Origin of the sequence: Xanthomonas bromi (genome assembly GCF_900092025.1) — a bacterium.
GTDB lineage: Bacteria > Pseudomonadota > Gammaproteobacteria > Xanthomonadales > Xanthomonadaceae > Xanthomonas > Xanthomonas bromi.
This window is the reverse complement of the sequence record NZ_FLTX01000005.1, coordinates 110,874-168,544: the sequence shown is the minus strand read 5'-3', so window position 1 is coordinate 168,544 and position 57,671 is coordinate 110,874. Positions and strand designations below refer to the sequence as shown.

General features: G+C 63.8%; 42 protein-coding genes, 2 tRNA genes, 1 other RNA gene and 2 pseudogenes (2 of these 47 cut by a window edge). 13 read left to right on the top strand and 34 right to left on the bottom strand.

Annotation, left to right across the window (positions count from 1 at the left end; all coding sequences use genetic code 11):
• Positions 1-285, top strand: partial view of a ferritin-like domain-containing protein gene (locus XBLMG947_RS02250; protein ID WP_065466179.1) — the 3' portion only. Its footprint begins 276 nt before the window's first position; the window shows 285 of its 561 coding nt (coding positions 277-561); the start codon falls outside the window, past its left edge; it ends in the stop codon at positions 283-285.
• 213 nt (positions 286-498) lie between these two features.
• Here the strand turns inward: XBLMG947_RS02250 and pbpC are convergent, their stop codons facing one another.
• The 11 genes and pseudogenes from pbpC to prpB form a co-directional block, all read right to left on the bottom strand.
• Positions 499-2,889 (bottom strand): penicillin-binding protein 1C, encoded by a 2,391-nt coding sequence (gene pbpC, locus XBLMG947_RS02245; RefSeq protein ID WP_425479219.1) that lies wholly within the window; start codon positions 2,887-2,889, stop codon positions 499-501.
• A 530-nt stretch (positions 2,890-3,419) separates the two neighbouring features.
• Positions 3,420-4,367 carry a glycerophosphodiester phosphodiesterase family protein gene (locus tag XBLMG947_RS02240; RefSeq protein WP_065466177.1) on the bottom strand — a complete coding sequence of 316 codons (948 nt, stop codon included), beginning with the start codon at positions 4,365-4,367 and terminating at the stop codon, positions 3,420-3,422.
• A 148-nt stretch (positions 4,368-4,515) separates the two neighbouring features.
• Positions 4,516-7,482 carry a TonB-dependent receptor gene (locus tag XBLMG947_RS02235; RefSeq protein WP_065466176.1) on the bottom strand — a complete coding sequence of 989 codons (2,967 nt, stop codon included), beginning with the start codon at positions 7,480-7,482 and terminating at the stop codon, positions 4,516-4,518.
• A 354-nt stretch (positions 7,483-7,836) separates the two neighbouring features.
• Positions 7,837-12,724, bottom strand: a pseudogene (locus XBLMG947_RS02230) (alpha-2-macroglobulin family protein).
• A gap of 723 nt (positions 12,725-13,447) precedes the next feature.
• Positions 13,448-13,524: non-coding RNA, sX9 sRNA (locus XBLMG947_RS02225), on the bottom strand.
• Between the two features lie 61 nt (positions 13,525-13,585).
• The gene (locus XBLMG947_RS02220) at positions 13,586-14,584 is read right to left on the bottom strand and encodes a nucleoside hydrolase (protein WP_065466175.1); all 999 of its coding nucleotides are present in this window, start codon (positions 14,582-14,584) and stop codon (positions 13,586-13,588) included.
• 76 nt (positions 14,585-14,660) lie between these two features.
• Entirely contained in the window at positions 14,661-16,877 is a 2,217-nt protein-coding gene (locus XBLMG947_RS02215) for a TonB-dependent receptor (RefSeq protein WP_065466174.1), read from the bottom strand.
• A 518-nt stretch (positions 16,878-17,395) separates the two neighbouring features.
• A complete protein-coding gene (gene prpF, locus XBLMG947_RS02210; RefSeq protein WP_065466173.1) occupies positions 17,396-18,583 on the bottom strand; it encodes a 2-methylaconitate cis-trans isomerase PrpF in 1,188 nt (395 codons plus the stop codon).
• Between the two features lie 65 nt (positions 18,584-18,648).
• Positions 18,649-21,291 carry a Fe/S-dependent 2-methylisocitrate dehydratase AcnD gene (gene acnD / locus XBLMG947_RS02205; protein WP_065466172.1) on the bottom strand — a complete coding sequence of 881 codons (2,643 nt, stop codon included), beginning with the start codon at positions 21,289-21,291 and terminating at the stop codon, positions 18,649-18,651.
• Positions 21,292-21,435: 144 nt separating this feature from the next.
• Positions 21,436-22,590 (bottom strand): bifunctional 2-methylcitrate synthase/citrate synthase, encoded by a 1,155-nt coding sequence (prpC, locus tag XBLMG947_RS02200; RefSeq protein WP_065466171.1) that lies wholly within the window; start codon positions 22,588-22,590, stop codon positions 21,436-21,438.
• A gap of 75 nt (positions 22,591-22,665) precedes the next feature.
• Positions 22,666-23,562 carry a methylisocitrate lyase gene (gene prpB, locus XBLMG947_RS02195; protein WP_065466170.1) on the bottom strand — a complete coding sequence of 299 codons (897 nt, stop codon included), beginning with the start codon at positions 23,560-23,562 and terminating at the stop codon, positions 22,666-22,668.
• Between the two features lie 145 nt (positions 23,563-23,707).
• On the opposite strand from prpB, the gene prpR reads away from it, so the two are divergent.
• Positions 23,708-25,309, top strand: a complete 1,602-nt coding sequence (prpR, locus tag XBLMG947_RS02190) for a propionate catabolism operon regulatory protein PrpR (protein WP_065466169.1) — start codon at positions 23,708-23,710, stop codon at positions 25,307-25,309.
• Between the two features lie 235 nt (positions 25,310-25,544).
• On the opposite strand, the gene XBLMG947_RS02185 is transcribed toward prpR, so the two are convergent.
• From XBLMG947_RS02185 to XBLMG947_RS02115, 15 genes are all read right to left on the bottom strand, one after another.
• A complete protein-coding gene (locus tag XBLMG947_RS02185; RefSeq protein WP_065466168.1) occupies positions 25,545-25,871 on the bottom strand; it encodes a hypothetical protein in 327 nt (108 codons plus the stop codon).
• A 205-nt stretch (positions 25,872-26,076) separates the two neighbouring features.
• Positions 26,077-26,511 carry a hypothetical protein gene (locus tag XBLMG947_RS02180; protein WP_139074344.1) on the bottom strand — a complete coding sequence of 145 codons (435 nt, stop codon included), beginning with the start codon at positions 26,509-26,511 and terminating at the stop codon, positions 26,077-26,079.
• Positions 26,512-26,723: 212 nt separating this feature from the next.
• Positions 26,724-26,798: transfer RNA gene (locus XBLMG947_RS02175), tRNA-Val, on the bottom strand.
• Between the two features lie 163 nt (positions 26,799-26,961).
• The gene (locus XBLMG947_RS02170) at positions 26,962-27,315 is read right to left on the bottom strand and encodes a PilZ domain-containing protein (RefSeq protein WP_003483889.1); all 354 of its coding nucleotides are present in this window, start codon (positions 27,313-27,315) and stop codon (positions 26,962-26,964) included.
• Positions 27,312-28,271 (bottom strand): DNA polymerase III subunit delta', encoded by a 960-nt coding sequence (locus XBLMG947_RS02165; protein WP_065466167.1) that lies wholly within the window; start codon positions 28,269-28,271, stop codon positions 27,312-27,314. The genes XBLMG947_RS02170 and XBLMG947_RS02165 overlap by 4 nt, the downstream gene beginning before the upstream one ends.
• Entirely contained in the window at positions 28,268-29,341 is a 1,074-nt protein-coding gene (gene mltG / locus XBLMG947_RS02160) for an endolytic transglycosylase MltG (protein ID WP_065466166.1), read from the bottom strand. Before mltG ends, XBLMG947_RS02165 begins: the two co-directional genes overlap by 4 nt.
• Positions 29,342-29,401: 60 nt before the next feature.
• Positions 29,402-30,757: an aminodeoxychorismate synthase component I gene (locus XBLMG947_RS02155; RefSeq protein ID WP_065466165.1), complete on the bottom strand. Its 1,356-nt coding sequence runs from the start codon at positions 30,755-30,757 to the stop codon at positions 29,402-29,404.
• 174 nt (positions 30,758-30,931) lie between these two features.
• Entirely contained in the window at positions 30,932-32,167 is a 1,236-nt protein-coding gene (gene fabF / locus XBLMG947_RS02150) for a beta-ketoacyl-ACP synthase II (protein ID WP_065466164.1), read from the bottom strand.
• Positions 32,168-32,308: 141 nt separating this feature from the next.
• Positions 32,309-32,548: an acyl carrier protein gene (gene acpP / locus XBLMG947_RS02145; RefSeq protein ID WP_010368407.1), complete on the bottom strand. Its 240-nt coding sequence runs from the start codon at positions 32,546-32,548 to the stop codon at positions 32,309-32,311.
• A 156-nt stretch (positions 32,549-32,704) separates the two neighbouring features.
• Entirely contained in the window at positions 32,705-33,448 is a 744-nt protein-coding gene (gene fabG / locus XBLMG947_RS02140; RefSeq protein WP_065466163.1) for a 3-oxoacyl-ACP reductase FabG, read from the bottom strand.
• A 72-nt stretch (positions 33,449-33,520) separates the two neighbouring features.
• Positions 33,521-34,465 (bottom strand): ACP S-malonyltransferase, encoded by a 945-nt coding sequence (gene fabD, locus XBLMG947_RS02135; protein WP_065466162.1) that lies wholly within the window; start codon positions 34,463-34,465, stop codon positions 33,521-33,523.
• Between the two features lie 282 nt (positions 34,466-34,747).
• Positions 34,748-35,188, bottom strand: coding sequence for an MEKHLA domain-containing protein (locus XBLMG947_RS02130; RefSeq protein WP_065466161.1), 441 nt, complete (start codon positions 35,186-35,188; stop codon positions 34,748-34,750).
• A gap of 242 nt (positions 35,189-35,430) precedes the next feature.
• Positions 35,431-36,408: a beta-ketoacyl-ACP synthase III gene (locus XBLMG947_RS02125; protein ID WP_065466160.1), complete on the bottom strand. Its 978-nt coding sequence runs from the start codon at positions 36,406-36,408 to the stop codon at positions 35,431-35,433.
• A 90-nt stretch (positions 36,409-36,498) separates the two neighbouring features.
• Positions 36,499-36,693 (bottom strand): 50S ribosomal protein L32, encoded by a 195-nt coding sequence (gene rpmF, locus XBLMG947_RS02120; protein ID WP_010368401.1) that lies wholly within the window; start codon positions 36,691-36,693, stop codon positions 36,499-36,501.
• Between the two features lie 98 nt (positions 36,694-36,791).
• Positions 36,792-37,301 carry a YceD family protein gene (locus tag XBLMG947_RS02115; protein WP_065466159.1) on the bottom strand — a complete coding sequence of 170 codons (510 nt, stop codon included), beginning with the start codon at positions 37,299-37,301 and terminating at the stop codon, positions 36,792-36,794.
• 111 nt (positions 37,302-37,412) lie between these two features.
• Here XBLMG947_RS02115 and XBLMG947_RS02110 point away from each other — a divergent pair, with 111 nt between their 5' ends.
• Positions 37,413-37,988, top strand: a complete 576-nt coding sequence (locus tag XBLMG947_RS02110) for a Maf family protein (RefSeq protein WP_065466158.1) — start codon at positions 37,413-37,415, stop codon at positions 37,986-37,988.
• Between the two features lie 108 nt (positions 37,989-38,096).
• On the opposite strand, the pseudogene XBLMG947_RS02105 reads toward XBLMG947_RS02110, so the two are convergent.
• Positions 38,097-38,724: pseudogene (locus tag XBLMG947_RS02105) on the bottom strand (hypothetical protein); the annotation flags it as partial.
• Between the two features lie 96 nt (positions 38,725-38,820).
• Between XBLMG947_RS02105 and XBLMG947_RS22385 the strand changes: the two are divergent.
• Positions 38,821-39,030 carry a hypothetical protein gene (locus XBLMG947_RS22385; RefSeq protein ID WP_139074343.1) on the top strand — a complete coding sequence of 70 codons (210 nt, stop codon included), beginning with the start codon at positions 38,821-38,823 and terminating at the stop codon, positions 39,028-39,030.
• A 138-nt stretch (positions 39,031-39,168) separates the two neighbouring features.
• Here the strand turns inward: XBLMG947_RS22385 and XBLMG947_RS02100 are convergent, their stop codons facing one another.
• Positions 39,169-41,019, bottom strand: a complete 1,851-nt coding sequence (locus XBLMG947_RS02100) for a glycosyltransferase family 39 protein (protein WP_065466157.1) — start codon at positions 41,017-41,019, stop codon at positions 39,169-39,171.
• A gap of 37 nt (positions 41,020-41,056) precedes the next feature.
• Between XBLMG947_RS02100 and XBLMG947_RS02095 the strand changes: the two genes are divergently transcribed.
• From XBLMG947_RS02095 to XBLMG947_RS02080, 4 genes are read left to right on the top strand one after another with little or no spacing between them, the layout of a single operon-like run.
• Positions 41,057-42,010: an AAA family ATPase gene (locus XBLMG947_RS02095; RefSeq protein ID WP_064631617.1), complete on the top strand. Its 954-nt coding sequence runs from the start codon at positions 41,057-41,059 to the stop codon at positions 42,008-42,010.
• A gap of 5 nt (positions 42,011-42,015) precedes the next feature.
• Complete coding sequence (locus tag XBLMG947_RS02090) at positions 42,016-42,972, top strand: DUF58 domain-containing protein (RefSeq protein WP_065466156.1); 957 nt, start codon at positions 42,016-42,018, stop codon at positions 42,970-42,972.
• Positions 42,965-44,917, top strand: a complete 1,953-nt coding sequence (locus XBLMG947_RS02085; protein WP_065466155.1) for a transglutaminase TgpA family protein — start codon at positions 42,965-42,967, stop codon at positions 44,915-44,917. The genes XBLMG947_RS02090 and XBLMG947_RS02085 overlap by 8 nt, the downstream gene beginning before the upstream one ends.
• A complete protein-coding gene (locus tag XBLMG947_RS02080) occupies positions 44,914-45,447 on the top strand; it encodes a Slp family lipoprotein (RefSeq protein ID WP_054320576.1) in 534 nt (177 codons plus the stop codon). The genes XBLMG947_RS02085 and XBLMG947_RS02080 overlap by 4 nt, the downstream gene beginning before the upstream one ends.
• 116 nt (positions 45,448-45,563) lie before the next feature.
• Here XBLMG947_RS02080 and XBLMG947_RS02075 read toward each other — a convergent pair whose 3' ends face one another.
• From XBLMG947_RS02075 to dnaX, 4 genes are all read right to left on the bottom strand, one after another.
• Positions 45,564-45,914, bottom strand: coding sequence for a histidine triad nucleotide-binding protein (locus XBLMG947_RS02075; RefSeq protein ID WP_065466154.1), 351 nt, complete (start codon positions 45,912-45,914; stop codon positions 45,564-45,566).
• Positions 45,915-46,010: 96 nt separating this feature from the next.
• The gene (recR, locus tag XBLMG947_RS02070; protein ID WP_065466153.1) at positions 46,011-46,604 is read right to left on the bottom strand and encodes a recombination mediator RecR; all 594 of its coding nucleotides are present in this window, start codon (positions 46,602-46,604) and stop codon (positions 46,011-46,013) included.
• Between the two features lie 98 nt (positions 46,605-46,702).
• Complete coding sequence (locus XBLMG947_RS02065) at positions 46,703-47,023, bottom strand: YbaB/EbfC family nucleoid-associated protein (protein ID WP_065466152.1); 321 nt, start codon at positions 47,021-47,023, stop codon at positions 46,703-46,705.
• A 6-nt stretch (positions 47,024-47,029) separates the two neighbouring features.
• A complete protein-coding gene (gene dnaX, locus XBLMG947_RS02060; protein WP_065466151.1) occupies positions 47,030-49,120 on the bottom strand; it encodes a DNA polymerase III subunit gamma/tau in 2,091 nt (696 codons plus the stop codon).
• Positions 49,121-49,255: 135 nt separating this feature from the next.
• Here dnaX and XBLMG947_RS02055 point away from each other — a divergent pair.
• The 4 genes from XBLMG947_RS02055 to XBLMG947_RS02040 all read left to right on the top strand — a co-directional run bounded on the left by XBLMG947_RS02055 (position 49,256) and on the right by XBLMG947_RS02040 (position 52,795).
• Positions 49,256-49,348: transfer RNA gene (locus XBLMG947_RS02055), tRNA-Ser, on the top strand.
• Positions 49,349-49,433: 85 nt separating this feature from the next.
• Positions 49,434-50,942 (top strand): DUF6538 domain-containing protein, encoded by a 1,509-nt coding sequence (locus tag XBLMG947_RS22380; protein ID WP_065466150.1) that lies wholly within the window; start codon positions 49,434-49,436, stop codon positions 50,940-50,942.
• Between the two features lie 181 nt (positions 50,943-51,123).
• On the top strand, positions 51,124-51,864 hold the full coding sequence (locus XBLMG947_RS02045; protein WP_065466149.1) for a hypothetical protein: 741 nt from the start codon (positions 51,124-51,126) through the stop codon (positions 51,862-51,864).
• Between the two features lie 589 nt (positions 51,865-52,453).
• Positions 52,454-52,795 (top strand): hypothetical protein, encoded by a 342-nt coding sequence (locus XBLMG947_RS02040; RefSeq protein WP_065466148.1) that lies wholly within the window; start codon positions 52,454-52,456, stop codon positions 52,793-52,795.
• 52 nt (positions 52,796-52,847) lie between these two features.
• Here the strand turns inward: XBLMG947_RS02040 and XBLMG947_RS24000 are convergent, their stop codons facing one another.
• Positions 52,848-54,449 carry a MobA/MobL family protein gene (locus tag XBLMG947_RS24000; RefSeq protein WP_065466147.1) on the bottom strand — a complete coding sequence of 534 codons (1,602 nt, stop codon included), beginning with the start codon at positions 54,447-54,449 and terminating at the stop codon, positions 52,848-52,850.
• 758 nt (positions 54,450-55,207) lie between these two features.
• Between XBLMG947_RS24000 and XBLMG947_RS20990 the strand changes: the two genes are divergently transcribed.
• Entirely contained in the window at positions 55,208-56,263 is a 1,056-nt protein-coding gene (locus tag XBLMG947_RS20990) for a hypothetical protein (protein WP_104536839.1), read from the top strand.
• A gap of 149 nt (positions 56,264-56,412) precedes the next feature.
• Here XBLMG947_RS20990 and XBLMG947_RS02020 read toward each other — a convergent pair whose 3' ends face one another.
• Positions 56,413-57,671 carry the 3' portion of an AAA family ATPase gene (locus XBLMG947_RS02020; RefSeq protein WP_065466145.1) on the bottom strand. Its footprint extends 976 nt past the window's final position, so the window shows 1,259 of its 2,235 coding nt (coding positions 977-2,235); the start codon falls outside the window, past its right edge; its stop codon occupies positions 56,413-56,415.

Genomic DNA, 57,671 nt, shown 5'->3' with positions numbered 1-57,671 from the left:
AAGCTGGCCGAGCGCATTGTGCAGCTGGGCGGCGAACCGGACCTCAATCCGGACACGCTGACCAAGCGCTCGCACGCCGAATACAAGGAAGGCACCGATCTGCGCGACATGGTCAAGGAAAACCTGATCGCAGAGCGCATCGCCATCGACAGCTACCGCGAGATGATCGACTTCATCGGCGACAAGGACACCACCACCAAGCGCATTCTCGAAAGCATCCTGGCGCAGGAAGAAGAGCATGCCGACGAGTTCGCCGACATGCTGGAAGGCTGGATCGGCGAGTGAGTGGGGTGCGTCGGTGCAGCGTGCACTGATGTATGTGGCTGCATTGTCGAAGATGCAATAAGAACAGGGCGCCGTTTGGCGCCCTGCTCTTATTTGCAGGCGTGGACGGCCGCACTCATGTTCGGTGTAGGAGCACACCAGGGCGCGACGAAGCGCTATTGGTAAAGCCCCATCGCGCCCAGATGCGCTCCGACACGTGCGGCTATCCCCCACTCAACGCAAGACGCGAAACCGCACCTGGGTCCAGGCGCCATCGCTGGCCATGGCGGTGAGCGTGTGCGCTCCCACGTCGGCAAAATCGCGCTGAAATCCCTGGCGTCCGTCGGTCTGTGCAATCCAGCGACCGTCCAGCAACCAATCGATACGCGCCTCGCTGCCCAGCGCGCGCAACTGCAAACGCACCGGGCGTGCGGTGTCGTCTGCGCGCGCCAAGGTGGCGCGGTCGCTCAGCCCATCGATGCGTAGCACGCCGCCGCCGGTCATGCGCTCGTCCGTCAGGCAGTCCGGTGCCAGTAGCGGCAACTGCGCGGCCGTGCGTTCTGCCGCACTCAGCCAGGGCGACACCAGTGCCGGCCAACGCGCCAACGCACGTGACGTGCGCACGTGCGGCTGCGTGCATTCCTGCGACAGGCGCTGGCCGCTGCGTGCGTCCACCTCGAACTGCAGCCGCCCGCTTTGCCACAGGCGCGCGTCGCGCTCGGCGAAGGTGAGTGGCAGCGCGCCATCCAGTGCATAAGCCTCGGCACGGCGTGCGCACAGTGCCGGCGGCGTCTGCTCCAACGCGCCACCGAGCGGCCAGCAAATCTCGCTGGTCTGCACCGTCGCTGGCATCGGCAGCGGTGCACTGTCGCCGGCGTTGCGCGGCAATGCGTCGATGACTTCGAACATCAGCGGCAATGCGGTGACTGCGCCATATTGGCCCGGCAAGGGGGTGCCATCCGGCCGCCCTACCCATACACCAACGGTGTAGCGCCGCGTCCCACCAATCGCCCAGGCATCGCGGTAGCCATAACTGGTGCCGGTCTTCCAGGCCACGCCGGGGCGCGCGGCGGTGTCGCAGGTGCCATTGCCGTAGCCGGGGCGTGGATTGCTCTGCAAGATCTCCTGCACGATCCAGGCCGCGCCTGGCGACATCAGGCGTCGGTCGATCCGTGCATCGTCCGGCGTGTAGCGCACGCGCCCAGCAATGCCGGCACGGTTGAGCGAGGCGAACGCGCCCACCAATTCCTGCAACTGCGCGCCGGTGCCGCCCAGGATCAACGCCAGCGATGGCGTGCTGCCCCGCGGGAAGTGCAGCGCAATACCGGCATTGGACAGCCGCGCGGCAAAGCGTGTCGGGCCGATGCGGTCGAGCAGATCCACCGCCGGCACATTCAATGACAGGCGCAATGCGGTGGCCGCACTCACCGGCCCGTTGAAGGCGGCATCGAAGTTGCCGGGCCGGTAGTTGCCGAAGCTTTGCGGCGCATCCACCAGCAAGCTTTCCGAATGGATCAGGCCATCGTCCAGCGCCATGCCGTACAGGAACGGCTTCAGGGTCGAACCAGGCGAGCGCCAGGCCTGCACCATGTCCACATGCCCGAGCCGTTTGCGATCGCCGAAGCTGGCCGAGCCGACATAGGCACGCGCTTGCATCGTGGCGTTGTCGACCACCAGCAAGGCGGCCGAGGTGCGCTCGGGCAATTGCGAAAAGTAGGTGCTCACGCGTTCTTCCAGCGTGCGCTGCAGCTCCACGTCCAGCGTGGTGACAATGCGTGCGGCGTGCGGCTGTGCGTTGTGCAGGCGCTGCGCCAGCAAGGCCGCATGCAGCGGCGGCTTCAGCGAGCGCGTGACCACCGGTTCGATACGCGCATCGTCCACCTGCGCGCGCGACCACACGCCCAGCTCCACCATGCGGTCGAGCACCTTGTCGCGCGCACGTTGTGCGGCTTCGGGATGCCGATCCGGCCGCAGGCGGCTGGGCGATTGCGGCAACACCGCCAGCAAGGCTGCTTCGGCCTGCGACAACGCCTTGGACGGTTTGCCCAGATACGCCCAACTGGCTGCGTCCACACCTTCGATGGTGCCGCCGTAGGGCGCGCGCTCCAGATACAGGGTGAGAATCTCGTGCTTGCTCAGATGCGCTTTTAGCTGCAGCGCGCGCAGCAACTGCTTGGCCTTGCCCCACGGCGTGCGCGTGTGCGGGTCCAGGATGCGTGCCACCTGCATGGTCAGGGTGGAGCCGCCGGAAACGATGCGCCCCTGCCCCAACCACTGCCCGCCGGCACGCAGCAGCCCCCACGGATTGACGCCGGGATGCCGCCAGAACCAGCGGTCTTCGTAGTTCAGCAACGCCTGCAGATACAGCGGCGACACCGTGTCCGGGCTGGCCGGATAGCGCCACACGCCATTGCGGTCGGCGAACGCGCGCAATGGCGTGCCGTCGCGCGCGACCACCAATGTGGAGGTATCGCGCGATTTGGGCAGAGGTAACGGGAAGGCCAGATCCAGCAGCAGCATGACGGTCAACAGTGCGGCTGTGCTCCAGCGCAGCCATCGCAACCAGCGACGTCGATGGTGGGCCCGGTGTGCCGGCGTGCGCAGGCGCGACTGCCCCCGGTTCATCCCTGTTTGCGCCTGCGGCTGTTCGTCCATCGTGCAAAGCATGCAGGGCAAACCGTGTTTCGGCCACTGCTACGCAACGCCCGCTAACGTGCGACCTCCGATGACTCGCCAGATGCTGCGCTGTGAATGTTGCGCCCGGGCAGACACAACGGAGCGATACGCTGACTGAGCCGGCCAGAACAGCGCACGCAGCAGCCACATTGCGAGAAGCGCAGCGTCACCCAAGCCAACTGCTGGCCGCTGAATCGAAGACGGCAAACACCGTCCAGGCTGCACTGGGCCAGGCGTGCGGCACCCAGCCACTCCAGATTGGTAGCCACGGCAGCGTGGCACGCTAGCTCAGTACGGGCACACGTCACCCTTCCAGCCAAGCCCCAGACGCCCGGTAGGTCGCCGGGTGCTGCGATAGAGCAAGGCGGCTGCAATCAGGACAACGATGATGCTACGGTGACCGCTCGCCCTGCGCCCGCGTGCAGCGCTCGGTGCTACAGCCTGTTGCTAGCAGGTACGGTTGCCACACGGCCTCCCGCTCAGGGCTTTTCCAACGTCGCGCGATAGCGCAACAAGGCTTCCGGCGCATCGGTCTGGATGATCGACACACCATCGCGGTACATCCGGCCCCAGACCTTGTCCGGGTCGCGTTCGGCATCGGCGTCGCCGCCATAGCCGGCAATGAAGCCTTCCCACAACGAGTTGACCATCAGCCGCACCTTGTGCGCCTTGCTCACTGCCACCAAGGCGGGCAATTGCGATGCGGCCATCTTGGGCAGTTCGAAGGCCACCGGGTGCGCGTTGCGGGTCTGTGCCGTGGCGATCGCGGCCAGATCGGCGGTGCCATGCGCGTTGATCAGGATCGGGAAGAAGTACACACGGTCGAACGGCTGCATCGCTGCAAGCGGCGAGGTTGCGATGCCAGCTTCGGCCTTGACGATCACCTGATGCTGCATGCCGACGCGTGCGACCGCGTCAATCACCTGCACGTAGATCGCATCCTTGACGTCCAGATTGAGCAGGATGTGGCCTTTGGACTTGGCGAGCATCTGATCAAGCGTGACCACGCGCTGGTCGGTCAGCGGTGCCTGGGCGCCGCCTTCGTCGCTGCGCAACCGCAGCTTTTGCAGATCGGCCAGCGTGAACTCGGACAGCTTGCCGGTGCCATCGGTGGTGCGGTCCACGGTGGCGTCGTGCAGCATCACCAGCGTGCCGTCGGCGGCTCGGCGTACGTCGGTTTCCATCACATCGGCGCCGATGGCGATGCAACGCTGCAGCGCGGCCAGCGAGTTTTCCGGTGCTGTGTCGGTGAAGCCATGCTGCGGCGCGGCCGCGTGGCAACCGCGATGGGCGACCACCACGATGCCGCCCTGTGGATTGGTCAAGCGGGCCTGGATCGCCGCAACACCGGTGGGCGCTGCATGCACGGAGCTGACGAGCGTCGCGCACAGCATGGCGGCGACAGTGGCAACAGAACGTAGTGTCATCGAACAACTCTCAAGTGGGTGACTGATCGCCCGACGGCGTCTGCACCAGACCAAGCACATGCAAGCTGGATGCGGTAAGCACCGCTCGCACGTCCGATCTAGCGGCATCTGCATCCGGCCGATGACTGCGTTATCTCAAGCGCTGCGCTCAGAACGTCGGTGTGAAGCGCAGACCAAACCAGTACGTGGTGGGCACCGAGTAACTGTCCTTGAGCAGATTCTGCCCTGGACCAGTCACGCTGGTGATGCGGCTGTGGGTGATGTTGCTGACCTGGCCGATCACGCTGAGCTGTTTGCTGATGGCATAGGTGGCAGTGAAATCCAGCTGCGAGCGCGGCGACCAATACAGGTCCTGCCAATCGATATTGCTGACGATCGAACGCAAGGCCTTGCCCTGCCGGTTGTAGGCCGCACGCAACTCCAGCCCGCCGGTGTTGTAGAACACCGTGGCGTTGGCGGTGTAGTCCGGTTGGCCAACCAGGTTGTCGAGCTTGCGTTCGCGCTGGGTGACAGCCGTACCGCTGCCGGCGCTGTACGGCACGTCAAGACTGCCATCGAGCACGGCGACATTGGCACTGAAGCCCACACCGCTGAGCCACGGCGCGATGGGCGCCAAGGTGTTGACGATGCCGTTGAACTCGACCCCACGGATGCGCGCCTTGGCCGCATTGGCCGGGGTGCTGATCAAGGCATTGGCGTAGGTGGTGCCGTCGAAGGTAAAGCTATCGGTGCGCGAGAGCGTAAAGATTTCGTCCTGGATGCGCTTGTCGAACACCGCCGTGGACGCGAAGGCATCGAAGTCGCCGGGCAGGCGCCATTCCAGCGACAGATCCAGGTTATTGGACACGCGCGGTTTGATATCGGGGTTGCCGATGGTGACGGTGACGCCTTGCGCATTCGGGTTGCCGGCATCGGCCGTGTTGACGAAGCCGACCGACGTGCGCGCTGCATACGCATCGTACGGCGGGCGGCCCAGCGTGCGGCTGGCGCCGGCGCGCAGGTCCAGCGCATCGGTCAGATGGTAGGTCATGACCGCCGACGGCAGCAGATAGTCGTAGTCCGCACTGGTCGGGTTGTCGACATACACGTAGTGATTGGTTGCCGCATCCAGCTGCCGTTTGCGACCCACCGTGTCGAGCTTGGTGCTATCGAAATGCACACCGGCCTGCACGTTCAAACGGTCGCTGCGATAGCTGACCAAGCCGTAGCTGCCGAAGGTTTTTTCGGTATGAGTGAAATTGTCTTGATTGCTGAAGGCCAGTTGGTCGGTGCTATTGAAGGCACTCAATGGCGTGGCGGCCAGCGCGCGGTTGGCCTTGTTCGGATCGATGGTCAGCAGGTTCAAACCGACATAGCGCATCGGCGCCCTGCCGGTACCCACCACATCGGCCAGACCGAGCGCAGGCGCCATGGTGTTGGGCTGATATTCGACCCGATAGATGTTGTAGGACGGCGTGTCGGTGGTATACGACACGCCTGCCGCAAAACCGATGCCTTGATCGCTTTCGCCCTGGTTGAAGCCGTAATCGAGCCGCCCGGTGAGGATGCGATCGGACGCGCTGCGTTTGTAGTCCGGCCGCCAGTACGACAGGCTGTAGTTGTCCAGGTTGTTATACGCCTGCGGCGACACTCCGAATCGCTGGTCGAGATTCGACGTGTCGTAGTTGAACGCGTAATTGGGCGTGGCATTGAGGGTCACGCCACTGCCGGTCTGGCCCACCGGCACCGGCGCTGGACGGGTGATCCCGGTGGCGTACTTGATCATGCGGATCGGCTCGTCGTAGGTCGCATCCGACCAGGAACCACGCGCGGAAAATTGCTGCCGATCGGTCGGCCGCCAGAGCGTGCCCAGCTGCGCAACCTTGGTACGCGTGGTGACGATCTGGTTGGAATATCCCACTTCGATATCGCCGCCGGGATAGCTGCCGGACGTGTCGGTCTGATTGAACACGCGGTCGCGGTTGCGCGGGTCGATGAGGACCTCGTTGCGATCCATGTTGTCCTTGAAATAGTAGTAGCCGGCCATCGCATACGCTTCGAGCGCCGCACTGGGCCGCATCTCGAACTTGCCGGTGACACCATAGCGGTCGCGCTGATCCTGCACGTACCAATATTTATCCTGCTGAGGCACCGCCCAACCATTGCCGAGATTGGCGCCGGTCTGCAGCACGCCGTTGTTGTCGTAGAACCCGTAATGCACCGTGTCGGTGGTCATATGGGTTTCGGTGTAGCTGCTCAACGTCTGGTAGTTGGCCGACAGCGTGACGCCGTACTGCTGCTCGCTGCCGAAGGTGCGGCTGCCGGTGGCATTCAAGCGGTACCCCGGGTCGTCCTGATCGCGCGGTTTGCCGACATCGTTGGCGTGGCCCAGCGCCGCCTCGGCGCTGAAGAACGGCTTGCCGCCGTTTTCGAACGCGCTGCGTGTCTTGAGATTGATTGCCCCGCCGGTGGCATTGGGATCCAGATCCGGCGTAAACGTCTTGACCACCTGCAACTCGCTGACCATCGAGGCCGGCAGCAGATCCAGACGCACGCCGCGGGTGATCGAACCGAGCGTACCGTTCGGCGTGCCGGGCGAGGCGATGGTCAAGCCATCGATGGTGACGTTGTTGTAAGACGGACCCAGGCCGCGCAATACGGGCGTGGCTGCTTCGTCGCGCGGATGCTCGTTGTCGGTGGCCGGCAATACGGACAAACCCGGCACGCGGCGCAGTGCTTCGACGATGGTGCTGTCGGGCAAGGCGCGCACGTCGGTGGCACTGATCACATCGGTGATATTGGTCGCCGCGCGCTTGCTCTCTACCGCCGCTGCATTGGCACGACGCACGCCGGTGACCTGCATGGCATCGAGGGTTTGCACGCTGGCTTTGGCGGCGGCGGCCGGCGCGTCTGCGTTGGATACTTCAGCTGAGGACGCGACCGATTCGCCGCCTACTGCGTCGCCCGGTGCCGTGCTGGCGCCTGCGGGATTTACAGATACTGCAGGCGACGATGGAACGGTGCGCCCTGCGCCAGCAGAAGTCGCGTTGGTCTGCGCCTGCAACGCCGGTGAACATGCCGCGATGGCAACGGCGAGAACGGACAGCTGAAAACGGTACGAATTGGAGCGCTGCATGGAATCCCGGGATCGCGCAGCAAGGGCGCCACGCCTGTGAGAAAGCACGACACCGTAGTCAGTGGAAATGACACTTGCATGTCTCTTGCATTGCAATTCCAAGACAATGCGCAGTGGCGTCATCAGATGCGAAGAAGGTCGTCGGAAATCCGCAACAACCTTCAGTGCGGCGCTTCAAAAGCCCCTCTCCCAACGGGAGAGGGATTTGGAGTGAGGGCGCGGGGCGAAGCCACTTGGCAATCGATGACACCAGGCTTCGCACGTACCCTCATCGGCCCCTGCGGGGCACCTTCTCCTCCATAAAGGGGGACAATGTCACGAGGGGAGAAGGACATAGCCAGGAGCAACGCCGCCTTACGGCTGCACCACCGTGATCGTTGCCGGGGTGGTGCGGCCCACGCCACGCAACTCCGGCCGGTACATGTCTTCCACCAGCGACGGCGGCACGGTGTAGGTGCCCGGCGTCACCGCACGCACCAGGTAATACACCTGCGCTTTGCTGCCCGACGACAGCGCCAGCGCGGCCACATAACGGTCATCGCGGAATTCTTCGTGCTTGACGTCGGCGGCCCTGGAGCGCTCGCTGATGCCGATGCCGTCGACGACCACGTCGGCCCATTGCTTGGCATCGCCGAGATTGAAATTCTCGATTTCCAGGCCGGCCGGCAATAAATCGGTGAGCAAGGCGTCGGGCATCGATTCGTTGGCGGTGATGGTGACGCGCACGATCAGCGCCTCGCCTTCCTTCAACGCGCGCGGCGTCCATGGCTTGCCGTCGGTGGTGTACCAGCTGCGCTCCGCGCTGAGGTGACGCGTATCTGCCTCCGGTGCGCTGCGCGGGATGCCGGCCACTTCGATGCTGGCATACATCGGCGCTTCGCCTTGCGGCGCGAACTGCACGCCGCAGGCCAGCGCCGCACTGTCGAAGCTGCGTCCGAACACGCGGGCCGGTGCGATCTGCTGCACCGCATCGCCGACGGTCGCACTGCCCGAGACCTGCTTACCCTGCCCCACCATCAACGCCTTGCCCAGCCGCGCCAGCGCGATCTGTTCCTGCGTGCTCAGCCACAACACTCCGCCAGCGCGGCGTGCATCCAGTGCATGCCCCAGGGCGACCACGCGGGTGTCGTACTCGGGCTTGGACAGCCCGCGTTCGTGCAGCAACGCCATCATCAAGGCATCGTCGCGCACCACACTGCCGTAATCGCTCAGATAGCGCGGACGCTCGGCGCTGTCCTTGGCGAACCCGGCCTTGATCGCTGCCTCGCCACGCTTGCTGTCGCCCTGCAACGACAACGCCGCGCCCAGATGCACCAGCGACAGGCCCGTCAACGCCTTGCCGCGCTGGTTGTCGTACAGCGTGCCCAGCGGGGCGCGGTTGACGCGTGCCAGCACGTAACCCGACCACGCCTGGTTGGCGAACTTCAGGTTCTCGCGACGGTCCTGCCCATAGAACTGATTGCCACCGGACAGCAGATCTTCGCTCAGGCGATTGAGTGCCTTCTGCAGCACGTTATCGGGTACCGCAAAGCCGGCGTCCCTGGCGTCGAGCAGGAACTCGGCGATATACGGGGTCAGGCCCGGATTGACGTAGCCATCGTCGCCCCACATCGAAAAATGCCCGCTGGCGATCTGCATCGACGCCAGTCGGCCGAACGCGCCTTCCGTGCGCTCGCGGCGCGTGGCCGCATCCAGCCCCTTGGTGCCCAGCGCCTTGGCGGTCGCCTCGTCCAGCAACAGCGCTGCGTAGCCCTTGCTGGTGGTCTGCTCGGCGCAGCCGTACGGGTAGTCCAGCGCGCCCTGCATGGCGCTGGCGAACGGAATCGGCGGCAGCGGGCTGACCAGCATGCGCGCGGTCACCGAACCGGCCATCAGGCCGTCGGCATGGCTGTCCAGGGTCGCCGGTGCCAGCGGGTCGAGCACGCGGGTCTGCGTGCGCAACACCTGCGGCCATCCGGCACGTACCGGCAGCTCGTAGTTGCGGTCGGCCTTGAAGCCATTGCCGTCCACGCGCACGCGCACCTTGGCCACGCTATAGCCTTCGGTGGCCGTCAGCGGGAAGCTCAGCGTCTGCTTGGCATCCACGCCCAGCTTGATGGCGCGCGCCGCCTCGGCAATCGGCAGCGGGCCGATGCCGTCCACACGCACGTTGAACTCGCCCGGCTTGCCGGTGAAGTTCTGCACGTCCAGCGTCACCGTGCTGCGGTCGCCCGGCGCCATCACGCGCGGCATGCTGGCCTCGGCCAGGATCGGCGCACGCACGATGGTTTCCATATCGCGGCTGCCGTAGCGCGTGTCCGAGTACACCAGCGCCGACACCCGCAAGGTGCCGTTGAAATCCGGCACCGGCAGTTGCACGCGTGCATTGCCCTTGGCGTCAAGCGTCACCGAGCCGGAGAACAGGTCCACGGTCTGCACGCGTGCGGTCGGGCGCCTGGCCTGCGGCAGCGCTTCCAGCGCCATGTCGCCGCCGAACTTGAGCTTGCCGCTGGCGCCTTCGAAGCTTTCGATCACCCGGCCATAGATGTCATAGGCATCGGTCCCCAGGCGCCGCTGCGCGAAGAACGGTGCGTTGGCATCCGGCACCGGGAAGCGGGTGATGTTGAGGATGCCCACGTCCACCGCCGAGATGGTGACGTGCGCGGCCTTGCCAGCCAGTTCCGGCACGCTCACCGTCACCGGCAGCGATTGCTCCGGGCGCATCTGCTTGGGCGCGGACAGGCCCACCGCCACACGCCGGGCCTTGCGATCCATCGGCACATGCGCCACACCCAGTGCACGCGCGGGGGTGATCTTGCTCGGCGCGGTACCGCCACGGAACACCAGCGCGGTGACGTAGACGTCGTGGCGCTCCCAGGCCTCGGTGACCGGAATCTCGAACGTGCTACCCGGCTTGACGTCGATGTCCTGCACGTAGAGCAACTTGTCGCTTTCCACCAGCAGCACGCCCTTGCCGGAATGCGGCGGGGTCAGCGTGACGGTGAGCGTGTCGCCGGCGCGGTAGCCGGTCTTGTCCAGCGCCAGCTTGACCGTGTCCGGGCGCGCATCCAGGCCGCGGTTTTCGTCGTTCCAGCTCCAGCCGGCACGGAACGGGTAACGCGTGGACAGCCCGGTGGCCGGGTCGAACACGTCCAGGCGGTACTCGCCCCACTCCACCGGGACATCGAGCTTGGCGTTGGCGCTGCCCACATCCAGCGTGCGGGTGTCCTTGTTCTCGAAGCGGCGGGTGAAGTCGTAGTCCCAATGGTCGTCGGGGTAGTTCCAGTGGTAGTCGCGCAGCTCGCGCACCAGCGTGGCCTTCAGGCCCTTGGCCGGCTGCGGCTTGCCGTCGGCATCCACGCGGGTGAGTTCGAAACGTGCGTTGCCATTGGCATCGGCACCGTCCTTGTCGTCGAACAATGGACGCACGCCAACCAGCGCCTTGGCCGGCCACAGCACGCGCTTGACGGTACGGGTGACGGTGCGCCCGCCGGTCTCGTACACGCTGCCCGAGACCACCGCCGCAATCGTGCTGACCGGCTTGGCTTCGACCGGCAGCGCGATGTCTTCGCGCACTACGCCATCGCTGCCGAACTCGGCGTCGATCACGTCCTTGGCTTCGCGCGGCAGCTCCAAGGTGGGGTCGCCGAAGAACCAGCCCGGCAAGGAATCGAGCGGATGCTGCTCGACGCTGACCGCCAGCTTGGCAGTGAAGCGGTTGCCATCGGCCGGCGCGCCGTACAGATACGCGGCATTGGCGACCAGCGTGAACGGCTGGCCCGCACTCAAGGTCTTTTGTGCGGCATCCAGATCCAACTTCATGCGCTCGGGCAGGAATTCTTCCACGCGCACGGTCATGCCCTGCACGGCATCCTTGCTGGCCGGGTCGGTGCGGAATTCCACCTGCCAGCGGCCGGTCGGCGCATCGGCGGGAATCTGCTGGGTGAATTCGAAGTAGCCCTGTTCGCCCGGTTGCAGCTTGGTTTCGCGGAAGGTCTTGCCGTCCGGCTGCTTGAGCCGCAGGAACACCGGTTGCGGCTTGGCGGGCTTGCCGTCGTTGTCGCGCAGGATCGCCGAGACGCGCATGGTTTCGCCGGGGCGATACAGATCGCGGCCGGCCCAGGCGAACACGTCGAACCACGCGCTCTGGCGCCCGGCCACCGCAAATTCGCTCAGATCCAGCGCCGGTTGGTTGAACGGCAACACCGAGATATCGGTCTTGCCGCGCGCCACCAGCACATGGCCGGCGTCGAGCGTTTAGTTGAGCAACGCATTGCCGTTACCGTCGGTGGCGCCCTTGAGGAACAACTCGCCCTTGGCATCGAGGATGCGCACGTCCAGGTTCTTGATCGGCTCGCCGCTCTGCAACGAGGCGGTGTGCACGAACAACTTGTCCTTGTAGGCGCGCGTATGCAGGCCGATACCGCTGACGGTGAAGAACGATGTCTCCTGTTCGTTCTCGAAGCTGCCGGCGCGCTTCATCACCGCAACGTACAGGCCGGGCTCCTGCAACTGCTTGATGTCCTGCGTGGCAGGTAGGTCAGCACACGCTCGTTCTGCTTGCCGCCCAGGATGAAACGATTGACGTACACCGGCTCGGCCAACTTGGACAGCGGTTGTTTGTGGTTGTATTCGCTCCCAGCTCCCAGCTGCCACGACGGCCGCCGCGCTGGAACTGCTGGAAGAACGCCGGCAGCGACTTCTCGCGCACACGCAGGAACTCCACGTCCACTTCGGGCACGTTGACCGACACCACCGGCAAACCGCGGCTTTCGCGCGCCGGCAACACGCTGCCCTGCGAAGCGAACCCGGCCACCGGCTTGAGCGCGCCGGTAGAGACCTTTTGCTTGAGCGGCTTGCCCAGGCGGCTGCCATCGGCCGCCAGCAGGTTGGCGTCGATCAGGACGGTGTAGTCCTTCGCCGCTTCCACGTACGGGTAGCGCAACGTCTCGCCGTCGTCGGACAGCGACCAGCTGCTGTCGCCGGTGCCGACCTTTTCTTCAAAGCGCACCAGCGCATCGAAATCCTGCGTGCCCACCAGCGGACGCGAAAATTCCAGTGCCAGCGACAGGCCATCGCCGGTCTGGTCGGGATAGGCACGCGCCAGCGCAAACCCGGTGATGGCCTGCTTGTCGGCCTTGATCGCCTCGCCGCTGGCAGCAGGCAGCTGCCCGTTTTCGTTGCGCTTGCACGCCACCGCGCCGATCGCCACGGCCAGCAACACCACCCACAGCAACATGCGCCTTGTGCCCGACCGCATCATCCGTGATCCCTGGCTATCCATTCGTGCTACCCCATGACTGAGGCGGCCAGTATAGCGACGTGCTTCACGCCGCCGATGTCGCATGTGTGGCTCGTCGTGGACTTGCCGATGGGCTGTGATCGTGGGCTAAAAGGCTAGCCTCGCGATGGCAGCGATGCGCTCGATTGGCGATGAGCGTAGTTGTTTAGTAGCGCGCTTACAGCGACCAGTTAAACCACTTCACGCCATCTATCTATTAAACGGCCGCAGGGCTGCGACTTGGCTGCAGGCCGGTGCTCACTCCCCATCGCAGGACACGCCGCACGTACGTCCATGTAGGCGCTTACCCAGTATACATGCCGGGTAAGGTCCCGCGATGGTGGGCGGGCAAGGACCACTCGAGAGTATCGGTGCGCATGATTGCAGGCAATGCATGACCTGCGTTGACTGGATCACTGCGCGTCCATCAGCTTCGCAACGCAACGTGATTAACGGGCAGGCTTTCAACAAAGCAGCCGACGCACTTTCTGGTGCGGTGTCCTCGCCGCCTGCGGGACCGTGTGGCGGCATGGATGCCGCCACCGAGCCTCCACGGAGGGATTCACGGCGTGTCCCGCGAGCGGTGAGGGCGCCGCGCCCTCGACCAACCAGGCTGTTGACTACCTCCAATAAAGTGCAGCCAACACAACCACTGCGCTAACCGCCAGGCGGGCACTCACTGCGTTCGCTCGCCGCTATTAGCGCGGCTGACAAAACGCAGCGAGCAGTCGTCAGGCAGGTGTGGATGGCGCACGCAGAACCGGAGTCTACGAATGCTGCATGCCGATTCCGACCACCGGCCGCGCCCATCTGGCGGCAACGCAGTGGTGTTGATAGACGCTCTCAGCGCACCTGCAACACCGTGCGCATGTACAGGTCGATCAACGCCGGCGTGTCTGCACGCAGACACGCCTGCACGTTCGGCATACCAGGTCCTTCGCGGGTGTAGCCCTGCGCATCGACATCCAGATGCAGCGGCGTGGTCGGGCACAGTGCGGGGCGCAGCAGCCAGGCCACCGGCACGGCATCGAACACCGTCGGCGTTGCGCTGGCCCAGGGCTGGTCGGTGTTGCGCCACTGGTAGTAGAGCTGGGTGAGCGCGTCGGTCAGGCCATCGCCGTGCGCAAACAGCGCGATACGCTCGGGCTCTTCCAGGGTGATCTGCGTGGCATCCAGCGGCAGCAGGACGATCGGCACGCCGGCCGCGAACACGCGCTGCGCAGCAGCCACATCGGACACGATGTTGTACTCGGCGGCCGGCGCGCTGGCCGGGCGATACGCAGACTTGCCGTAGCCCACCCGCACCGACCCACCCATCGCCACCACACGCTTGAGCTTGGCAAAGCCGGCCGGATCGCGCTGCTGCGCCAGCGCGGCATCGGTCATCGGCCCCAACACCAGCAAGGTGACCTCACCGGGATGCCGGCGCGCCTGCTGCAGGATCATCGCCGCCGCATCGGGCAAGCCGGTCGGCAGTTGCCCTTTCGCGGCCCAGCGCGCCTGGCTGAAGGCGATTGTGCTGGTGGTGGGCTTACCCACGGCTAACGGAATGTCGCTGCGCCCGGCCTGCTGCAACAGCCGCTGCAGCAACTGCACACGCAACGTCGTGTCACCCCACGCCGATGCGACGCCCAGGACCTGCACCTGCGGGCTACGCAGCAGCAAACCCAACGCAAACGCATCGTCGACGTCGTCTCCGACATCGGTAGACACCACCACTTTCTCGGCCTGCATCAATGCAGGCGTAGATTGCACGGCCGCGACGGGCCGCTGCGCCCACGCGGCTGACGACACGCACCACATTGCCATCCATACCCACGCACGTTGCCAGGTCCGCTGCATTTACCAACTCCTGCTGCCATAAAAAAACCGCCGGCATGATCGCCGGCGGTTCGATAGTGCTACACCACGACGCCGATCAGAAATTGGCGCGGAACTGCGCACCGACGATGCGCGGGTCGTTGATGAAGCCGGTGAGGTTGTTGAAGTCGATCGCACCGGTCACGCGGATCTGGTTGGTGCAGTTGCGGCAGAACACCGACACCTCGTACGCACCGGCGCCCCAGTTGTAGCCGATCTTGGCGCCGCCTTCGACCAGCGGCTGGCCGGTGAATTCCTTGGAGTCGTACAGGAAGAAATTCACTTCGCTGCGGTACGACCAGTCGGTGTAGAAGAACAGCTCGCCGTCGTTGCCCATCGGGATGCCGTAACGCAGCGTGGCGTTGGCCATCCACTTGGACGCTTGCGGCAGGTCATTGCCGTCGATGATGGCATTGCCGGCCGCAGTGAGCGGATCGGTCACGGTGCAGGTGCGGCACACGCCCACCGACAGGGCCGGGTCGTCGATGCGGGTCCAGTTGTAGGCGCCACCGGCCGTCACGCGCAGGTTCTGGGTGAGCAGCGCTTCGAAGTCGAACTCGGCGCCGCGTGCCTTGGTCTTGTCGGCGTTGAGCAGACGCACATCGTTGGAGGTACCGCCCACCGCGGTGAGCTGCTGGTTCTTGACCCGGAAATCGTAGATGTCGAAGCTCAGGCGCGCGCGGTTGTCGAACAGATCCGACTTGATGCCGACCTCGAACGAATCCACCGTCTCCGGCTCGGCCACGGTCAGCGGCGCGGTACCCGAGGGCACGCCGAAGCTGGCGCCGCGGAAGCCGCGTGCGGCACGTGCGTACACGTTGACGTCATCGTTGATGGAGAACGTGGCCGCCAGGTCGCCGGTGACCTTGGAGTTGTCGGTCTCGCCGCTGGACGGCTCGACCAGGGTGACGCGGTCCAGCGCCAGCACGTCGAAGGTCTTCTTGTCGTAGGTGTAGCGGATGCCGGCGCGCAGGTTCAACCGGTCGGTGGCCGCGTAGTTCAACGAGCCGAACGCCGCCCACGAGGTGTTGCGCTGGCGGGTCAGCTGGTAGCTGGCCAGATCGCCGCCGCTGAGGGTGTTGTAGGTGTAGTTCTCGCCTTCCACATCGTCATGAAAGTAGTACAAGCCGGCCTGCCAGTTGAGCGGGCCTTCGTACTGCGATTCCGCACGTACTTCCTGGCTGTACTGGTCCAGGCTCTTGATGCCGCCGGCCGTTTCCACCGGAAACGGAATCACGCCCGGGCCGGACGGCGGCGCGAACACCGCGCCGAAGCCGCCGTCGATATCGCCGCGGCTGTAGTACTTGCCGATGCCTTCGTAGGCGGTGATCGAGTGCAGCGCAATGTCGCCCAGATCCCAGGTCAGGTTGGCGCTACCGCCGTAGGTCTGCAGTTCCTGGCGGTTGGCACCGTCGATGAAGGATTTTTCCGGATCGAAACCGTCGACCAACTGGTTGGTCCCCGGCTGGATGACGTTGGCGCGGAACAGCCGTGCGGTGCCATCCAGATGGCGCGCATGCGCGTTGAACAACGCGCTGAAATCGTCGCTGGCCTGGTACAGCAGCTGCAGACGCACGGCCGAATCGGTATAGCCTTCCAGATCGCGGCCATCGCGGTTTTCCACCCAATCGTCGCGGCGCTGGCCCAAGGTGGACAGACGCGCCGCCCAATGCTCGCCCATCGCGATGCTCAGGCCGCTTTCCAGGGTCATCGTGCCGTAGGTGCCGTACGACAGGCTGGCGTAGCCGTCATTGGCGCCGATGGTCGGCTTGACCGAATTGAACTTGACCACACCGGCCGGCGTGTTGCGGCCGAACAGCGTGCCCTGCGGGCCGCGCAGCACTTCCAGGCCTTCCAGATCGAAGATCGGGAAGCCCTTCAGGAACGCGTTTTCCTGCACCACGTCGTCATAGATCAACGACACCGGCTGCGAGGCGTAGGTGTTGAAGTCGGTGTTGCCGTAGCCGCGGATGTACACGCGCGGGAACACACGGCCGTTGGACGATTCGATGTTGAGGCTGGGCGCCTTGCCGGCCAGCACGCGGATGTCCGAGCCGCTGGTGGAGATGGCATCCAGAAATTCCGGACGCAACACCGATGCGGAGACCGGCACGTCCTTGGAGTCTTCCGAGCGGCGCTCGACCGTGACCTTGACCTCATCCAGACGCACGACACCGTCGTCACTGGGCGCCTGCTGGGCGGCGGCGTAAAGCGGAAGAAGGGAAACGACGGCAACGGCGAGCGCGCTGATCTTGAGCGACCGGCTGGCGGACATGAGAAGACTCCGGAATTCTGATGGCGGGGCGGCCCGGCCTGCGTGCCGCAGTGCAACAGAATTAACACGAATTACACAAATATGGCAGAGCGCGTGCGAAAAAGTTTCCATAATTTGAAAAATCGTTCGAATTAATGCAACACGCCAATGCGATGTGTGCGCCAGAGCAGAGCCAATCTCCCGATGTCCGTTCAAGCGACGTCTTCTGCACGGCTTCCTGTCGCCGACAAAACCTGCCGCGTGTGCTGTCGTCAGGTCCCTACGTCGCGGCCATCAAATCGCTCCCGCAGGCAGTGCTTGTGCAATGCACGACGGACGTGGAACGGGTGCTGTCGCCCGGCAGCGCCGACATGATGCCTGCGCGCAGCGCAGGAGCGTTACCTTGGCTTTCCATCACTGCCCAACCGGTAAGCCATCGGTTCTGTCATCCAGGGACCAAACCCACCTGACCGCAGCGCATTGCCGCGCGTCTTGGCGATACCGAACGCTGCCCATGGCAACTCACCACCGCGCCTGCCTCACTCCGGCGCGGGCACCCTGACCCAGCCTTCCATCATCACCCGCGCACTGCGGCTCATCAGCGCCGTGGTCACCTGCCACTGGCCATCGACCAGCGTGGCCTCCGCACCGACGCGCAAGGTGCCGGACGGATGCCCGAAACGCACGGCCGCGCGCGCCGCGCCTCCGGCAGCCAGATTGACCAGCGTGCCCGGCACCGCCGCAGCGGTGCCGATCGCCACCGCTGCGGTGCCCATCATTGCATGATGCAATTTACCCATCGACATTGCACGTACCAACAGATCGATCTCGGCCGCGTGCACCGGCTTGCCGCTGGACGCGATGTAGTCGACCGGGGGCGCCACGAAAGCGACCTTGGGCGTGTGCTGCCGCGTGGCGGCGTCTTCCACTTTCGCAATCAGGCCCATCCGCACCGCGCCGTGTGCGCGCAATGTTTCGAACATGGTCAAGGCAGACGGGTCGCCATTGATGGCGTCCTGCAGTTCGGTACCGGTGTAACCCAGATCGCGTGCGTTGACGAAGATGGTCGGAATGCCCGCATTGATCAGCGTGGCATCGAGCGTCCCCAGCCCGGGAATCTCCAGTTGATCGATGACATTGCCGGTGGGAAACATCGCACCACCCTCGCCTTCGGCATCGTCGGCCGGGTCGAGAAATTCCAGCTGCACTTCGGCGGCCGGGAAGGTCACGCCATCCAGTTCGAAGTCGCCGGTTTCCTGCACCTGCCCATCGGTCATCGGCACATGCGCCACGATGGTCTTGCCGATATTCGCCTGCCAGATGCGCACCGTCGCCACGCCATCGCGCGGCACGCGCGCCGGATCGATCAAGCCGCTGGAAATCGCGAACGGACCGACGGCTGCCGACAGGTTGCCGCAGTTGCCGCTCCAGTCCACGAACGCGCTATCGATGGAAACTTGCGCGAACAGATAGTCCACGTCATGCCCATCACGCGTGCTTGCCGACACGATCACGCTCTTGCTGGTGCTCGAGGTCGCCCCACCCATGCCATCGATCTGCTTGGCATACGGATCGGGACTGCCGATCACCCGCAACAACAACGCATCGCGCGCCGGCCCCGGCTGTTGTGCGGCAACCGGCAGATCCTGCTGACGGAAAAACACGCCCTTGCTGGTACCGCCACGCATGTAGGTGGCGGGGATGCGGAGTTGGGGACGATGGGGCATGGGGGAACGGCCAGTATTTAGGAATGAGGTATGAGTACGACGGTACGAGCCGGCAACCATGGACGCTAGTGTGCTTGCGGTGCCGATGTCGCTTTTGACGAATCTCGACTCCCGCCCCCGGATTCCCGGCTCTCCAGAAAATCCTGCGCAAAGCGTTGCAGCACCCCACCCGCCTCGTAGATCGACACTTCCTCTGCAGTATCCAGACGGCAGGTCACCGGCACTTGCAGTTGCGCGCCGTTGCGCCGTTGGATCGACAACGTCAGCGTGGCGCCAGGCGTGCGCTCGCCAACCACATCAAAGGTTTCGCTGCCATCGATGCCCAAGGTCTTGCGATCGGTGCCCGGCTTGAACTCCAGCGGCAACACGCCCATGCCGATCAAGTTGGTGCGGTGAATCCGTTCGAAGCCTTCGGCCACGATCGCTTCCACGCCCGCCAGCCGCACGCCCTTGGCGGCCCAGTCACGCGAGGAACCCTGCCCATAGTCGGCGCCGGCAATGATGATCAACGGCTGCTTGCGCGTCATGTAGGTTTCGATTGCCTCCCACATCCGCAACACCTGGCCTTCCGGTTCCAGGCGCGCCAGCGAGCCGGCCGTCACCTGTCCATCGACCACCGCCATTTCGTTGATCAACTTGGGATTGGCAAAGGTGGCACGCTGTGCAGTGAGATGGTCGCCGCGATGGGTGGCGTAGGAGTTGAAGTCCTCCTCCGGCACACCCATCTGCGCCAGATATTCACCGGCCGCACTGCCGGCCATGATCGCGTTCGACGGCGACAGATGATCGGTGGTGATGTTGTCGCCCAGCACTGCCAACGGGCGCATACCGCGCAGCGTACGCGCGCCGGCCAACGCGCCTTCCCAATACGGCGGGCGGCGAATATACGTGCTGGTCGGGCGCCAGTCGTAGAGCGGACTCACGCTGATCCCCTGCCCCGTGCTGCGCTTGAACATCGGGTCGTAGACGCTGCGGAAATGTTCGGGCTTGACGCTGCGCGCCACCACCGCATCAATCTCGGCATCGCTCGGCCACACCTCCTTGAGCGTGATCGGAGTGCCATCCGCATCGAAGCCGAGCGCATCTTTTTCGATATCGAAGCGCACCGTGCCGGCGATGGCATAGGCGATGACCAGTGGCGGGGAGGCCAAAAATGCTTGCTTGGCATACGGATGGATGCGGCCATCGAAATTACGGTTGCCAGACAACACCGCCGTCGCGTAGAGGTCGCGATCGATGACCTCCTGCTGGATCACCGGATCCAGCGCCCCGCTCATGCCGTTGCAGGTGGTGCAGGCGAACGCCACGATGCCGAAACCCAGCTGTTCCAGCTCGCTCAGCAAGCCGGCGTCTTCCAGATACAGCTGCACCGCCTTGGACCCCGGCGCCAACGAACTCTTGACCCAGGGTTTGCGGGTCAAGCCACGTGCATTCGCATTGCGCGCCAGCAGACCGGCGGCGATGACATTACGCGGATTGGACGTGTTGGTGCACGAGGTAATTGCCGCGATGATCACTGCGCCATCGGGCATCTGGCCCGGCACGTCCTTCCACGCACCGGCAATGCCGCGATCCGCCAATTCGGTGGTCGCCACGCGCTTGTGCGGGTTGGACGGCCCGGCCATGTTGCGCACCACACTCGACAGATCGAACTGCAACACGCGCTCGTATTGCGCAGTTGCCAGATCGTCGGCCCACAAGCCGGTGTGGCGTGCGTAGGTTTCCACCAGTGCAACCTGGGCGTCTTCACGACCGGTCAGGCGCAGGTAATCGATGGTCTGCTGGTCGATAGAGAACATCGCCGCTGTCGCACCGAATTCCGGCGTCATATTGGAAATGGTCGCGCGGTCGCCGATGGTCAGTGCACGCGCGCCATCGCCGTAAAACTCAAGATACGCGCCGACCACGCGCTGCGCGCGCAGGAATTCGGTCAATGCCAGCACGATATCGGTGGCAGTGATGCCGGGCGCTGGTCGTCCGGTCAATTCCACGCCGATGATGTCCGGCAAGCGCATCCACGAGGCGCGCCCAAGCATTACGTTCTCCGCTTCCAGTCCGCCCACGCCCACCGCGATCACACCCAGCGCATCCACATGCGGCGTATGGCTGTCGGTGCCCACGCAGGTGTCCGGAAACGCCACGCCATCCAGCGTATAGATCACTGGCGACATTTTCTCCAGATTGATCTGATGCATGATCCCGTTGCCAGGCGGAATCACTTCCATGTTCTCGAACGCACGCTTGGTCCATTCGATGAAGTGGAAGCGATCGGCGTTACGGCGATCTTCCACGCTGCGGTTCTTGGCGAACGCCTGCTTGTCGAAGCCGGCGTATTCCACCGCCAGCGAGTGATCCACGATCAGCTGTACCGGCACCACCGGATTGACCTGCGCCGGGTCGCCACCTTGTTCGGCGATTGCATCGCGCAGGCCTGCCAGGTCGACCAGCGCGGTCTGCCCCAGGATGTCGTGGCAGACCACACGCGCCGGAAACCACGGAAAATCCAGCTCGCGTTTGCGCTCGATCAACTGGCGCAGGTAGGCCTCCAGCAGTTGCGGCTCGGCCCGCCGCACCAGGTTTTCCGCATGCACGCGCGCGGTGTACGGCAATGCCGCATACGCGCCGGGCTGCAACGCATCGATGGCGGCGCGTGCATCGAAATACTCCAACGAGGTGCCCGGCAAGGGCTTGCGGTATTGGCTGTTCATGGCTGGCGATATCACAAAGCGGCGGGGGCTGTTGCTGTTGCTGGCATTGCTATTCACCACGTACTGCTCGCCACTCTCCCTTCTCCCGCAAGGCGGGAGAAGGTGCCCGAAGGGCGGATGAGGGCCGGTCGCACGCGGCGGTTTTCAGGAGCGCTGATCCAGCGGCACGAACACCTGATCTTCCGGACCCGTGTAATTGGCGGAAGGCCGAATGATCTTGCCATCCACGCGCTGCTCGATGATGTGCGCGCTCCAACCGGCCGTGCGTGCCAGCACGAACAGCGGCGTAAACATCGCTGTGGGTACGCCCATCATGTGATAGCTCACGGCACTGAACCAGTCCAGGTTGGGGAACATCTTCTTGATGTCCCACATCACCGTTTCCAGGCGCTCGGCGATGTCGTACATCTTGCGGCTGCCCTGCTCATCGGAGAGTTCGCGCGCCACCTCCTTGATCACCTTGTTGCGCGGATCGGACACCGTGTACACCGGGTGCCCGAAGCCAATCACCACTTCCTTGCGTTCCACACGCGCCTTGATATCGGCTTCCGCTTCATCGGGCGTGTCGTAACGCTTCTGCACTTCGAACGCCACTTCGTTGGCGCCACCGTGCTTGGGTCCGCGCAATGCGCCGATCCCACCGGCGATGGCGCTGTACATATCGCTGCCAGTCCCGGCAATGACGCGGCTGGCGAATGTAGACGCATTGAATTCGTGCTCGGCATACAGGATCAGACTGGTGTGCATCGCACGCACCCACGAATCCTTCGGCGCAAACCCATGCAGCAAATGCAGGAAGTGCCCACCGATCGAATCGTCATCGGTTTCCACCTCGATGCGCTTGCCATTGTGGCTGTAGTGATACCAGTACAGCAGCATCGAGCCCAACGATGCCATCAACTTGTCGGCGATATCGCGCGCGCCTGGATGATTGTGGTCGTCTTTTTCCGGCTGCAGGCAGCCCAGCACCGACACGCCAGTGCGCATCACATCCATCGGATGCGCCGACGGCGGCAATTGTTCCAGCGCAGTTTTCACTGCAGCCGGCACACCGCGCAGCGAACGCAGCTTGGCCTTGTAACCGCGCAGTTCGCCGCTATTGGGCAGCTTGCCGTGCACCAGCAGATACGCAATTTCTTCGAACTCGCTGGTGGTGGCCAGATCGAGAATGTCGTAACCGCGGTAATGCAGATCGTTGCCACTACGCCCCACCGTGCACAGGGCCGTATTGCCGGCGGCAGTGCCGGACAAGGCAACGGATTTTTTTGGTTTGAAACCAGGATTGACGGCGTCGTTCATGCGATGAGCTCCCAAACTGTGTCGTGTCGCGGTGTGACTGACGAGGTGGCAACGAAGATGATCAGCAACGCGTAATCATGCGCCTTTGCGTGCAAACAACGCATCCAGACGCTGCTCGTAATCGTGATAGCCGATACGTTCGTACAGCTCTTCGCGCGTCTGCATGCTGTCCAGCACGGCTTGTTGATGGCCATCGCGCCGAATCGCCGTGTAAACCGCCTCAGCGGCCTTGTTGGCAGCGCGGAATGCCGACAACGGAAACAGCTGGATCGCCACGCCGGCCTGTGCCAACTGGTCGCGCGTAAACAGCGGGGTCTTGCCGAACTCGGTGATGTTGGCCAACACCGGCACCTTCACCGCATCGACAAAACGCGTGTAGGTCTCCAGATCGTAGGCGGCCTCGGCAAAAATGCCGTCCGCACCGGCCTCCACGCAGGCGATGGCGCGCTCGATTGCCGCATCCACGCCTTCCATCTGGATCGCGTCGGTGCGTGCGATCAGGAAAAACGCCGCATCGGTCTTGGCGTCGGCCGCCGCCTTGACCCGGTCGACCATTTCACCCTGGCTCACAATCTCCTTGCCCGGCCGATGCCCGCAACGCTTGGCGCCAACCTGGTCTTCGATATGGCAGCCGGCCGCGCCCGCCTTGATCAACGATTTCATGGTGCGCTCGATATTGAACGCACTCGGCCCAAAGCCGGTGTCCACGTCCACCAACAGCGGCAGCGCGCAGACATCGGTAATGCGGCGCACGTCGATCAGCACGTCTTCCAGCGTGTTGATGCCCAGATCCGGCAAGCCCAGCGATCCGGCCGCCACCCCGCCGCCAGACAGGTAGATCGCCTGATAGCCGGCACGCTGGGCCAGCAGTGCATGGTTGGCGTTGATCGCGCCGATCACTTGCAGCGGCGATTCGGCAGCCAGCGCGGCGCGGAAACGCAGACCGGCAGAAGCGATGGAGGAGGACGTCATGACGGTTCCTTGGATGGGATGTCTACGTAGGCGCAAACACCGTGCCAAGCGCAAGCGATTGATTCCTATACGGCCCGCCACCTCATGTGTTGCAAGTATGCAACACTTGCCCTAGTGTGAAACACAACTGAAACGCAGCAGTTCAATGCGCAACCCGACGCTTTCCGAATCCGCAGACACCTGCTTGCCCGTGATCTGGACCGTCAGCGTCTCGCGCCTGACCGGGCTGCTGGCCGATGTCATCCCCGAGTTCGACCAGCGCGCGCGCATCGAGCAGATCAACCTCGGTTTTGCCGAAGCGGTAGAGCTGATCGGTCAGCGCCTGCGCCGCGAACGGTGCGACGTACTGGTGGCCGGCGGCTCCAATGCCGCCTTCCTGCGCAGCCGCCTTCCGCTGCCGCTGGCGCCGATTCAGGCCACCGGTTTCGATCTGATGGAAGCGCTGGCGCGTGCGCGTCGCATTGCGCCACGCATCGGCGTGGTCACCCATGCCAGCGATGTGCCGTCGTTTCGCGCCTTCCAGAACAGCTTCGATCTGGAGATCGAACACCGCCGATTCGTCACCGCCGAGGATGCGCGCGACTGCATTGCCGACCTGCAAGCCAGCGGCATCCAGGTCATCGTCGGCACCGGCATGGCGATCGATTTCGCCGAGCAGGCCGATCTGCCAGGCGTGCTGCTGTATTCGGCTGATTCGGTGCGCCAGGCGCTGGAACAGGCAATCGCGCTGGGCACCGCGCCAAGCACGGACCGCGCCGTTGGCCGCGCCGCCACGCGCCGCGAACGACGAACCGATGCCCTGCTGGGCGAAGACAGCGCGATGCTGCAGGTGCGCGAGTTGGTGCAGCTGTATGCGCCACATGCCGGCACCGTGTTGATCAGCGGCGAGACCGGCACCGGCAAAGAACTGGTTGCACGGCAACTGCATGCTGGCAGTCGCCGCCGCGGCCGCTTCGTTGCGATCAATTGCGGCGCCATCAGCGAATCGCTGCTGGAAGCGGAATTGTTCGGCTACAGCGATGGCGCATTTACCGGCGCACGCCGCGGTGGCCACACCGGCCTGATCGAAGCCGCGCAGGACGGCACGTTATTTCTCGACGAAATCGGCGAGTTGCCGATCCCACTGCAGACGCGACTATTGCGCGTTTTGGAAGAACGCGAAGTACTGCGCGTTGGCGCAACCGTGCCCGTTGCAGTCGACGTGCGCGTGATCGCCGCCAGCCTGCAGGACCTGCAGCAGTTGGTCGAACAAGGCCGCTTCCGCCGCGACCTGTTCTATCGCCTTGCCGCACTCCGCATCGCCTTGCCGCCCTTGCGCAATCGCCGCAACGACATTGCGGTGTTGCTTGCGCATTATTTCCAGCAACTCGGCAATAGCGCATCGCCGTTGTCGCCAGCTGCAGCGCAACGCCTGCAACAACACACCTGGCCAGGCAACGTGCGCGAGCTACGCAACCTGGTCGAACGCCTGTGCATTCACTGGAAAGCCCAACCGCACGACAGTGTCAGCCTGGAACAACTCGAACGCTGGGCGCCTGAATTATTCGATGCACCGCTCGGCCACCGCGACGCAATGGGTGAGCACTCCGACCTGGCGACCTCTCGCTTGCAGCTCACCGCCACCGCGGTCCGCGCGGCGCTCGAGCATGCCAACGGCAATCGCACGCTTGCCGCGCAAGCACTCGGCGTATCGCGCACGACGCTGTGGCGTTGGATGCATACGCAAGCACTGGCATCGCGCGCATAGGACACAAGCGCGGATTTGCATTACAGACCAGACGACGCGTGCATTCTCATCCTTCCACGCTCAGGCGGGAGACGACGGCATGGCATTGCGCGCTTAGCTCACGGATTGCACGGTCCGCGCTCATAGCGGCGTGCGCCGCAATCCACACAGCACATCGCACTTTCGTGCAATGCTCACCTCGTCAACCGCAATGCCGCCAACGCCCTCGCACGCGCGTTGACCGAGCGTCTCGCAGTCACTTGACCCGCGTGTATTCGGTATCGCCTGTACTCAGCTTGCCGGTCGCCTCATCGATCGCGTAGTTGACCGTACCAACCCCGTTGGACACCTGCAGCACGCCCTTGGTCAGCAGCGCAGGATGATTGCGGGTCTTGACGCCGTTGCCGGACAGCTCCGGCCGGGTGTCGCGAATGATGAAACTCTCACCATTATGCTCGATGCTCAGCACGTTGTTTTCCGACTTCACGTTGACCCACTTGCCCACGTACTGCTCACCCGCGTCGCGGGCACACCCGGCGAGCAGCAGCGTCGCAACCAGCACACTTCCCAGTAGCGTGTTCATCGCCACTCCATCTCGAAACGGGAGGCCTTGCAGGATGGCAATTCGCTATCGGGCTCGCAAGGCACTGGCCCTAGCGAAAAGTGCTTATGCGCACCGTCTGTCGCAAATCGTGCCGGGCACCACTCTCGGTTAGGTATGGTGCTATCAGCCTGGGAGTTAGTCGCTGGCGCCATCGATAGACCCGGCAAGCCGCGCAGCGCCCAGTTCAACGCTGAACCTGTGTCGTCAAGGCGCTGCCGGGATCGAGTAGATAGATCACCTCGTTAATGAGCCAGAGTTGCTCATCAAGAAATATCGTCTCGCTGACTGTTAGACCCCGCATTCCAGGAACAAGATCCAGCTGTCGCCACCGAAGCGGCAGCTTTGCATTACCGAAAGCCCGGTCATCTCTGCGATGGGAATACGCGTTACGCAAGGCGCGCAGCAAGACAACGGCGGGCGCATTTTCATGGCTCAGCTTGAGGTCTGATGCCGACGCATCCCTCCACAGGGCATCAGAGATTTCGACGATTGCTTGCCGCGCGGTATATCGAACGACTTCCTGCACACGCTTGCGCACCTGTTCCGCGTAGACCTTGAAGGTGCAGTTCACGCCAAGACCGGGAAATGGCTCGGTCGCAACGTTGTCGCCATCACTCATCAGCTCAAAGGGGATTCCTGCGTCTCGAGCCTTCCTCATGCAACGGACGCCAGCGATCGCATACCATATCGCCGCGTTGGTGGCGGTAACCGCCTGTATCGCTGCATCGAAAGGGGACTGCCGCGCAGTCATATCACCAAACCCTGCGGTTGCTGCCCTGCAACTACGAAAAAACCGGCTTTCGCCGGCTTTTCTGCTACACGTTGAAATCATGGTGGGCGGTACAGGGTTCGAACCTGTGACCCTTGCCGTGTGAAGGCAATGCTCTACCGCTGAGCTAACCGCCCGGTGACGCGAGCCGCACATTATAGGGCAGCCGCGGCGGCCGTCAACAATTGTTTACCCGGCCCCGCCACCCCGCGCAACCGCAGGTTCATCGCCTCGATCTGATGCGACAGCATCGTGACTCGGCCTTGCGCCTCACTCACTACCCGCCGTAGCACCGCAGCTTTACATCGTATGCGTCGGCTTGTCCGAGGTGGTCAGCCCCGCCAGCAGCGTCTCAATCTTGTTGCGCACCGCCTCGCCTTCCGGGCCGTCCGGGAACTGCACGCCGATGCCGGCGGCACGGTTGCCCTGGGCGCCGGCAGGTGTGGTCCAGATGACCTTGCCGGCGACCGGCAGGCGCTCGCTGGAGTCCGGCAGGGTCAGCAGCAGGAAGACTTCATCGCCCAGCATGTAGCGTTTGGGGGTAGGCACGAAGATGCCACCACCTTTCACGAACGGCATGTACGCGCTGTAGAGCGCTGGCTTGTCTTTCAACGCCAGCGACAAAATGCCTTGGCGTGCATTCATTGCACTCATCGAGTTCCCCTAGAACGTGTCTGGTGCGCTCCCTCGCGCCAGGCCAGCAGCAGTTCCGTCACTGCCAGGTCGGCGCGGACGGTGGTGCGCAGCAAATCGCGGGTGCGGTTGGCGGCGTCGAACCAGGTCGCCAGCTTGTGCAACCGCGACGGATCGGTCAAGCCGGCCGATGCCTGCGCCAATGCCAGATCGGCGGCGTGGCGCAGGCGTTGATCGGCCTGGCCGTCGTTGGTCCAGCGTTGCGCGACATCCACCGCGCCAGCGCGGCCGCTGGCGATCTGCTCCAGATCCTGCGCAACCGCGCGCCGCACCGCCAGGCCGTCTTCGCGCAACCACTGCGCAGCCAGACCGGGATGGCCGCGTGCGGCATCCAGCGCTTCGTGTGCGGCGTGCTCAGTGACGCCTTGTGACAGCAACCAGGCCAGCGCTTCGTGCGCAGGCGGCAGTTTGAATTCCAGCCGCTGGCAACGGCTACGGATGGTCGCCGGCAGGCGTGCCGGCTGTGCGCTGATCAACCACAGGTAACGCCCGGGGGACGGTTCTTCCAGGGTCTTGAGCAAGGCGTTGCAGGCAGCGCGATTGATCGCATCGGCCGGGTCGACGATCACCACCTGGGCAATGCCGTACTGCGGCGTCAGCGAGAGCTTTTGCGAAATCTCGCGCACCTGCTCGATGACGATTTCCGTGCGCAGCTTGTCGCCGGTGCGATTGGGAATGAACGAGATCAGCTGCAGGTCCGGATGGGTACCGGCGGCAATCAGCTGGCGCGTGCGCTGCGCCAACGCCGGGTCCGGCGAGCTGGCCAGCACATGCTCGGCCAACGCCAGCGCCACCGCGCGCTTGCCCAGGCCTTCCGGGCCGCAGATCAGCAAGCCGTGCCCCAGCCGGCCGGCATCCAGCGCCGCCACAGTCTGGTCGAAGGCGCGCTGCTGCCAGGGCGAAAAGGCGGCGGTCATGGGGTGGGCTCCGTCTGCGGCGTGCTCGGCAAACGGCGACGCTGCAGATAGCGCGCCACCGCCGCGTTATGCTCGGCCAACGTCGCCGAGAACGCGTGCGCGCCGGTGCCGTCGCCAACGGCAACAAAATAAAGTGCATCGCCGGGCGCCGGGCGCACCGCCGCCAGCAACGCCTCGCGGCCCGGCATGGCGATCGGCGTCGGCGTCAGGCCGGTGCGCGTGTAGGTGTTGTACGGCGTGTCGGTGGTCAGGTCGCGGCGACGGATATTGCCGTCGTAGCTGCTGCCGATGCCGTAGATCACGGTCGGGTCGGTCTGCAGCTTCATGCCCATCTGCAAACGGCGCAGGAACACCCCGGCGATCAGCGGCCGCTCGGAGGCCAGGGCCGTTTCTTTTTCGATAATCGAGGCCAGGATCAATGCCTGCTCCGGCGAGGCGAGCGGCAGATCCGGGGTGCGCTGCTCCCAGGCCTGCGCCAGGGCCTTGTCCATGGCCGCGTGCGCGCGCTTGAGCACATCCAGATCGCTGTCGCCACGCTGGTACACATAGGTTTCCGGCAGGAAGCGCCCTTCCGGATGCTGCTTGGCGAATCCCAGGCGCGTCATCAGTGCCGCGTCGTCCAATGCTTCGATGGAGTGTTGCAGCGGCGTGGCGGTGGCGAGTGCAGCGCGCAGCTGACGGAAATTCCAGCCTTCCACGATCGTGAAGCGGTACTGGATCACCCGCCCCTGGCGCATGCGCGTCAGCAGTTCGCGCGGCGATAGCGCCGGTGCCAGTGCGTACTCGCCTACCTTGAGCTTGCCGGCCGCATCGACCTGGCGCGCCAGCAGCTGCCATTCTAGTTCCGTGCCCTGCTCCAGGCCGGCTGCACGCAGTTTTCGCAGCGTCACCTTGAGCGAATCGCCGGGCGCAATCACCACGCTGGGCGCGCTCGCAGACACGGGGGTATCGGCGAAGTGCAGGTAATGCCGCCACGCCACCACGGCAGCAATCGCCAGCAGCGCTGCGAGCAGCAATGCCGTGCCCAGCACGGCCAGACATCCGCGTTTGCCAGTCACCGCCACACCCACCTCGTCATTGTCCCAGCGTCGCGCAGGATAGCGCGCGCCGGTGATGTCCCGTTGAAGCGCTCATGTCTGCTCGATCGCACGCAGCACGCCACGCGCCTTGGCGCGGGTTTCGTCCAGCTCGCGTTGCGGGTCCGAGTCCACCACGATCCCGGCACCGGTGCGGAAGCGTATCTGGTTGCCGGCCACCTCGGCAGTGCGGATCAGGATATTCAGATCCATGTCGCCATCGCGATTGAGCCAGCCGAATGCACCGGTGTAGGCGCCGCGCGCGGTCTGTTCGAGCTCGGCGATGATCTGCATGCAACGCACCTTCGGGCAGCCGGTAATGGTGCCGCCGGGAAACACTGCGGCAATCACCTCGCCCGGCGTCACCCCGGCGCGCAGGCGCCCACGCACGTTGCTGACGATGTGGTGCACGTGCGCGTAGCTTTCCACGCACATCAATTCGTCCACCTCCACCGTCCCGGGCGCGCAGATCCGGCCCAGGTCGTTGCGCTCCAGATCGATCAGCATCACGTGCTCGGCGCGCTCCTTGGGATGCCCGACCAGCTCGCGGATGCGCGCGGCATCGTCGTCGCCGGCAAACCGCGCCCGGGTGCCAGCGATCGGGCGCGTCTGCACCGCATCGCCTTGGACCGACACCAGCCGCTCGGGGGAGGAACTGGCCACCGCACGCCCGGCCGCAACGAACAGTCCGGCGAATGGCGCCGGGTTGGCCGCGCGCAGACGCGCATGCAGCGCCGCCGGGTCGACCGCCGTAGCGAATGCCGCATGCCAGGCACGCGAGATATTGGCCTGGAACACATCGCCGGCACGCAGGTAATCGAGCACGCGTTCCACCGCAGCGGTGAAGCTGTGGGGCGCATCCTCTTCGATCGCGAACGGCCCGATCCACTCAGGCAGCGGCGGCAGCGCGGCGCAGGCAGCGATGTCTTCGACGATCTGCTGCAACAGATCCCCGCGGCCGGGCTCGGCCAGCGCCACGCAGCGCCCTTGCACGCGATCGCGCAGCACCGCTGCCGGCGCGCGCAACGCCAACGCGGCGGGCAAGCCATCGGTGCGCATAGGCAACTGCAGAATCGGTTCGACCTGCGCGGCCAGTTCGTAATCCAGCAGCAGCGCCCAACCGCCGCGAAACGGCCATGGGCTTGCAGGCGCGTGCGGCACCCGCTCGGCTTGCCAGGCGGCATCCAGCGCCGCCAGAAAATCGCCTTCCAGCAGTTGCCCCTCGCCATCGCGCGTGCAGCCATCCGGATCCAGCCGCAGGCATGCGCCCTCTGCCAGCAGCAGCACGTCCCAACGACCGTGTTCGGTGCCGGAAGCGGTGGACTCGAGCAGGGCAGGATAGCGTTGCGGCGACAGCCGATGCAGCGCCAGCAGGTCGATGTCCGCGTGCAGTGATCGGGTAAGCGTCATCGGTCCGGCGTGGCGTAAGGTGCAGACGCGCGCCGCGGCGATAGACGCCGCGTGCGCGATGAGTGGATCAACGATTGATAGCAGGATTGCACATCACCGGCCCACACGCACGCAGCGCATGCGGCAGCCCCACGGATCGCGCGCAGATGCCGGCAACGCGACCGGTATACCGAATCAGACGCGCTTGAACACCAGCGTGCCGTTGGTGCCGCCAAAGCCGAAGCCGTTGGACATCACCGCATCCACCTGTACCTCGCGTGCCACGTTCGGCACGTAATCCAGGTCGCAGCCTTCGCTGGGCTCTTCCAGATTGATGGTCGGCGGAATGATGCCGGTATGCAGCGCCATCACCGAAAAAATCGCTTCCACGCCACCGGCCGCGCCGAGCAGATGGCCGGTCATCGACTTGGTCGAGCTCACCATGGTCTTGTAGGCGTGATCGCCCAACGCGCGCTTCATGGCCATCGTCTCGGCCAGATCGCCCAGCGGTGTGGAGGTGCCGTGCGCATTGAGATAACCGATCTGCTCGGGGTTGAGCTTGGCATCGCGCATCGCCGCCACCATGCTGCGCGCGGCCCCTTCGCCGTCTTCGCTCGGGGCGGTCATGTGGAACGCATCGGAACTGGCGCCGAAGCCGACCAGTTCTGCATAGATGCGCGCACCACGCGCCTTGGCGTGTTCGTACTCTTCCAGCACCAGCACGCCGGCGCCGTCGCCCAACACGAAGCCATCGCGCTGCTTGTCCCACGGCCGCGACGCGCCGGTCGGGTCGTCGTTGCGGGTGGACATCGCCTTCATCGCGCAGAAGCCACCCACCGAACCCGGCGAGGATCCACGCTCGGCACCGCCGGCCAGCATCACGTCGGCGTCGCCGTGCTGGATCATGCGCATCGCGGTGCCGATCGAATGATTGGAGGTGGCGCAGGCCGATACCGCCGAGAACGTCGGGCCCTTCAGGCCTTTGATCAGGCTCACCTGGCCGGGCAGCATGTTGATGATGGTGCTGGGCACATAGAACGGCGAAATCTTGCGCACGCCGCCCTCATGAAATTTGATGGTCTGCTCTTCAATGCCGAACAGCCCGCCGATGCCGGAGCCGAGAATGGCACCGATGCGTTCGGCATTGCTTTCGTCGATCTCCAGCCCTGAATCGTCCAACGCCATGAACGAGGCGCCGACACCGTAGTGGATGAACGAATCCATCTTCTTGACGTCCTTGGCGGACACAAAAAGCGTGGGGTCGAAATTCTTGATCTCGCCGGCGATCCTGGTGGTGAACTGCGAGGCATCGATGTGCGTGGTCGGACCAATACCTGAGCGGCCGTGGACGATTCCATCCCAGCTGCTGGCCAGATCATTGCCCAGCGGCGACACCATGCCCATGCCGGTAACGACAACACGACGACTCATTGCAGATCTCCTCACCACGGAACGGACGGTGCTTGGGGTGTGCGGGTGACACGTGAAAAACACAGGGCCGCATCAGCGGCCCCATGGAATGTCTGACGCGGCAGCGGCTTGATGCGCGCCGCCACGATCAGGAACAACGCATCAGCTCTTGACGTGAGACTTGACGTAGTCGATCGCCTGCTGCACCGAGGTGATCTTCTCGGCCTCTTCGTCCGGGATCTCGCACTCGAACTCTTCTTCCAGCGCCATCACCAGCTCGACGGTGTCCAGCGAGTCGGCACCCAGGTCATCGACGAACGATGCGCTGGTGGTGACTTCCTCTTCCTTGACGCCGAGTTGTTCGACGACGATTTTCTTGACGCGTTCTTCGATGGTGCTCATTGGGGATATCGCTCCAGATGGAGTAGTGGTGGTACGAAAAAAACGCCATCGCCGCTGCGATGGCCGCGTTGGATAGTGTAGTGGAAGCGACCGGGCCTTGCATTGCATCACAACTCCCGGCCGATCAGCCACTTAGCGCCTCCCGGCGCCGCACGCTCACGGCATGTACATGCCACCGTTGACGTGCAGGGTCTCACCGGTGATGTAACGGGCAGTCGGGCCGGCCAGGAACGCCACCGCATTGGCGATGTCTTCCGGCTGGCCCAGATGGCCCAGTGCGATCTGCTGCAGCAAGGCGATCCTGGCCTCATCCGGCAGCGCCTTGGTCATGTCGGTATCGATGAAACCGGGCGCCACCACATTCACGGTGACCCCGCGCGAACCGATTTCCTTGGCCAGCGACTTGGAGAACGCAATGATGCCGGCCTTGGCCGCGGCATAGTTGGTCTGACCCGGATTGCCGGTCACACCGACCACCGAGGCGATATTGACGATGCGGCCCTTGCGCGCCTTCATCATGCCGCGCATCACCGCCTTGGAGGTGCGGAACACGCTGGTCAGATTGGTGTCGATGATGGCCTGCCAGTCGTCGTCCTTCATCCGCATCAACAGGTTGTCGCGGGTGATGCCGGCGTTGTTGACCAGAATCGAGATGGCGCCGAATTCCTTGCCGATCGCCTCGATAAGGCCATCGACCGCCGCAGCGTCGGTGACGTTGAGCTCACGGCCGTGACCGCCGTGAGCGGCCAGACGCTCGCCGATCGCCGCAGCGCCGGAGGCCGAGGTGGCGGTACCGATGACCGTGGCGCCCTGGGCGGCCAGGGTATCGGCAATGGCCGCACCGATACCGCGACTGGCGCCGGTGACGAGGGCAATTTCACCCTGCAGTGGCTTGCTCATGACTGCTGTTCCTCAAAGGGGGACGTCGCAACCGCGGCCGCGAACGTCGAGGGATGCCGGCGCGGCATTGGATCAGTGCGCCCACGCGTCGAGCGCGCCGGCGTAGTCGGCGGGCGTGGCCAACGAGCGGGCGTCCAGGCTCTTGTCGATGCGCTTGATCAGCCCGCTCAGCACCTTGCCCGGGCCGCATTCGGCGATCCGGGTGATGCCCTGGCTGGCGAGCGCCTGCACGCACCCGGTCCACTGCACCGGCAGGTATAGCTGCTCCACCAGCGCCTGACGAATGGCCGCGCTGCCGTCATGGACGCGGGCATCCACGTTCTGCACCACCGGAATCTGCGGCGCGTACCAGGTCAAACCCGCCATCGCCTCGCCGAGCTGGTTGGCTGCATCGCGCATCAGCGGAGTGTGCGAAGGCACACTCACCGCCAGCTTGACCACCTTGCGCACGCCGCGCTCGGTCAGTAGCGCCAGCGCGCGATCCACCGCCGCCGCATCGCCGCCGATCACGGTCTGGCCCGGCGAATTGAAATTGGCCGGCACCACCACCTGGCTACCCGCCGCCTCGGCGCAGACCTCCAGCACCACGGCGTCTTCTGCGCCAAGCACCGCAGCCATCGCACCGACGCCCGCCGGCGCTGCGGCCTGCATGAACTGGCCACGCAGCCGCACCAGGTGCGCACCATCGTGCAGCGACAAGGCGCCGGCAGCGACAAGCGCGGTGTATTCGCCCAGGCTATGCCCAGCCAGCAGCGCCGGACGCTGCCCGCGCTGGGCGTTCCACAGCCGCCACACCGCCACGCCTGCGGCCAGCAAGGCCGGCTGGGTGTATTCGGTGCAATTGAGCATTTCTTCCGGGCCGCCCTGGGACAGCGCCCACAGATCGACACCGGCGCCCTCGGAGGCTTCGGCAAACGTTTCGCGGATCTGCGGATGCAGCTCGGACAATTCGGCCAGCATCCCTAAGGACTGCGAGCCCTGGCCGGGAAACACGAAGGCGAGAGTGGATTCGGTCACGCGTTGCTGCCTACAAAAATCGAGCCGGGATCATACGTGCGAAATCGCCCTGGCGTCTGTACTGCCGCGTATGCAGGGACCACCAGAACGTATCCCGAGGCCGCAAAACCGGGCACCGGACTCGATCGGGAACGCACCCGCAACAGCCACAGCCGCGCTGATGGGCGGCAGTGCGTAATCGATGTTGAAGCGCTGCCGCCGAACGCGACGCAGCCACCGCCTGCGCGATCAACGCGGCAACTGAAGGTTCGGGCACACCAGGTGCTGCCACCTGCACCTCGTCTACGCGGGCAACGGGAATGTCGCCGCCTGTCCGCGCAGCACCCCGGCCTCGTCGACGAGCTGCCAGACCACACCCTCGGTGATCCGAAAGCGAGAACCATCCTTCGCAATCCGCACGCCCGCGTAGTCCTTTATGACGCCATCGCGGGTCACCGCATCGAGCAACCGCTGACGTTCCGCTCGCTCCGGCACTTCTGCCGACAGGCGCGAGGGCATTCCAACGAACTCGCTCCAGTCGTAACCGAAGACGCGCTGCGCAGCCTGGTTCGCATAGACGAATCGCGGGTCTGGAGCAGTGTCGTGCGCGAGCAGCGCAAATGGCGCATCGCGATACAGCCAGTCGGGTTCGATCTGCCGGTCTGCGACCAGCGGGCGGCCTGCGAACCGCTCATAACTGCGGGTGAGCAAGGCGACGAATATGGCGTCGTGGGCGGGGTGCATGCCCTGAATTTACCTGACGGGCGGATTGTCCGACGTCCCTGCCCGCAAACCGGTCGCGTTGAGCGAATCAAGCGATCCGACAGCGAGCGTTCCCGTTGGCAGAGTTCAAGCGCTCCGAAGAGGCATCGCCGCCATGAGAGGGACAAAGCTGCCGCCATCCCCGTGAGCCAGGCGCATCGTCCACCATGCATCAATTCGCCCGAGCAGACGCGTGCGCCTATCCGAGGCAGCGGGCTGAAACGTCAGTAGCGCAGCAGCGCCGAGCCCCAGGTAAAACCGCCGCCGAAGGCTTCCAGTAGCAGCAACTGGCCGCGCTGCACGCGACCGGAGCGCACCGCTTCGTCCAGCGCCAGCGGCACCGAGGCCGAGGAGGTGTTGCCGTGGCGATCCACCGTGACCACCACCTGCTCCATCGGCAGGTCCAAGCGCCTGGCAGTGGCCTCGATGATGCGCAGATTGGCCTGATGCGGAATCAACCAGTCCAGATCGTGCTTGTCATAGCCGTTGGCCACCAAGGTCTCATCGACCACCGAGTCCAACGCCTTGACTGCGTACTTGAAGACGTCATTGCCCTTCATCAGCAACTTGCCGCCGCCATTCTTGCCTTCGCAGAAGCCGACCGACACGCCCACCGGGTCCCACAGCAGTTCTTTCTTGCTGCCGTCGGCATGCAGGTGGGTGCTGAGAATGCCGGTGTCTTCGTCGGCCTTGAGGATCACCGCGCCAGCACCATCGCCGAACAGGACGCAGGTCGTGCGATCGGTCCAGTCGACGATGCGGGTCAGGGTTTCTGCGCCGACCACCAGCGCGGTCTTGGCGTCGCCGCTGCGCACGAACTTGTCGGCCACGCTGAGCGCGTAGACAAAGCCCGAGCACGCCGCGTTGACGTCCATCGCACCGCAACCGAGGCTGCCCAGCCGCGCCTGCAGCAGGCAGGCGGTGGACGGAAAGATCAGGTCGGGCGTGGTGGTGCCGATGACGATCAGGTCGATCTCGTCGGCAGTGACGCCGGCCGCTTCCATCGCCTTCAACGAGGCGAAATACGCCAGATCGCTGGTGGTCTGGTCGTCGGCAACGATGTGACGCTCACGGATACCGGTGCGCGAGAAGATCCATTCATCGCTGGTGTCGACGATCTTCGACATGTCGTCGTTGGTCAACACCTTTTCGGGCAAATAGCTACCCGTGCCCGCGATTCTGGAATAGATCCGCTTGCTCATACTGGTTCCTGGTGCAAGAGCCGCAACGATCGGCGGCTCCGGAAGAAGCGAGAGTCACCCGGCCACGCATGGCGCAGCGGGCGCCACGGATCAATCTTCTTGGACGGCCGACGACTTGGTCGTGATCACCTTCTTGCCACGGTAGTAACCGTCGGCGGTGATGTGGTGGCGCAGATGGATCTCGCCGCTGGTCGGATCGGTCGACAGCTGCTTGGCGGTCAGGGCATCGTGCGAACGACGCTGGCCGCGGCGGGACGGGGTGACACGGGATTTCTGCACAGCCATGGGATTGCTCCAACTTTAGTTCGATAACTTGATCTGTTGAGTCGAACAGCACGCTCTACGCCCGCGTCGACCTGTCTTACCGCCCTTAACAGCGGCGGTTACTGTTTCTTCAACGCTGCCAGCGCCGCGAACGGACTGGCCTTGTCTTGCTCTTCCTGGGTCGGGACCCATTCGGCGTCGATCGCTTCGCTACCCGGCGCCATCGGTACCACTGGCACCGACAGCACCAACTCGTCCTCGACCATGTCAACGGCCCGCAGCATGCCATCTTCCGGCACCAGCAACGCTTCGTACTCGGCCGGCAATGCAGCTTCGTCGGCTTCGTCACGGATCAAACCAAGACGCTGCCTGATGTGCACCGGATACAGGAAGCGTTGCAGGCTGCGCTGGCAGGCCAGCGGAAGCTCGACATCGATACTGAGTTCGACATAGGCGACCTTGAGCAGAGTGTCCTGGTCAAATTGAAGCGAATAGACACATTCGCCTTCGGTATCGACAAGGCTTCCCTGCAGACGGGTCATCGCAGATAACGGGATGCGGCCGTCGAAGCGCCTACGCGCTGCGACCATCCGCCAAGCATCCAGCATTTCGGGTACGTTCGCGGACATAAGCCGCAGAATGTTAAAGACCAGCCGACGCCCTGTCAAATCCCCGCATTCACATGCCCTGCACTGCATCGAGGCTGGCAGACTCTCCCCGCCCGCCTTATTACTGCGTCCATGATGCCACGCCTGATCCTTGCCTCCACCTCTGTTTATCGACGCGAGCTGCTCGGCCGCCTGCAGCTCGAATTCGACACTGCCCGGCCGGAGGTCGAGGAGCGCGCGCTGCCGGGCGAAACCCCGAGCGCATTGGCCACCCGCCTGGCCGCCGAAAAGGCCGCTGCAGTGGCAGCCCGCTTCCCCGGGGCCTGGGTGATCGGTTCGGACCAGGTGGCCGACCTGGACGGGCAAGCCTTGGGCAAGCCCGGAACCCTGGAGCGAGCGCATGCGCAGCTGACTGCGATGTCCGGTCGCCTGGTGCGCTTCCATACGGCGGTGGCGCTGGTCGGCCAGGGGCAGACAGTGCATGCGCTAGACCTGACCGAAGTGCGGTTGCGAGCGCTGATGCCTACCGACATCGACCGTTACCTGGCCGCCGAGCCAGCGCTGGACTGCGCCGGCAGCTTCAAGTGCGAAGGCCTGGGGATCGCCTTGTTCGACAGCATTCGCTCGGAAGATCCCACGGCACTGGTCGGCCTGCCACTGATCGCACTCGCGCAGCTATTGCGGCAGGCAGGGTTTGAACTGCCTTGAGAGCGATCGCCCGTGATCGCTGCGAAGCCAGCGGCATCTCATCCGCCATGCGTGAGATGCGAGAGAAGACCCGGTTATCAGACACGCCGAGTCCGACGGACGGCCAGGCTAAAACCAGGCGCTGCCGCTCAGCCTGAAAGCCCGCAAACAAGACGGCGCAACAGCTCGTGCCGACCACCCCACCCACTTCGCCCCCCATCCAAGACGTGTCAGGATCCCTACAGGGGCGTTATCGCACATCAGCACCATGCGCGACGCTGACGTCTGTGCGATGAAATCGAATCGCATCGCCGAGCCATCATTCAAAAGATTCCGGACGGGTGTCACAGCGACATTGGCGATCGCAACGGGAACGGCGGCCATGCGCGCACCATCCAGATAACGTGTTTCCGGCCACGTAAAGATGGACGTCCCTGCTGCTTTCAAAACAGGCAGTGCGTCCACGATTTCGGCAAGAACGGTTTCTCCATGCACGGCATCGGGATCGATCACTCCTGCCGCTACTGCGGTTGCCGTCATGTTGGCAGCGGCCTGCATGCGCTGGGCAAGCAGCGCAATCCAGACCGTACTCGGCAACAGGCAACACATCAGCGCTACACCAGCCACTGCGACGCGACGCGACGCGACGCGGGCGCAGCCTGCCGTGCCGAACGAACAACCACAACAACACACCGCTCCAGAACAGGATCGGCCACGGCTGATAGCGCCCGGCAAACAATTGCTCGGGAAAAGACTGGTTCGGGGGCTTTTCGCATAGCGCCATGGGTTGGCATAAAGCACCTTGGGCAAAAGCACCATCATCGCCAACACGCCGATCGCAAGATAGATCCACTTGGCATCGACCAACAGCAGCGCCTACATCTTGCTCAAAACCCTACCTGCTCAATGGCAATCGCCGGAATCGCTTGGTGAATCCTTATTCTTTGCGCTGCAATTATTTGTCCTTTTCCTTTTTGACTATGACTCGCTGCTGCACGACAAGGGAACCCCGTACGCATGGCATTACCGGTGCATTTTAGCGAACACCATCACCGCCAAATAGTTTTGGCGCCCTATTCAGAAAGATGTTGCAACCTCTCTTCCAGCGCCCTTCACTTTCGGTCCGATAAGACAGCACCGCGCAGAAAAACTGCTTGAAGTGTCGTGACGCGTACGGGCCACTCTACTTGGCGCTAGACCATTACAAGCCACCACCATTTTTGACAATCAGCGACTGCTCCCACCAGTCTTCGACGCTGCCGTCGTGGCCGTGCAGGCGCAGCCCCAACCAGTGCGTGCCCGGTGGCAAGGCCTGGGTGTCGAGCGTTGCAGTGAAGCCGACGTTTGGGTGCTGTGGGTCGGTGGAGATTTTCCAATACGGGCGCACATCGAGCTGCGTGCCGTACGCGGCCTGCGTGACGGGGCGACCGTCGAGCAGCAACTCGACATTCGATACGCCAACGCCATCTTTGAAGGCCCAGCCGCGCACCTCGAGCTTGCCGGATACGGCAACGTCCGGCAGCGGTGTGTCGATCCACGCCATTGCCGGGGTCACGCACGGCCCGGGCTGTCGTTGCGCCGGCAGTGCGAACAGCAGGAAGCGCTGATAGCCGTGATCGGTGGACACCACGGCGGGCGGCGGCAACGGGCCGACCATGTCGCAGATGGCGTGGTAGCGCTTCAACAAGTCGCGATAACGCAGATCGCTGGGCGAGAGCACCAGCAACCGCGGCCCGGTGCGCGTGCCATCGCTGAGCAAACCCCACTGCTGCAATTGCGCGCTGCGTCCGTGCTTATCGTTCAACTCGGCAGGTAGCACCTCGATATTGGCATCGTGCAACTGGAAGCCGAGTTCAGCGCCAACCTTGAAGTTTTCCGCCAGCACGCGCGTGCCCGGCGGCATCTGTGTCAGCCGGGATTTGACTGCATGCGCCAGATCGTTCCAGCCGGCGAAGTTACGCGGGTAGTATTTTTCGCCAGCGGCATGCGCGCGGATCGACGGCACCGACACCGCCAGGTAATAGCCATACGCGCCGAGCATGCCAAGCAGTGCTAGCAGCCACGTGACGCGTCGCAGCGGGTGCGGCCAGCGCATCAGGATCATCGGCAGTGGCACCAGCAGCGCGAGATAACCGGGCAGCGGCCAATGGAAGCTGATGCGTTCGGCGTCGCTGAAGAAACCGAGCACGAAGATCGCCACGGTCGAGATGCCGCCCAGCAAGCCGAAGTAGCGCCACTGCGCGCGGGAACCGCCGCCGGTACGGGTGCCGGCCAGGCCCACCTTGAGCATCGCCCACGCCAATAGCGGCGTCACGGCCACTGCCTGGATCATCAGGAACCACAAACCGCCGATCTGGAAACGCCACGGATGCCGGTCGACCAGCTGGAAGCGCAGCCCGGCCTCGTCGTGGTCGGTGTTCCAGAACAACAGCGGCAGCCAGCTCACCGCGCCCACCGTCAGCGCCATCCAGATGCGCGGGTCGCGCAGCACCGCACGCCCCTGCGGAATGCACAGCAGCGCGATGCAGCCCACCCCGATCACACCCACAAAGCGGTAATGACTAAGCGCGCCGATGACCAGGCCAATGGCGAGCTCCAGCGCGCTGGTGGCATCGACCTCGCGCAGCACGCGCGCGCCGGCATCCATGCACAGCACCGCTGCCAATGCCATCGGCACATCCGGCACGGCCAGGATGCCCAGCGTCGCCGACAGCGGCATCAGCAAGGTCAGGCTACCAGCCTGCCAGCCCAGCGTGGAGCCGAACCAGCGCGTGGCGATATGCGCGATCAACCAGGGAATCAGCGCGGAAATGGCCAGAAACGGTAGCCGCAGGGCCAGCAGGTGATGCCCGCCCAGCTCCACGCCCAAGCGCGCCAGCCAGGCGGTCATGCCGGGCAGATCCGAGTAGGCCGCAGCCAGATGCTGGCCTTCCTGCCAGTAAAACGCCTCGTCCACGAACAGCGGCAAGCGTGCAGCGATCAATAGCTTGACGGCCGTGGCCAGTGTCCACAGGATCACGAAGGTGCGATGTGCGCGTTGGTCCCCCTGCATTGCCCTGTGCACTCTTCTTTTCACCTATGGAATTGTGATGTCGACACCGCTGCGCTCCACGGAAATGCTAACCGATGCGCTGCGCCAATCGCTGCGGCGCGCGCAAGACCAGGTCAATTCGCTGCTGCTGGGCAAAGCACAGGAAGTGCGGCTGGCATTCGTGGCACTGCTGTCCGGTGGACATCTATTGATCGAGGACTTACCCGGCCTGGGCAAGACCACCCTGGCCCACGCCATGGCCTCCAGCCTGGGGCTGGGCTTCCAGCGCGTGCAGTTCACCTCGGACCTGTTGCCGGCCGATGTGCTGGGCGTGTCGGTGTACGACGCCGCCTCGCGCCAGTTCCAGTTCCATCCCGGCCCGGTGTTCACCAACGTGCTGCTGGCCGATGAAATCAATCGCGCCCCGCCGCGCACGCAGAGCTCGCTGCTGGAAGCGATGGCCGAGCAGCAGGTGACCCTGGATGGCGTGACGCATGCATTGCCCGAGCCGTTCTTCGTGATCGCCACGCAGAACCCGGTGGACCTGTCGGGCACGTTTCCACTGCCCGACTCGCAGCTGGACCGCTTCCTGCTACGGCTGAGCCTGGGTTATCCCAGCGCCGATGCCGAGCGTGCGCTGCTCTCCGGGGTGGATCGGCGCGAGCTGATCGCCCAGGCCGCACCCCAACTCAGCGACGCCGATGTGGTTGCGCTGCGTGCCGTGGTCAACCAGATCCATACCAGCGATGCGCTGATCGGCTACGTGCAGGCCTTGCTGCTGCGTAGCCGCCAGCATGCCGGAGTGCGCGTGGGCCTGTCGCCGCGTGCCGGTATCGCCTTGCTGCGCGCGGCCAAGGCCTACGCGTTGCTGCTCGGCCGCGAACACGTGCTGCCCGAAGACGTGCAGGCGCTGTTTGTGGCGGTGGCCGGACATCGGCTGGTGCCGGAAGCCGAATCCTCGTCCGGGCCGGCGTTGGCCAAGGCGCTGCTGCACAGCGTGCCGGTGGACTGACCCAGGTGCGTGCGCACGTGCGCGGCATCGGCCGCCGACTCAGCCTGCTGGCGCGGCCGCGGGGCCCCGAGCCCTTGCCGATCATGCTGGATCGGCGGCGTATCTATGTGCTGCCGACCCGCTTCGGGCTGTTCGTCACCGCATTGCTGCTGGCGATGCTGCTGGGCGCGTTGAACTACAACAACAACCCGGCGCTGCTGCTTGCGTTGTTGCTGGCCACGGCCGGCATCGCCAGCAGCATCATGGCGCACCTGCAGCTATCGGCGCTGCGGATCGAGGCGGTCTCGGCCGAACCCGTGGTGACCGGCGAGCCACTGCGCATGCGGGTGTCGTTGGCGCGGCGCGATACCCGCGTGCGGCGTGGCTTGCGGCTGGATCATCTGGATAGCAGCGGCTTCTGTTCGCTGATCGAGCACGACATGGCCGATGTCGACCTGCTGGTGCCCACCACGCAGCGCGGCTGGCAGGACATCGAACGCATCCGGCTGTCGAGCACTCAACCGCTGGGGCTGGTGCGGGCGTGGTCGTGGGTCTGGCCGGAAACGCCGTTGCTGGCCTACCCCAAGCCCGAGGAACAAGGCCCGGCGCTACCCGAAGGCGCCGGTTCGCCCAACCAGACGCGCCTGCACGCACAAGGCGAAGAGCTGCACCAGTTGCGCCCGTATCGCGCCGGCGATGCGCCACGCACCATTTCCTGGAAGCACTCGGCGCGTCGCGACACGTTGCTGGTGCGCGAATACGAACAGCCGCTGGGGGTCGAAGTCACACTGGACTGGCGCATGCTCAACGCGCTGCCATACGAGCGCCGCATCGCGCGGCTGGCCCGCTGGGTCAACCTGGCCGAGCGCGACGGGCGCCGCTATCGCCTGCTGCTGCCGGGCCAGCCACCGTTGGGTCCCGCGCAAGGGCCTTCGCACCATCACCTGTGTCAGCGTGCCCTGGCCCTGCTTCCGCATGACTGAGCCCTCGCTCCCGATCAGCCAGGCCAGCCGCAGCTGGGTGCTGGCCACCAGCTGGCTCGCACTGACGCCGCTGCTGTTGCAACTGCCTGGCCTGCTTGCCGTCACGGTCGCCGTGGCCGCGGTGCTGGTCGGTGTGCTGAGCTGGCGCGGCACCTTGATGGCGCCGGTGCGGCTGTTGCTGGTGATCGCGATGCTGGCGGCGGTGTACTGGCAGATCGGGATGCGCTTCGGCCGCGACACCGGCTGCGCGGTGCTGGCATCGATGCTCGCCATCAAGGCCTCCGAACTGCGCACCTTGCGCGATGCCCGCAGCCTGCTCGGCTTTGCCTTGTTTGCTCCGTTTGCAGCCTTTCTGCTCGACCAAGGGCCGGCGACGATGGGCATGGCGCTGCTGGCGGTGGTCAGCGCCTTGCTGAGCATGCAGCGGCTGGCCGACGAAGAGCACCGCACCAGCACGCCTGTGCTGCGTCTGCAGTTGCGTGGCATCGGCAAGCTGGTCGCCATCGGCGTGCCGCTGGCGCTAGCCACCTTCTGGTTGCTGCCGCGCCTGAGTGCACCGCTGTGGGGCGTGCCCGAACGCGCGCTGTCGCGGCCCGGACTGTCGGACAACATGTCGCCGGGCGAGTGGATCGACCTGATGGCCGACGACAGCCCGGCCTTGCGCGTGCAGTTCACCGGCAAGGCGCCACCGCCGCAACAACGCTACTGGCGTGGACCGGTGATGTGGGACTTCGACGGGCGCAGCTGGCAGCGCGCGCGCTGGACCGGTCGCGCCCAACCCACTTCGGTCACCGCAGGCCCGCAAACGTACCGTTATCGCCTGGATTACGAGCCCACCGATCGGCGCCAACTGGTGTCGCTGGACCTACCCACCCAGGGCGTTCCAAACGCCGAGTTATCGCCGGACTACGAACTGTTCGCGCAACGCCCACTGAGCGCGCTGACCCGCTGGGAGCTGCAATCGGCACCGCCCACGCGCTTCGATACCGACCTGCCCGAGCAGTTACGCAAGCGCGCGCTTGCCCTGCCGCCCGGCTTCAATCCGCGCACGCTCGCGCTGGCACGGCAATGGCGTCGCGAGGCTGGGAATAACGACAATGCGGTGATGCAACGGGCGCTGCAGTGGATCACCCGCGAGTTCGCCTACACCCTGGACACGCCGCTGCTCGGCCGCAACAGCGTCGACGAATTCCTGTTCCAGCAAAAGGCCGGTTTCTGCGAACACTTCAGTTCGTCGTTCGTGGTGCTGATGCGCGCGGCCGGCATCCCGGCGCGCGTGGTCACAGGCTACGCCGGCGGCACCTACAACCCGCTGGGCAATTACTGGGTGGTACGGCGCATGGATGCACATGCCTGGACCGAAGTCTGGCTGGCCGGACGCGGCTGGGTCCGCGTGGACCCTACCGCCGCGGTGGCGCCGGAACGCATTTACGACACGCTCGAAGATCGCCTGCAAACCGGCGGCGGCAACAACTTCGCCGACCTCGGCGCCTGGGCCAGCATTGGCCAGGTCAGCGACTGGCTGCGCCGGGGCTGGAACGAGCTGGTGCTGTCCTTCGATGCCGACCGCCAGCAACGGCTGTTGCAACCTTTCGGCATCGAGCGCCTGGACCCCATCCAACTGGCCGCCATCTTCGGTATGTTTGCCGTCAGTGCCCTGGCCTGGATGGGTTGGCTGCTGGCGCGCGGCGAACGTGAGCGCGACCCGCTACTGCGTGCCTGGCACCGACTGAGCCGCCGCTACGGCAAGCTAGGCCTGGCCCGCGAGCCGCACGAACCATCCATTGTCTGGGCGCAACGTGTCGCCTGCTCACACCCGAATACGGCATTGTTGGCACTCAGCCAACGTTTCGCTGCCGCACGATACGCTGGCGCTGATTCGGACAGCGCCATTCTCTTGAAAGACTTGCTGCAGCATCGCCCGCGAACCGGAGCTTCCTCATGAGTACCCGTTTTCTTGTTCCTCTTATCGCTGTGCTCGGGCTCGCAGCCTGCGCCACCGCGCCCAAGCCGCTGCAGGGCCAGTTCCCTACGGTCAGTCCGAGCGATTCCACTGCCAGCGCCCAGGTCGGCACGTCCGTGCGCTGGGGCGGCAAGATCATCAAGACCACACCTGGCCAGGGCCAGACCTGTTTTGAATTGATCTCGCGCCCGCTCAATGCCAGCGGTCGCCCGGACCGCAATGCCGTGGATGCCAGCGATGGCCGTTTCCTGGCCTGCCGCTCGGGCTTCTACGATCCGGCCGTGTTCGAGCCCGGCCGCGAAGTGACCTTCATCGGCAAGATCGAAGGCTACGAAACCACCAAGATCGGTGAGTACGACTACAAGCTGCCCAAGGTGAATGCAGACGTTGTTTATCTGTGGCCGGTCGTGCGCGACGTGGAGGTGGTGCCGGCTTACCCGTACGGCCCGTGGGGCGACCCGTGGGGTCCGCGCTGGGGCGGTGGCTGGGGCTGGGGCCGCGGCTGGTGGTGACGGGCAACTGAGTCAATGAAACGCAAAAACGCCGCTCGCAGGGAGCGGCGTTTTTGTATGTGCGCAATGCGCGCTGCGCTACGCGGCCTGCACGCAACGCGCGATCAAACGACACATCACGGCGTACCGAAACGGCCCAGCGGTGCACCCGCCAGCAGATGCAGATGCAGATGGAAGACCGTCTGGCCGCCATGCGCGCGGCAATTCATCACGATGCGATAGCCGTCCTGCGCCAGCCCCTGCGCGCGCGCGTATGCCGCCGCCGCCATTGCCAGCTTGCCGACCAGCAGTGCCTGCTCCGGTGGCACATCGTCCAGGGTCGGAATGGCGTGCAGCTTGGGAATGAAGAGCACATGCACCGGCGCCTGCGGCGCGATGTCTTCGAAGCCCAGCACCTCATCGTCTTCATAAACGATGGTGGCCGGGATTTCGCGACGGATGATCTTGCTGAAGATGGTGTCGGTCATGGCGGGAATCGGGATTGGGGAATCGCAAGAGCTTACAGCCCTTGCTTCTGACTTTGCTTCTCCGATTCCCCATTCCCGACTCCCGATTCCCAGCCCTCAAAGCACCTCACTGCGGGTGCCAAAGGCATGCGATAGCGTGCCGCGGTCCACGTATTCCAGCTCGCCGCCCAGCGGCATGCCCTGGGCCAGCCGGCTCGGGCATACCGCGTGCTGGCGGGCAAGCTGCGCCAGGTAATGGGCGGTCGCTTCGCCTTCCACGGTGGCGTTGGTGGCGATGATCATTTCGGTGACTTCGCCGGCGGCCAGACGCTCGCCGAGCCGATCCAGCCCCAGTTCGCGCGGGCCAATGCCGTCCAGCGGCGACAAGCGCCCCTGCAGGATGAAGTACAGCCCGCGGTAGCCGGTGGCGTGTTCGATCGCCAGGCGGTCGGCCGGCGATTCCACCACGCACAGTTGCTGCCGATCACGGCTGCTGCTGGCGCAGATGCTGCAGATCTCCGACTCGGTAAAGTCGCGGCACTGCACGCAATGCCCGACCTTTTCCACCGCATTGCCCAGTGCTGCGGCCAAACGCCGCCCACCCTCACGCTCACGCTCGAGCACGTGATACGCCATGCGCTGCGCCGATTTCTGGCCCACACCGGGCAATACCCGGAAAGCCTCGATCAGTTGTTCTAGCAGAGAGGACATCGGGTCGGGAATCGGGAATCGGGATTGGGGAATCGCAAAAGCTTAAGGACAATCCCGCTCTTACGATTCCCGATTCCCCACTCCCGATTCCCCGCCTCTCAGAACGGCAACTTCATGCCGGGCGGCAACTGCATGCCGGCGGTGGCCGAACCCATGCGGTCCTTGGATTCGGCGTCGATCTTGTTGGAAGCGTCGTTGAAGGCGGCGGCGATCAGATCCTCGGCCATCTCCTGATCGGAGAGGATGCTCGGGTCGATCCGCACCTTGCGGCACTCCTTGGCGCCGGTCAGCGTCACGCTGACCATGCCACCGCCAGCAGTGCCGGTGACTTCCAGCCTGGCCAGTTCTTCCTGGGCGCGCTGCAGGTTTTCCTGCATCTTCTGCGCCTGCTGCATCAATTGAGCGATGTTTCCACGCATGGGTCGTTACTCGTCGTAAGGGCGGATGGAATCAGGGACGATCCGCGCGCCCTGCTGCTGGATCAGCAGCTGCACCGTCGGGTCGTTCATGAAAGCTGTTTCGGCTGCGCTCTGGCGCTCGCCTTTCTGACGGTTGGCGCGCTCGTGCAACGTTTCGACATCGGCGCTGCCGGTTTCGACGACGATGCGCGGCGTGTTTCCCAACACCGGTGCCAGCGCCTGCGCAAGGTTGGCGATGGAGCGCTCGGAGTTGAGATATTCGAAGCCCGGCGCCAGCGCCAGCCGCAACACGCCATCGCGATGGCCGATAAACGCGGCGTTGGCCGCCAGCTGGCGCGATGGGCCATTCAAGCCACTGCGCGTCACCAGTTCCAGCCATTGCTCGGCATCGGCGATGCGGCCGTCATCGAGCGGAGCCGACACATCGGTTGCCGGGCCTGATATCGACGCCGCCGTAGCCGGTGGCGTGTCCATCGATGGCTCCACAAACGATGCGTCTTCGACCACCGCGGCGGGCGAAGACGTTGCGACCGAAGACGGAGCTTCCATCGCAGCGTCAGACGCAACCGCTTCAGGCGACACGAGCTCGACGGTCACCGACGGTGGGGCCATGGCGGATTCAGGCGCCAGCGCGGCCATCGTATCGGGCGCTGGCACGGCCTGCGCCCGCACCGGTGCATCGTCCACCGCCCACGGCGGCGTGTCGTCGCTGCGCGCATTGGCTGCAGACGCACGACTAGCCAAAGAAGACGCCTGGGGTGGAAGCATCACAACTGGAGCCGGCGCCGAAGGCGCGGCAGGAGCCGGAGTCGCCGAGGCCTGCGCAGAAGCCTCCGCACCCGCACCCCCACCAGGAATCGTCTCCGTCACCTCAGCAGGCGTAGACGCCACAACGGCCGCAGCCGTCACCGGTGCCGCCCCTGCCGGGGCCGCAGCTTGACCGGCGGCAGCGACCGAACGCGCGCCACCGCCTGCAGCGGCACCGCGCCCATCATCCGAGCCGCCAGCCGGCACCGCCGCTGCAGGGCGGAACGCCAGCATGCGCAGCACGGCCATCTCGAAACCAGCGCGCGGGCTGGGCGCCAGATACAGATCGCGGCGCCCGTTGAGCGCCATCTGGTACCACAGCTGCACCACTTCCGGGCGCAGCTGCGCCGCAAACGGGATCGGGTCGATGCCATCGCCGACGAATGCCACCGACGGCACCAGCTGTTGCACCTGCACGCGGTGCAAGGCCTCGGCCAGGGCTTCCAGCACGCCGCTCCAGTCCGGCGAGAATTCGGCCAGCGCGGCCACCACCTGCAGCAGGCGCGCGCCATCGCCATCGGCCAGCGATTGCAGCATCGCCCCGACCTGGGTGCGATCCACCGTGCCCAGCATGGTGCGCACTACATCCTCGCGCAGCGCACCGCCGGCATAGGCGATCGCCTGATCCAGCAGCGACAGGCCATCGCGCAGGGAGCCATCGGCCGCCTTGGACAGCTGCACGATCGCTGACGGGTCCGATTCGATGTCTTCGGCGGTCAGAATGCGGGTCATCTGGCCCTGGATCTGATCCTCGTCCAGGCGCTTGAGGTTGAACTGCAGGCAGCGCGAGAGCACCGTCACCGGCAATTTCTGCGGATCGGTGGTGGCCAGCAGGAACTTCACGTGTTCCGGCGGCTCTTCCAGGGTTTTGAGCAGCGCATTGAACGCCGCCTTGGAGAGCATGTGCACTTCGTCGATCAGGTAGACCTTGAACTTGCCGCGCGAGGGCATGTATTGCGCGTTCTCGATCACCTCGCGCACATCGTCCACACCGGTATTGGACGCGGCATCGATTTCCAGCAGGTCGATATAGCGGCCGGCATCGATGTCCAGGCAGGCCGGACAGGTGCCGCACGGGTCGGCACTGGTGCCGGTCTCGCAATTGAGCGATTTGGCGAAAATGCGCGCAATGGTGGTCTTGCCCACGCCGCGGGTGCCGGTGAACAGGAACGCATGATGCACGCGCCCACTGTCGAGCGCGTTACTGAGCGCGCGGACCACGTGTTCCTGGCCTACGAGTTCGGCAAAACGCTTCGGGCGCCACTTGCGGGCGAGAACGAGATAAGACATCGGGCAACCGGCTTTGTTTGAGCCGATATTGTGCCACGCTCGGTCTCCACGACCGCGGCTGGAAGATTCAGCTTGTGGTACGGGCCGGCGACCGCTAGAATTTGCGGCCCTGTTCGGCCACGGTCGTCCAGGCACGGAGAGGTGTCCGAGTGGTTGAAGGAGCACGCCTGGAAAGTGTGTAAGCGTCTAAACCGCGCTTCGGGGGTTCGAATCCCCCTCTCTCCGCCAGAATACGCAAACCCCTGAGAAATCAGGGGTTTTTTGTTAGCGTACAAACTGGCTGCAGCTGCGCAAGTCGGAACACACGACGCCCATGCGCATTCCTCATCATCTCGTTCGAGCCCCCTCCGGACTCTGGTCATACCGACAGCGTGTGCCGGTCGATTTGCAGCCCATCGTGGGTCGCCAGACCTTCAAACGCACCCTGCACACCTACGACATGCGCGAGGCAAGACTGCGCGCGCTGACGCTGGCCGCCCGCTATGCTCAGGTCTTCACTGTGTTGAGGGACCGACGCATGCAAAGCCAAGACGACGACCTGGACGCGCTTCTGGCGCGCCTGACCGGCACCCAACGCCCGCAGGAGCTGACCTTGAATCGGACGCGCTCGGCGGACGGGTCGATCACCGAGCAATGGCAGATCGACACCCCAGAGGACGTCACGCTCTTCCAGCAGCTGATGGCGCTCACCGCCCCGCAGCCCAGCGCGCTGGGGGAGCTGATTCAACAACACGTGCCTCCCCTCCCCACGCCGAGGCGGGTAACCAAACCCTCCCTCGAATCAATCACGCTCGGGAAGGCCCGAGACGCCTGGCTGAACAGCCTCAAGGGCAGCACCCTGCCCAAGACCTGGACCATCAAGCGGACCGCTGTCGAACTGCTGACCAGCTTCCTTGGTGAGAAGACCAAGCTGCACACGGTCACCCGTTCGGACCTGGCCCGGTGGTATCAAGACATGCGCGACAAAGGTGCCTCCACCCCGACTCTGACCAATAAGCAGAGCTATATCGGGGGCAAGGGTGGGTTCTTTGAGTGGGCCCAGGCCTCAGGCCACTACCCTCGGGGCGACAACCCGGCTTCCGGTCACGTGAGCTACTCCACCCGCGAGAAGCGGGCCAGGCGCAAGTTCGGGTTCAAGGCCTACGACGCCCACCAGGTCCAGGCCCTGTTCGCGTCGGCTGCTTTTGAAGCCCTGCCCCTGGCAGCCCGGTGGGCCTCCCTCCTTGGGCTTTATACCGGCGCCCGCGCCTCGGAGGTCGGCCAACTGCTAACCGCCGACGTGATCGAGGACGGCGGTATTCCCTGTATCCAGATTTCGGATGAAGGCGAGTATCAAAAGGTGAAGACAGACGTGAGCTTGAGGACGGTGCCCGTCCATCCCGACCTGCTTGCCCTGGGCTTCCTGGACTGGGTCGAGCAGGCGCGGGCCAAAGGACAGGAGCGCTTGTTCCCGGCGGCCAAAGCCGATGCCAAGAACGGCCAGGGGAACTGGATCTCCAAAGCCTTCAGCAGGCACCTGGCCGAGGTGGGCAAGAACTGGCCCAAGGCCAAGCGCGGCTTCCACTCGCTGCGCAAGACGTTGATCCAGGAGCTGCAGGGCGCGGGCGTGGTGTCCGAGCTCCGCGCCCAGCTGGTCGGCCACGAGTTGGACGACGAGCACCACGTGACCTACAGCCGAGCCTTTACCCCCAAGGAGAAGCTGGACGGACTCCGGGGTGTGTCGCCGGGGCTAGCCGTGCTTGCTTATGGGCTAAATATATCGGCCCTTCGCGCTCTGATGGCCCCGCAGTCCAGCTCCTCAAAGCAACGAAAGGCTGGTTGATGAGCATTGCTCCGCACGAGGCACGTGTGGCCATTCTTCTGGACTGCAATATCGTCAACCCGAAGATCATGGGGCGCACCCTTCTCATGGGCGCATAGATCGGCCGCATGGTCGTATAAACTCAGGCCAACTTAGAGACTATCCGAGCTCGAGCTGGCTTCGGGTTCGCAGGACTAAACCAATGGACCGGGACACGACGTTCAAAGATCACCACCTCTGGGAGCTGCAGCGTCGAGACGCCCTGAATAATAGCCTTTCGCTTCCCGTAGGCATCCTAACTGTTGTGGCTGGCGGTGCCCTTACGATGGCAAGGTCGGTAGACATCGAACATCCAGCGTCCAAGCTCGGCCTTTCTATTGCCCTGGCTGTAACGGCAGTGCTGCTGCTCTGCAATCTGTTCTGCCTTGCCAAGTCCCTAGTCCGTTACAAATACTCCCATGCCCCGGACATGCTTGAATGGCTGGGCGACCGTGAGCATTTCGAGCATGAGTATAGGGAGAAGTGGCGGGGGCTTGGCATCACAAAATCAAGAGCCGAACAGGAGGCGCGGCGCGAGTTCTACTACCATCTTGACCAGACCTACGCGAAATCCGCGTCGAATAACTCAATCCAAAATAAGAAGAAGGCCGAGTGGATCGCGCTTGGGCACAGATTCCTTATCGCCAGCGTTGGCTCCCTCATGCTCGCTGGAGTATTTTTCAGCCTTTCCCCAACAAAGCCGGCGGATGACGTCGCACCAAAATCGCTAAAGGACGCTAAGAAAGTGATTACCCCCAGCAAACCTGAGAAGCCCGCCAATAGCCCTGCATCGTTGCCATCTACGACAGCCAAGGACATCAAACGCCCACCAGTCCGAGACCCGATGGTCATCAATGAGAAATTTCCGCAGAAGGATCACGATTTTGGACTTGATGATCTATGAGCAATAAGCCTCCCAGCCAACCGCCGCCGCCGAAGCCAGCACCTCAGCAGCGACCGGCTACGCAGCAGACCCAGATTGTCCGGCCACCAACAAGGGAACCAATCCATGTGTTCGATAGCGTGCCACCAGGGATGAAGAAGGGGCGCCCTTGAAAGGCACCTCTGGGTTCTTTTGAGGGGTAACTTACGGAGCCGAATTCGGCTTACGAGGAAGCCCGAGCTTGGAGACGCGCCGAGCAAAACAAAAGCCCCATTCCACTGCCCAAACGGCATCCAAGATTCTTGGTCGAAGCCATGACCCTGCTGACCACGCAACGGGAGGAGGCCGGCGGCTGGTTGGTATCGCGAACAAACCGGAGCTCACCGACCCGGCTGAACTGCTTCCCTTGCTCTGCCTAAGTTGCGTGCCTGCCCCCCTGCGCTAAAGACGAGAAGCCAGGTCGAATTCGCAACACCTCTAGTCGTCAAATGACATAGCAGCTATCGCATTTTTGCCCGTATTCAATTTTGTGAAGCAAGGCTCGAAGCGAGCTCTTGCGCAAATGGCGATTCTTGGTTGGATGAGGACTTCCCCACACGCAGGAGTTTTCATGACCACCCATTCCCAACAACTCGAAATTGCCGGCCAGCTGCTCGCCGGGCTGATGAGCCAAACGCTGTCTGACGAGCCGCTCGTGCGACAACGCAACGTCTGCAATGCCTGGGCCTCTGCTGGCGAGCTGATCGTCTACAGCCAGAAGAAGCCGCCAGGTGGAGGCAACGCCGCTCAATCGTTGGACAAGGCCCCTCCAATGCCCTCTCCGGCTGTGCGCACCCGCGAAGCCGTCATCGTTCGAGAGTTTCCGTCGGTGGAGGAATGGCGAGCGGGCCGGAAGCCCAAAGACGCCCAGCTGGATCCAGTGCGCAAAAAAAAGCGCCCGACCCTCCACTGAGCCGGCCAAGCGCCCGCAAACATTGAGCCCCGCATCGCGGGGCTTTTTGGTTTCAGTGGAAGCGCGGCGGCTTGGGAACATAGACAGGTGCAGGGGCAGGAGGGACCGAGATGGCAGGACCTGGACGCGGTCCATCGGGCTGGTTCGCCACGTCGAGTTGGAGGGGGTAGCGCTGGAGCATGTCCCAGCTCCAGGCCTCCAGGTGCGCCGCGCTGGCCGACGCCTCTTTCTCGCAGAGGGCTTGTTCCTCCGGGGTCACCCGGGCCCTTGCATCGGCCAGCTCTGCGGCTCGGGCTTCGAGGGTGCTCAACCGACGCCCGCGCCGCTGCTTCCAGTCTCCTTGCGTCCATGAGGTCCCCGGCTCGGGATTGTTCGCCAGGAAGTCGTGCCACGCGTTCTCGGCCATGTGGTGCAGCTTCTCCGCTCGGCGCACCGCCAAGAGCCGCCGGGCGAACTTCATGATCGCTGCCTTGAAGCGCCGCAGTCGACGGAGCAACTCGTTGAGGTCCGGGCGCAGCCGGGCCTCTTCGGCGAAGGCAGCCACGTGTTCCCTGATCCACTGCAACAGGCGCTGGGTTGCTTGGAGCGTTTGAGCCAAGCGGGGATCCGCTTGAACAGCCACTCCCCATTCGTCGCTGGCTTCCTCCGCGAGCTCGGAGACCGAACGTGGCTCGCGCGACGGCTTGGCCTCCTCCGCCTCCATCAGTCCCAGCCCGCGGGCAATGGTCGCCATGCTGCGGGACACCTCAATGTGCCCTGCCCCAGGCCCGAGCGACAAGGACAGCCCATCAGAAGGTCGGCGAGCCTCGCGCTCGGCCTGGGCCTGGCTGTGGCCGTCGGGCACCGGCATGGCGCGCCCTTCCTGCTCAAACACGGCGATGAGCTTTTGGAAGGTCTCCTCGTTGGTTTCCTCGATTCGACGGTTCTCGTCCGAACGCTCCGACGGCTGGCCCCGCCGGGCCAACGCCGTGCCGTTTTTGCCGACGTGCTTGGTGGGCTCCCGGGAGAGCACGGCAGCCGCGGCCAGGTCGCCGCGCGCCAAAGCGTCGTCGGCCTGAGCGGCTAGGCTGCGATGGTCCACGCGAAGCTCAAGCGCGGCCTTCTCAAGGTGGGCATTGATGGTGGATGCAATGAGTTCGCGCACCCATTGCACTTCGACACGTCCCGAGGGCCCGCCGTCCAGTTCCCTGGTTTTGTCCGTGAGACCGTCCGGACCCATGCGCCGAGTCGTTGCCAGGACGTGGACATGCCAGTTCAAGCCGTCCTTGCTGCCTGGGCTGTGGATGCTCGCCTGCGCCGCGAACCCGTAGCGACCCACCAGAGCACGGGTGACTTCCACGGCCAGATCGGAGCGCTGAAGGTCATCGAGTTCGTGCGGCAAGGCAAACTCGAACTCACGCGCGACCGTCGAATCTTTGCGGCGCTCAGCAGCCTCCGCAGCCGGCCAGAGCTCAGCGGGGACCAGGGCCCAATCGGGCGCGTCCTCGGGGGCGATGCAGCGCGTTTCGACGACGCCGTCCCGGCGGCGGTAGTCGTGGCGCAAGCCGGTTAGCGCGTCCTCCAGCAGCAGGCCGGCACGATAGGCGGCCGCAGCGATGGACGAATGTCCTTTGGCGCGACTAAACGTCTTGACGTTGGCGTGGTAGATGGCCATGAGGCGGCGACTCCGAAGCAATGGGGTTGCTTGGTTTATGCCTCGGCTTTGGATTTTCGCAAGCGCCCTCGGCGCTTGGGGTTCAAGGGGCGAAGACCCTTGCGCACGTGTCACGCAGTGACACCTAGGTGCGCTCTTGCTCTTTCTTTCAATGATTGGAATTCAAGAAACTATCGTCTACGAATGAGGTTCGGAGAAATCGCGTGCCGATCTATTGACGAGTCCGAATTGCCTGATTCACTGGTTGCTAGACCAAAGGGGATCGACATGACTGTAACGGACCATTACCACGACCGAATCACCCGTGCGACCAAGCGACTGGCCCAGCTGCAAGCGAGGGAGCTTCTTGCAGGTCAAAAGCGAGTGAGCAAAGCGAGATAAGCCTCCAAGCGAGAGCAAGTCAAGCGGCGACAACATATCTCTAGCCTGGTCGCTCTGGCTGGGGCCGAGGACTTTGAAGACACCGAGCTCTTGGGAGCCCTTTTGAACCACATCGATGCTCGCAGCGACCTTTAGCTTCTCCAGCGAGCCGTTGAGCGAGGAGAGCTATACCTGAAGGCTGAGGAACGGCAACAACGGAGAACGAACTAGACAGAAGCACCTCATGCGTTCGAAGCTATTCAGTAAGTCACTTCAACTCTCTCTACGCTCACTTGGCTGGATTCCAATGCAACCCGATAAACCCAGGCGACCCATCCGCTTCATCTGGGCCAAGTGTATTATCCTCCAGAAACTCCGACGACCGAAGGACAGACCCAATGCACGACGAGATTCCTCCATCCACGGTGCCGGAAAACGTAAAGCTGTCGCTGCTGAATTTCCCGAACGATCAGGAGTTCATCCAAGTCTTTATAAAAGACATGAAAGAAGCAATCATTGATTGCGGACGCTTCCTCGATCTGGAGCGTCTCGACGGAGTGACCGTCGGATATGACTTTGGCGCCGCGCTTGAGTCCGTCGACCTCGGCTACGAATCCACAGTAGCCACCCAATACACGAACAACGGCGACGTAATAGCAGTTGCGAAGGCAATGAATGTCTTGCGGGACGGCATCGTGATGTCGCATGTAGTCTACAACGGAAACATCATTGCCCCGCTCGTTGATTCAAGCCACGAGCATCACCTCGACGCCTTGCATATCATCTCCCATGAGTTCGGGCATGTTGCTGAACTCAAGTGGCGAGACGAAGCCATGCCTGGCCTGATGCTGAAAAGTTCAGAAGGAGACTGGGCAGAAAACATGCTACTTCAGACCGCAATCGTTGCTTGGGAAGAATATGCCGCATGCAGGATGACAGGGATGATAGGCGACCGAGAGGCTCTTAAGCAGCGTTATTCCCAGGAGTTTGATAAATCTGCCGGCCATTCATTACAACGCGCCAAGCAAAAAATCAAAGAGTATCGGACGCACGGAGACATTGGAAAGTTGCTTGTAGAAGCGGGCGAGCCGATCTCCATGCCGTTTAAGATGGCTGGATATATGATGGGGCACCTCGACGCAATCGAAGATTCCACTCCACTCGAAGAGCTCTGTCCGCTCTATGCGAAGACACATCTCACGACATTCATTCCAAAGCTATTTGCAGCGCTCCGAACTATATGGGATGAACGAGAGTTGGGCAAAGGTGTCGCCATCTTTGCCCCGCTCAGCGCACTTCTTAAGGAAGCCTACTTAGCTGCCGGCGTTGAACTGATCCCTCAAGGTGAAGGTCGAGGCTACTACATCAATGTCCCTTTCACAGCAGCGACCATGCCAAATGGGGAAGCGGACATGGCCATTATCAACCTCAGGAAGCAGCTTGGTTTTGACTGAATGACTGAGCGCCAACTTTGAGGACAGATGCAATCCGGCTTGGACAGAAGGTCGAACCTGGGGTAATCGAGGTTTCCCCAACGAATCAGCGCCGTCCATCAGTATGCGAATCACACCATATCGGCCTCTTCTGGTGATGGGAATCCACATCAATCGTCGCCGTCAGTCTCTTCAACTTCTACCAAACCCATCTTCATCTTGAAATGGTCTTGGTGCCCTGCCCTGTCGAACAGCATCTCCAGCTTAGCGAAGTAGTAGTTCAGATCGAACTGCCCCCAGTCCACATGCGCAATGTTGACATCATCTCGGTGGCTACCTCGATGCAGATATCGCTCCAGAGGCTTGAAGGTCGCATCCGCCTTGGACATTTCATCCAGCACTGCGCTCATCTTTTTCCTACGGCCCGTGAAGGCAAAGAACGTCTCCACGACGCAGCGCATTGTATTAGGCATGACTTGGACAGGGACCAGTCCGTCTCGAACGTCACGGATGGTTTGCCAAAGTGCGTCATAGTCGTTTGCGAACTCTTGGCCGCTCATTGGCATGACTTGGCTGCGCTCGTTCTTTACGACGCGCAGCAGCTGGCACTTTTTGGGCACAGTGGCCCATTCACGGTATCCAAGCTGAAGAACGAGCTCGTGCAGGAAAAAGAGGTTGTGAGTTAAAGCAAGAACTTGACGGACCTTCTGCCCACCAGGCGGCTTGATCAACTCCTGCGCGATGACTGACGCGATGTCGTAGACATAGTTGTGCGAAAGGCTCGATATTGGGTCGTCGATGACCACGATGGTCCGCGCCAAGTCGATGGACTGCCCCTGCTCCGCCGAACCCTTTAGAAGCTCCATAAAATAGAAGAAGGAAATGAGCGTCTTCTCACCCTCGCTGAGAGACTGAGTCGTGCTTTCACCAAGGCCAGGACGCTTCAGACAGTAGAGGCTGCCCTCTCCAGCCTTCCGGTCAATGGTGAAGGTATCAATGCCGAGTCCTTTGAGTCTTGTATTGATGGCGGCAACGGACGCGTCAACTCCCTCCTGGTTCTTTTTGAGCTCTACCAACGCAGCAGCGGCATCGCTTTTTGAGCTGGAGGCGGCCTTCTGCTTGATGACCCACTCGCCCCGTTGCTCATTGAGCGGCGCCACCACTGCATCGTAGGAGGTGTATGCATGCGCTCGATCGCGATACAGGATTTTCCAGAAGGCTTCACCAACTGCCTTGCGCTCCTCTCCCTTGTTCGCGATCCGTCGATTGAAGTCCCCTATACGCGTATTTAGAGCATCCAGCGCTGCTGTCATCAGACCCATGTCAACCCTGGCTACCTCGAAAGATTCTCCAGGGTGCTCTTGCTTCAACCGCATTGTGGCTAGATTCGCTTTGAGCTTGGCTAACACAGCTTCGGAGGCTACCTTCA

Coding starts and splice junctions, on each gene's coding strand:
- prpF (WP_065466173.1), bottom strand. CDS start 18,583: ATGCCCCATCGTCCCCAACTCCGCATCCCCGCCACCTACATGCGTGGC.
- acnD (WP_065466172.1), bottom strand. CDS start 21,291: ATGAACAGCCAATACCGCAAGCCCTTGCCGGGCACCTCGTTGGAGTAT.
- XBLMG947_RS02165 (WP_065466167.1), bottom strand. CDS start 28,271: ATGACCGCCGCCTTTTCGCCCTGGCAGCAGCGCGCCTTCGACCAGACT.
- prpB (WP_065466170.1), bottom strand. CDS start 23,562: ATGACGTCCTCCTCCATCGCTTCTGCCGGTCTGCGTTTCCGCGCCGCG.
- prpC (WP_065466171.1), bottom strand. CDS start 22,590: ATGAACGACGCCGTCAATCCTGGTTTCAAACCAAAAAAATCCGTTGCC.
- acpP (WP_010368407.1), bottom strand. CDS start 32,548: ATGAGCACCATCGAAGAACGCGTCAAGAAAATCGTCGTCGAACAACTC.
- XBLMG947_RS02170 (WP_003483889.1), bottom strand. CDS start 27,315: ATGAGTGCAATGAATGCACGCCAAGGCATTTTGTCGCTGGCGTTGAAA.
- recR (WP_065466153.1), bottom strand. CDS start 46,604: ATGTCCTCTCTGCTAGAACAACTGATCGAGGCTTTCCGGGTATTGCCC.
- XBLMG947_RS02130 (WP_065466161.1), bottom strand. CDS start 35,188: ATGCACCCCGCCCACGACGCCATATTCGTCGCCTTGCTCACCCGCAGT.
- XBLMG947_RS24000 (WP_065466147.1), bottom strand. CDS start 54,449: ATGGCCATCTACCACGCCAACGTCAAGACGTTTAGTCGCGCCAAAGGA.
- XBLMG947_RS02115 (WP_065466159.1), bottom strand. CDS start 37,301: ATGTCCGCGAACGTACCCGAAATGCTGGATGCTTGGCGGATGGTCGCA.
- dnaX (WP_065466151.1), bottom strand. CDS start 49,120: ATGTCTTATCTCGTTCTCGCCCGCAAGTGGCGCCCGAAGCGTTTTGCC.
- XBLMG947_RS02075 (WP_065466154.1), bottom strand. CDS start 45,914: ATGACCGACACCATCTTCAGCAAGATCATCCGTCGCGAAATCCCGGCC.
- XBLMG947_RS02095 (WP_064631617.1), top strand. CDS start 41,057: ATGTCGACACCGCTGCGCTCCACGGAAATGCTAACCGATGCGCTGCGC.
- fabG (WP_065466163.1), bottom strand. CDS start 33,448: ATGAGCAAGCCACTGCAGGGTGAAATTGCCCTCGTCACCGGCGCCAGT.
- XBLMG947_RS02045 (WP_065466149.1), top strand. CDS start 51,124: ATGGACCGGGACACGACGTTCAAAGATCACCACCTCTGGGAGCTGCAG.
- XBLMG947_RS02080 (WP_054320576.1), top strand. CDS start 44,914: ATGAGTACCCGTTTTCTTGTTCCTCTTATCGCTGTGCTCGGGCTCGCA.
- XBLMG947_RS02040 (WP_065466148.1), top strand. CDS start 52,454: ATGACCACCCATTCCCAACAACTCGAAATTGCCGGCCAGCTGCTCGCC.
- XBLMG947_RS02100 (WP_065466157.1), bottom strand. CDS start 41,019: ATGCAGGGGGACCAACGCGCACATCGCACCTTCGTGATCCTGTGGACA.
- XBLMG947_RS02085 (WP_065466155.1), top strand. CDS start 42,965: ATGACTGAGCCCTCGCTCCCGATCAGCCAGGCCAGCCGCAGCTGGGTG.
- XBLMG947_RS02215 (WP_065466174.1), bottom strand. CDS start 16,877: ATGTCCGCCAGCCGGTCGCTCAAGATCAGCGCGCTCGCCGTTGCCGTC.
- pbpC (WP_425479219.1), bottom strand. CDS start 2,889: ATGAACCGGGGGCAGTCGCGCCTGCGCACGCCGGCACACCGGGCCCAC.
- rpmF (WP_010368401.1), bottom strand. CDS start 36,693: ATGGCTGTGCAGAAATCCCGTGTCACCCCGTCCCGCCGCGGCCAGCGT.
- XBLMG947_RS02155 (WP_065466165.1), bottom strand. CDS start 30,757: ATGACGCTTACCCGATCACTGCACGCGGACATCGACCTGCTGGCGCTG.
- XBLMG947_RS02185 (WP_065466168.1), bottom strand. CDS start 25,871: ATGAACACGCTACTGGGAAGTGTGCTGGTTGCGACGCTGCTGCTCGCC.
- XBLMG947_RS20990 (WP_104536839.1), top strand. CDS start 55,208: ATGCACGACGAGATTCCTCCATCCACGGTGCCGGAAAACGTAAAGCTG.
- fabF (WP_065466164.1), bottom strand. CDS start 32,167: ATGAGTCGTCGTGTTGTCGTTACCGGCATGGGCATGGTGTCGCCGCTG.
- XBLMG947_RS02110 (WP_065466158.1), top strand. CDS start 37,413: ATGATGCCACGCCTGATCCTTGCCTCCACCTCTGTTTATCGACGCGAG.
- XBLMG947_RS02240 (WP_065466177.1), bottom strand. CDS start 4,367: ATGACACTACGTTCTGTTGCCACTGTCGCCGCCATGCTGTGCGCGACG.
- XBLMG947_RS02235 (WP_065466176.1), bottom strand. CDS start 7,482: ATGCAGCGCTCCAATTCGTACCGTTTTCAGCTGTCCGTTCTCGCCGTT.
- XBLMG947_RS22380 (WP_065466150.1), top strand. CDS start 49,434: ATGCGCATTCCTCATCATCTCGTTCGAGCCCCCTCCGGACTCTGGTCA.
- XBLMG947_RS02220 (WP_065466175.1), bottom strand. CDS start 14,584: ATGCAGCGGACCTGGCAACGTGCGTGGGTATGGATGGCAATGTGGTGC.
- XBLMG947_RS02125 (WP_065466160.1), bottom strand. CDS start 36,408: ATGAGCAAGCGGATCTATTCCAGAATCGCGGGCACGGGTAGCTATTTG.
- XBLMG947_RS02065 (WP_065466152.1), bottom strand. CDS start 47,023: ATGCGTGGAAACATCGCTCAATTGATGCAGCAGGCGCAGAAGATGCAG.
- prpR (WP_065466169.1), top strand. CDS start 23,708: ATGCGCAACCCGACGCTTTCCGAATCCGCAGACACCTGCTTGCCCGTG.
- XBLMG947_RS02180 (WP_139074344.1), bottom strand. CDS start 26,511: ATGAGTGATGGCGACAACGTTGCGACCGAGCCATTTCCCGGTCTTGGC.